This window comes from Pseudomonas sp. FW305-25 (genome assembly GCF_017351415.1).
GTDB lineage: Bacteria > Pseudomonadota > Gammaproteobacteria > Pseudomonadales > Pseudomonadaceae > Aquipseudomonas > Aquipseudomonas chlororaphis.
In genome coordinates this window covers 111,981-167,252 of sequence record NZ_JACNDE010000008.1, presented here as the reverse complement: position 1 = coordinate 167,252, position 55,272 = coordinate 111,981, and the positions used below count along the sequence as shown (strand labels likewise).

At 62.8% G+C, this 55,272-nt stretch carries 54 protein-coding genes, 2 tRNA genes and 1 pseudogene (2 of these 57 running past the window's edge); 12 read left to right on the top strand and 45 right to left on the bottom strand.

The genetic code is table 11. The annotated features are described in order from the left end of the window. The 3 genes in view from J4E58_RS10665 to J4E58_RS10655 are tightly spaced (at most 46 nt apart) and all read left to right on the top strand, a layout consistent with a single transcriptional unit that may run on beyond the window. Positions 1 to 144, top strand: partial view of a GNAT family N-acetyltransferase gene (locus J4E58_RS10665; protein WP_087092067.1) — the 3' portion only. 336 nt of this gene lie to the left of the window's left edge; the window shows 144 of its 480 coding nt (coding positions 337-480); its start codon lies beyond the left edge, outside the window; it ends in the stop codon at positions 142 to 144. 46 nt (positions 145 to 190) lie between these two features. Next, positions 191 to 1,285: a D-alanine--D-alanine ligase gene (ddlA, locus tag J4E58_RS10660; protein WP_087092066.1), complete on the top strand. Its 1,095-nt coding sequence runs from the start codon at positions 191 to 193 to the stop codon at positions 1,283 to 1,285. A 15-nt stretch (positions 1,286 to 1,300) separates the two neighbouring features. Next, a complete protein-coding gene (locus J4E58_RS10655) occupies positions 1,301 to 1,654 on the top strand; it encodes a gamma-glutamylcyclotransferase family protein (protein WP_087092065.1) in 354 nt (117 codons plus the stop codon). Between the two features lie 10 nt (positions 1,655 to 1,664). Here J4E58_RS10655 and J4E58_RS10650 read toward each other — a convergent pair whose 3' ends face one another. From J4E58_RS10650 to J4E58_RS10580, 15 genes and pseudogenes are all read right to left on the bottom strand, one after another. Next, a complete protein-coding gene (locus J4E58_RS10650; RefSeq protein WP_087092095.1) occupies positions 1,665 to 2,240 on the bottom strand; it encodes a hypothetical protein in 576 nt (191 codons plus the stop codon). A gap of 87 nt (positions 2,241 to 2,327) precedes the next feature. Then, complete coding sequence (locus J4E58_RS10645) at positions 2,328 to 3,044, bottom strand: polyphenol oxidase family protein (RefSeq protein ID WP_087092064.1); 717 nt, start codon at positions 3,042 to 3,044, stop codon at positions 2,328 to 2,330. A gap of 311 nt (positions 3,045 to 3,355) precedes the next feature. Next, positions 3,356 to 3,727, bottom strand: a complete 372-nt coding sequence (locus J4E58_RS10640; RefSeq protein WP_087092063.1) for a type II toxin-antitoxin system HigA family antitoxin — start codon at positions 3,725 to 3,727, stop codon at positions 3,356 to 3,358. 5 nt (positions 3,728 to 3,732) lie between these two features. Further along, positions 3,733 to 4,035 carry a type II toxin-antitoxin system HigB family toxin gene (locus J4E58_RS10635; protein WP_009045597.1) on the bottom strand — a complete coding sequence of 101 codons (303 nt, stop codon included), beginning with the start codon at positions 4,033 to 4,035 and terminating at the stop codon, positions 3,733 to 3,735. Between the two features lie 100 nt (positions 4,036 to 4,135). Continuing rightward, the gene (locus tag J4E58_RS10630; RefSeq protein WP_016703612.1) at positions 4,136 to 4,432 is read right to left on the bottom strand and encodes a DUF3077 domain-containing protein; all 297 of its coding nucleotides are present in this window, start codon (positions 4,430 to 4,432) and stop codon (positions 4,136 to 4,138) included. Positions 4,433 to 4,892: 460 nt separating this feature from the next. Then, positions 4,893 to 5,036, bottom strand: a pseudogene (locus tag J4E58_RS10625) (GNAT family N-acetyltransferase); the annotation flags it as partial. An 83-nt stretch (positions 5,037 to 5,119) separates the two neighbouring features. Continuing rightward, entirely contained in the window at positions 5,120 to 6,958 is a 1,839-nt protein-coding gene (ggt, locus tag J4E58_RS10620; RefSeq protein ID WP_087092062.1) for a gamma-glutamyltransferase, read from the bottom strand. A 294-nt stretch (positions 6,959 to 7,252) separates the two neighbouring features. After that, positions 7,253 to 9,085: an asparagine synthase (glutamine-hydrolyzing) gene (gene asnB / locus J4E58_RS10615; protein WP_087092061.1), complete on the bottom strand. Its 1,833-nt coding sequence runs from the start codon at positions 9,083 to 9,085 to the stop codon at positions 7,253 to 7,255. 111 nt (positions 9,086 to 9,196) lie between these two features. Next, positions 9,197 to 9,865: a phenazine biosynthesis FMN-dependent oxidase PhzG gene (phzG, locus tag J4E58_RS10610; RefSeq protein WP_087092060.1), complete on the bottom strand. Its 669-nt coding sequence runs from the start codon at positions 9,863 to 9,865 to the stop codon at positions 9,197 to 9,199. Then, positions 9,862 to 10,698, bottom strand: a complete 837-nt coding sequence (locus tag J4E58_RS10605) for a PhzF family phenazine biosynthesis protein (protein WP_087092059.1) — start codon at positions 10,696 to 10,698, stop codon at positions 9,862 to 9,864. Before J4E58_RS10605 ends, phzG begins: the two co-directional genes overlap by 4 nt. Before the next feature lie 2 nt (positions 10,699 to 10,700). Then, positions 10,701 to 12,590, bottom strand: coding sequence for an anthranilate synthase family protein (locus J4E58_RS10600; RefSeq protein WP_370686836.1), 1,890 nt, complete (start codon positions 12,588 to 12,590; stop codon positions 10,701 to 10,703). Between the two features lie 20 nt (positions 12,591 to 12,610). Beyond that, positions 12,611 to 13,234, bottom strand: a complete 624-nt coding sequence (locus J4E58_RS10595) for an isochorismatase family protein (protein ID WP_007923187.1) — start codon at positions 13,232 to 13,234, stop codon at positions 12,611 to 12,613. A gap of 15 nt (positions 13,235 to 13,249) precedes the next feature. Then, positions 13,250 to 14,452 (bottom strand): 3-deoxy-7-phosphoheptulonate synthase, encoded by a 1,203-nt coding sequence (locus J4E58_RS10590; protein ID WP_053262621.1) that lies wholly within the window; start codon positions 14,450 to 14,452, stop codon positions 13,250 to 13,252. 22 nt (positions 14,453 to 14,474) lie between these two features. Then, entirely contained in the window at positions 14,475 to 14,966 is a 492-nt protein-coding gene (locus J4E58_RS10585) for a PhzA/PhzB family protein (protein WP_007923191.1), read from the bottom strand. Positions 14,967 to 14,992: 26 nt separating this feature from the next. After that, on the bottom strand, positions 14,993 to 15,484 hold the full coding sequence (locus J4E58_RS10580; RefSeq protein ID WP_007923193.1) for a PhzA/PhzB family protein: 492 nt from the start codon (positions 15,482 to 15,484) through the stop codon (positions 14,993 to 14,995). A gap of 429 nt (positions 15,485 to 15,913) precedes the next feature. Between J4E58_RS10580 and J4E58_RS10575 the strand changes: the two genes are divergently transcribed. After that, positions 15,914 to 16,639 carry an autoinducer binding domain-containing protein gene (locus J4E58_RS10575; RefSeq protein ID WP_037034074.1) on the top strand — a complete coding sequence of 242 codons (726 nt, stop codon included), beginning with the start codon at positions 15,914 to 15,916 and terminating at the stop codon, positions 16,637 to 16,639. A gap of 30 nt (positions 16,640 to 16,669) precedes the next feature. Here the strand turns inward: J4E58_RS10575 and J4E58_RS10570 are convergent, their stop codons facing one another. From J4E58_RS10570 to J4E58_RS10540, 7 genes are all read right to left on the bottom strand, one after another. Beyond that, positions 16,670 to 17,260 (bottom strand): acyl-homoserine-lactone synthase, encoded by a 591-nt coding sequence (locus J4E58_RS10570; protein WP_087092057.1) that lies wholly within the window; start codon positions 17,258 to 17,260, stop codon positions 16,670 to 16,672. A gap of 360 nt (positions 17,261 to 17,620) precedes the next feature. After that, positions 17,621 to 17,697 (bottom strand) — tRNA-Met (locus J4E58_RS10565). A gap of 78 nt (positions 17,698 to 17,775) precedes the next feature. Next, positions 17,776 to 19,239, bottom strand: coding sequence for an amidase (locus J4E58_RS10560; protein ID WP_087092056.1), 1,464 nt, complete (start codon positions 19,237 to 19,239; stop codon positions 17,776 to 17,778). Positions 19,240 to 19,300: 61 nt separating this feature from the next. Continuing rightward, positions 19,301 to 20,335 carry an extracellular solute-binding protein gene (locus J4E58_RS10555; RefSeq protein WP_087092055.1) on the bottom strand — a complete coding sequence of 345 codons (1,035 nt, stop codon included), beginning with the start codon at positions 20,333 to 20,335 and terminating at the stop codon, positions 19,301 to 19,303. A 27-nt stretch (positions 20,336 to 20,362) separates the two neighbouring features. Beyond that, the gene (locus tag J4E58_RS10550; RefSeq protein ID WP_162096075.1) at positions 20,363 to 21,172 is read right to left on the bottom strand and encodes an ABC transporter permease; all 810 of its coding nucleotides are present in this window, start codon (positions 21,170 to 21,172) and stop codon (positions 20,363 to 20,365) included. Further along, positions 21,169 to 22,089 carry an ABC transporter permease gene (locus J4E58_RS10545; protein ID WP_087092053.1) on the bottom strand — a complete coding sequence of 307 codons (921 nt, stop codon included), beginning with the start codon at positions 22,087 to 22,089 and terminating at the stop codon, positions 21,169 to 21,171. Before J4E58_RS10545 ends, J4E58_RS10550 begins: the two co-directional genes overlap by 4 nt. A 15-nt stretch (positions 22,090 to 22,104) precedes the next feature. Further along, the gene (locus tag J4E58_RS10540) at positions 22,105 to 23,223 is read right to left on the bottom strand and encodes an ABC transporter ATP-binding protein (protein ID WP_087092052.1); all 1,119 of its coding nucleotides are present in this window, start codon (positions 23,221 to 23,223) and stop codon (positions 22,105 to 22,107) included. 238 nt (positions 23,224 to 23,461) lie between these two features. Between J4E58_RS10540 and J4E58_RS10535 the strand changes: the two genes are divergently transcribed. The 3 genes from J4E58_RS10535 to J4E58_RS10520 all read left to right on the top strand — a co-directional run bounded on the left by J4E58_RS10535 (position 23,462) and on the right by J4E58_RS10520 (position 26,555). Further along, entirely contained in the window at positions 23,462 to 24,367 is a 906-nt protein-coding gene (locus tag J4E58_RS10535; RefSeq protein WP_087092051.1) for a LysR substrate-binding domain-containing protein, read from the top strand. A 123-nt stretch (positions 24,368 to 24,490) separates the two neighbouring features. After that, on the top strand, positions 24,491 to 25,708 hold the full coding sequence (locus tag J4E58_RS10530; RefSeq protein WP_087092050.1) for an MFS transporter: 1,218 nt from the start codon (positions 24,491 to 24,493) through the stop codon (positions 25,706 to 25,708). 130 nt (positions 25,709 to 25,838) lie between these two features. After that, positions 25,839 to 26,555 (top strand): MOSC domain-containing protein, encoded by a 717-nt coding sequence (locus J4E58_RS10520; protein WP_087092049.1) that lies wholly within the window; start codon positions 25,839 to 25,841, stop codon positions 26,553 to 26,555. Between the two features lie 13 nt (positions 26,556 to 26,568). Here the strand turns inward: J4E58_RS10520 and gspM are convergent, their stop codons facing one another. The 15 genes from gspM to J4E58_RS10445 all read right to left on the bottom strand — a co-directional run bounded on the left by gspM (position 26,569) and on the right by J4E58_RS10445 (position 42,584). After that, the gene (gene gspM, locus J4E58_RS10515) at positions 26,569 to 27,039 is read right to left on the bottom strand and encodes a type II secretion system protein GspM (RefSeq protein ID WP_007923207.1); all 471 of its coding nucleotides are present in this window, start codon (positions 27,037 to 27,039) and stop codon (positions 26,569 to 26,571) included. 3 nt (positions 27,040 to 27,042) lie between these two features. Continuing rightward, positions 27,043 to 28,125 (bottom strand): type II secretion system protein GspL, encoded by a 1,083-nt coding sequence (gene gspL / locus J4E58_RS10510; protein ID WP_087092048.1) that lies wholly within the window; start codon positions 28,123 to 28,125, stop codon positions 27,043 to 27,045. Positions 28,126 to 28,129: 4 nt separating this feature from the next. Then, a complete protein-coding gene (gene gspK / locus J4E58_RS10505) occupies positions 28,130 to 29,002 on the bottom strand; it encodes a type II secretion system minor pseudopilin GspK (protein WP_087092047.1) in 873 nt (290 codons plus the stop codon). Next, a complete protein-coding gene (gene gspJ / locus J4E58_RS10500; RefSeq protein WP_087092046.1) occupies positions 28,995 to 29,597 on the bottom strand; it encodes a type II secretion system minor pseudopilin GspJ in 603 nt (200 codons plus the stop codon). Before gspJ ends, gspK begins: the two co-directional genes overlap by 8 nt. Next, the gene (gene gspI, locus J4E58_RS10495) at positions 29,594 to 29,968 is read right to left on the bottom strand and encodes a type II secretion system minor pseudopilin GspI (protein WP_087092045.1); all 375 of its coding nucleotides are present in this window, start codon (positions 29,966 to 29,968) and stop codon (positions 29,594 to 29,596) included. The genes gspJ and gspI overlap by 4 nt, the downstream gene beginning before the upstream one ends. Further along, positions 29,952 to 30,434, bottom strand: coding sequence for a type II secretion system minor pseudopilin GspH (gene gspH, locus J4E58_RS10490; protein WP_087092044.1), 483 nt, complete (start codon positions 30,432 to 30,434; stop codon positions 29,952 to 29,954). The genes gspI and gspH overlap by 17 nt, the downstream gene beginning before the upstream one ends. 1 nt (position 30,435) lies before the next feature. Beyond that, positions 30,436 to 30,870 carry a type II secretion system major pseudopilin GspG gene (gene gspG / locus J4E58_RS10485; RefSeq protein WP_009045575.1) on the bottom strand — a complete coding sequence of 145 codons (435 nt, stop codon included), beginning with the start codon at positions 30,868 to 30,870 and terminating at the stop codon, positions 30,436 to 30,438. Positions 30,871 to 30,882: 12 nt separating this feature from the next. Beyond that, entirely contained in the window at positions 30,883 to 32,097 is a 1,215-nt protein-coding gene (gene gspF / locus J4E58_RS10480; RefSeq protein WP_087092043.1) for a type II secretion system inner membrane protein GspF, read from the bottom strand. Between the two features lie 2 nt (positions 32,098 to 32,099). Further along, a complete protein-coding gene (gene gspE, locus J4E58_RS10475) occupies positions 32,100 to 33,584 on the bottom strand; it encodes a type II secretion system ATPase GspE (protein ID WP_009045573.1) in 1,485 nt (494 codons plus the stop codon). After that, positions 33,581 to 35,482, bottom strand: coding sequence for a type II secretion system secretin GspD (gene gspD / locus J4E58_RS10470; protein ID WP_087092042.1), 1,902 nt, complete (start codon positions 35,480 to 35,482; stop codon positions 33,581 to 33,583). Before gspD ends, gspE begins: the two co-directional genes overlap by 4 nt. After that, positions 35,479 to 36,030: a type II secretion system protein N gene (locus tag J4E58_RS10465; protein ID WP_062824639.1), complete on the bottom strand. Its 552-nt coding sequence runs from the start codon at positions 36,028 to 36,030 to the stop codon at positions 35,479 to 35,481. The genes gspD and J4E58_RS10465 overlap by 4 nt, the downstream gene beginning before the upstream one ends. Further along, positions 36,027 to 36,548: a cytochrome b gene (locus J4E58_RS10460; protein WP_087092041.1), complete on the bottom strand. Its 522-nt coding sequence runs from the start codon at positions 36,546 to 36,548 to the stop codon at positions 36,027 to 36,029. Before J4E58_RS10460 ends, J4E58_RS10465 begins: the two co-directional genes overlap by 4 nt. A gap of 63 nt (positions 36,549 to 36,611) precedes the next feature. Beyond that, entirely contained in the window at positions 36,612 to 38,105 is a 1,494-nt protein-coding gene (gene gbpA, locus J4E58_RS10455; RefSeq protein ID WP_087092040.1) for an N-acetylglucosamine-binding protein GbpA, read from the bottom strand. Positions 38,106 to 38,359: 254 nt separating this feature from the next. Further along, complete coding sequence (locus tag J4E58_RS10450) at positions 38,360 to 41,953, bottom strand: ATP-binding protein (RefSeq protein WP_087092039.1); 3,594 nt, start codon at positions 41,951 to 41,953, stop codon at positions 38,360 to 38,362. Between the two features lie 4 nt (positions 41,954 to 41,957). Then, the gene (locus tag J4E58_RS10445) at positions 41,958 to 42,584 is read right to left on the bottom strand and encodes a response regulator (protein ID WP_087092038.1); all 627 of its coding nucleotides are present in this window, start codon (positions 42,582 to 42,584) and stop codon (positions 41,958 to 41,960) included. Between the two features lie 506 nt (positions 42,585 to 43,090). Here J4E58_RS10445 and J4E58_RS10440 point away from each other — a divergent pair. Then, positions 43,091 to 44,113 carry a fimbrial protein gene (locus tag J4E58_RS10440; RefSeq protein WP_087092037.1) on the top strand — a complete coding sequence of 341 codons (1,023 nt, stop codon included), beginning with the start codon at positions 43,091 to 43,093 and terminating at the stop codon, positions 44,111 to 44,113. A 231-nt stretch (positions 44,114 to 44,344) separates the two neighbouring features. Here J4E58_RS10440 and ychF read toward each other — a convergent pair whose 3' ends face one another. From ychF to J4E58_RS10400, 8 genes are all read right to left on the bottom strand, one after another. Next, on the bottom strand, positions 44,345 to 45,445 hold the full coding sequence (gene ychF, locus J4E58_RS10435) for a redox-regulated ATPase YchF (protein WP_007928338.1): 1,101 nt from the start codon (positions 45,443 to 45,445) through the stop codon (positions 44,345 to 44,347). A gap of 22 nt (positions 45,446 to 45,467) precedes the next feature. Beyond that, a complete protein-coding gene (gene pth / locus J4E58_RS10430) occupies positions 45,468 to 46,052 on the bottom strand; it encodes an aminoacyl-tRNA hydrolase (RefSeq protein ID WP_007928340.1) in 585 nt (194 codons plus the stop codon). Positions 46,053 to 46,220: 168 nt separating this feature from the next. Further along, positions 46,221 to 46,820: a 50S ribosomal protein L25/general stress protein Ctc gene (locus J4E58_RS10425; protein ID WP_087092036.1), complete on the bottom strand. Its 600-nt coding sequence runs from the start codon at positions 46,818 to 46,820 to the stop codon at positions 46,221 to 46,223. A gap of 140 nt (positions 46,821 to 46,960) precedes the next feature. Beyond that, positions 46,961 to 47,902, bottom strand: coding sequence for a ribose-phosphate pyrophosphokinase (locus J4E58_RS10420; protein ID WP_003171603.1), 942 nt, complete (start codon positions 47,900 to 47,902; stop codon positions 46,961 to 46,963). A 48-nt stretch (positions 47,903 to 47,950) separates the two neighbouring features. Then, a tRNA-Gln gene (locus tag J4E58_RS10415) sits at positions 47,951 to 48,025 on the bottom strand. A 37-nt stretch (positions 48,026 to 48,062) separates the two neighbouring features. Next, on the bottom strand, positions 48,063 to 48,914 hold the full coding sequence (gene ispE, locus J4E58_RS10410; protein WP_053262602.1) for a 4-(cytidine 5'-diphospho)-2-C-methyl-D-erythritol kinase: 852 nt from the start codon (positions 48,912 to 48,914) through the stop codon (positions 48,063 to 48,065). A gap of 2 nt (positions 48,915 to 48,916) precedes the next feature. Further along, positions 48,917 to 49,534 (bottom strand): lipoprotein insertase outer membrane protein LolB, encoded by a 618-nt coding sequence (gene lolB / locus J4E58_RS10405; protein WP_007928346.1) that lies wholly within the window; start codon positions 49,532 to 49,534, stop codon positions 48,917 to 48,919. 4 nt (positions 49,535 to 49,538) lie between these two features. Beyond that, positions 49,539 to 51,263 (bottom strand): tetratricopeptide repeat protein, encoded by a 1,725-nt coding sequence (locus J4E58_RS10400; RefSeq protein WP_007928348.1) that lies wholly within the window; start codon positions 51,261 to 51,263, stop codon positions 49,539 to 49,541. A 181-nt stretch (positions 51,264 to 51,444) separates the two neighbouring features. On the opposite strand from J4E58_RS10400, the gene hemA reads away from it, so the two are divergent. The 4 genes in view from hemA to J4E58_RS10380 are tightly spaced (at most 6 nt apart) and all read left to right on the top strand, a layout consistent with a single transcriptional unit that may run on beyond the window. Beyond that, positions 51,445 to 52,731 carry a glutamyl-tRNA reductase gene (gene hemA, locus J4E58_RS10395; protein ID WP_053262600.1) on the top strand — a complete coding sequence of 429 codons (1,287 nt, stop codon included), beginning with the start codon at positions 51,445 to 51,447 and terminating at the stop codon, positions 52,729 to 52,731. After that, a complete protein-coding gene (prfA, locus tag J4E58_RS10390) occupies positions 52,728 to 53,810 on the top strand; it encodes a peptide chain release factor 1 (RefSeq protein ID WP_007928353.1) in 1,083 nt (360 codons plus the stop codon). Before hemA ends, prfA begins: the two co-directional genes overlap by 4 nt. 6 nt (positions 53,811 to 53,816) lie before the next feature. After that, complete coding sequence (gene prmC / locus J4E58_RS10385; protein ID WP_053262599.1) at positions 53,817 to 54,647, top strand: peptide chain release factor N(5)-glutamine methyltransferase; 831 nt, start codon at positions 53,817 to 53,819, stop codon at positions 54,645 to 54,647. Beyond that, positions 54,641 to 55,272, top strand: the 5' portion of a protein-coding gene (locus tag J4E58_RS10380; RefSeq protein ID WP_087092035.1) for a molybdopterin-synthase adenylyltransferase MoeB. 124 nt of this gene lie beyond the right edge of the window; 632 of the gene's 756 nt are visible here — the first part of the coding sequence; the start codon lies at positions 54,641 to 54,643; its stop codon lies beyond the right edge, outside the window. The genes prmC and J4E58_RS10380 overlap by 7 nt, the downstream gene beginning before the upstream one ends.

Here is a 55,272-nt window from a genome sequence, read left to right as displayed (position 1 = left end):
GTGACTCTGTCCTGCTTCAATGACAACGTGGCGGGCCTGCTGCTGTATCCCAAGCTCGGTTTCGTGCCGTTCGCCATCGAAGAGCGCCGGAACAAACAGAATCAGCGGGTGGCGCTGATCCACCTGCGACATCAGCCGGCTTGAGCGGTCCGATACAAGCGCTGAACCACTTTTTTAACGGGAACAAACCATGAGCAAGCTGCGGGTCGGGATTATTTTTGGTGGCCGTTCGGCCGAACACGAAGTGTCGCTGCAATCGGCGCGCAACATCGTCGATGCGCTGGATCGCGAACGCTTCGAACCGGTGCTGATCGGCATCGACAAGAACGGCCACTGGCACCTCAACGACACCTCGAACTTCCTGATCAACCAGGAAAACCCGGCGCTGATCGCCCTCAACCGGTCCAACCGCGAACTGGCGGTGGTGCCGGGCAAGGCCAGTCAGCAACTGCTGGAAACCTCCAGCCAGGAACTGCTGGGCCATGTCGATGTGATTTTCCCCATCGTCCACGGCACCCTCGGCGAAGACGGCTGTCTGCAGGGCCTGCTGCGCATGGCCGACCTGCCGTTCGTGGGCTCCGACGTGCTGGGTTCGGCGGTGTGCATGGACAAGGACATCAGCAAGCGCCTGCTGCGCGATGCCGGCCTGGCGGTGACGCCTTTTATCACCCTGAACCGGGCCACCGCGGCGCGCACCGACTTTGCCCTGGCGCAGGGCAAACTGGGCCTGCCGATGTTCGTCAAGCCGGCGAACCAGGGCTCGTCCGTGGGCGTGAGCAAGGTCACCAGCGCGGCGGAATACCACGCGGCGATCGAGCTGGCGCTGGGCTTCGATGAAAAGGTCTTGGTGGAGTCGGCGGTCAGTGGTCGCGAGATCGAATGCGCGGTGCTGGGCAACGACCAGCCGATCGCCAGCGGTTGTGGGGAAATCGTGGTCGGCAGCGGTTTTTATTCCTACGACAGCAAATACATCGACGACCAGGCGGCCCAGGTGGTGGTGCCGGCGGACCTCAGCGAAGAGGTCAGCGAGCGGATTCGCACCCTGGCCGTCGAGGCGTTCCAGGTGCTGGGCTGTTCGGGGCTGGCGCGGGTCGATGTGTTCCTGACCCAGGGCGGCGAAGTGCTGATCAACGAGATCAATTCGCTGCCCGGCTTCACCCGCATCAGCATGTATCCGAAGCTGTGGCAGGCCGCGGGCATGACCTACAGCGAACTGGTCAGCCGCCTGATCGAGTTGGCGCTGGAGCGCCATGCGGCGCGCCAGGCATTGAAAATCAGCCGCTGAATTCCGGAGTGAACAATGAGCGTTGCCACTGAAGCGTCGCAGTACCTGTTTTCCTACGGCACCTTGCAGGACAAGGCCGTGCAACTGGCCAACTTCGGTCGTGAGCTGGAGGGCAGCGCGGACGCGCTGCCGGGGTATGAACAGGCCTGGGTGCAGATCACCGACCCCCAGGTGCTGGCCACCAGCGGCAAGACCCATCACCCGATCCTGCGCCTGGGCAGCGCGGCCAGCGCGCCGATCCCGGGCACGGTGTTTCGCATTACTGCCCAGGAGCTGGCCGCGGCGGACAGCTACGAGGTGGCGGACTACAAACGCGTGAGCGTGGTGCTGCAGTCCGGGATCGAGGCGTGGGTGTATGTGAGCGTTTGAGGCGCCAGGTTTACTTCACGAGCAGTAACAGGCCATACAGCATCAGGGCCCAGACTAGTACGCCTGGCACCATAACCACATAGTTGAGCGGGGTGAGCCGGTCGTTGCTTGCACCCAGTGGGTCGCCAGCGGCTTCGTTGAGGCCGCGCTGGCCCTTGAAGGTCACCAGCGCCTGGATCGGCAACAGGGCCAGACTGGCTATGTCTGTTAGGGGATAACCGGTATTCCTTTTGACCATGCCGTCGAGGCCTTTGCTGATAAGTAACATCACCACGAACTGGGTGGCCAGATTCCACGGTAGCCAGTCATAACGGCGACCGCTTTTCTTGATCTGGACATCGGCTGCCCGGTACAGCGCGTGAGTGTAGAACAGCATGAATATCGCCCGGGCAATGGGCCACATGGGTTGTCCGCTGGCCTGCTTGAACTGCTGCCAGTTCTTGTAGGCCCAGTACAGCAGGTAGAGGCCGAAGGTCAGCATGAACAGGGTCATGAACTTGGTTTTGGACACTACGTAGAAAGGGCGCTGCACGTCGCTGGCAGTGGCCAGCTGGGCTTGAGGCGGGGCATAGAGCTTGTCAGACACGATCATTCCTTTGTGGGTCTACAGGGCGCGCAAGATTAACCCGGTGCGATGCCAAGGACCTATCGCGATAAATCTGAAGATGCGGTTTCAGGCGCGCCCGATCCAGGAATACTGGAAGGACTTCTCCTCGCCCCGGTGGCCGCGGCGGCGATAGCTGGCCAGGGTCGGGCTGGAACAGTAGGTGCAGTGCTCGCAGTGTTCGATCTGCTCCTCATCGATGCCCGCCGCGCGCAACAGGTTCAGGGCATAGAGGCTCAGGTCGAACCACAGCGAGTCCGGCCGGGTCGGCGCTGGCGGGGCAATCTCCGGGGGCAGCCGTGGCGCGGGGCGCTCCTGGCTCCAGGGTGTCTGCTCCGGCGACCACAGGTGGCCTTGGGTGGCCGACAGGGTGTTAATGAAATCCGGGCTGACTTCGTAGCAGCAAGGCTTGATCGACGGGCCGAACGCCACGCGCAACTGATGGGCGGCGATGCCCTTGGCGGCGAAGTGCTGCAGCACATTGTCGATGATGCCGCCGTGCAAGCCTTTCCAGCCGGCATGGACCGCGGCGACCCACGAGGCGTCCTCGCTGCTGATCAGCAGCGGCAGGCAGTCGGCGGTGATCACCGCAATGGGGCGACCGGTGCGGGTGAACACCGCGTCGCCGCGGATGATGCCGCTCGGCAGGGTGGTGCTGGCCTCCACCACCTCGCCGGTGTGGGCCTGGGAGCAGAAGAACAGGTTGGCGGGCTTTGTTGCCCCGATACGCGAAAACTCGTGACGGATGCCCGGTATCTGCTTCAACACTGGCGCCTGGAAACTCATCGGACCTTCGCTCTGTTGCCTTGGACTGCTACAGAGCATAGCGGGATCATGAGTCCTTTTGCTGACAGAGGCCTGTCAACTGGTCGGCAGCTCGTCCGATCGCGGCATCAGTTTTTCAGCGGGATATAGAGTTCGACCACACTGTCCGGGGGCATCGACTCGAAAACGCTGGGCGGTGTCGTTGAGTTCCACTCGTTTATCGGGGGCATTCGACGGTCAGAAATCATTGAAGGCTGGAGGGGATTCGCGACCAAGAATGACCCTCGGCGAGCGGGGAGGACCTGGATTATTGGTGCCTGATCGAGAACCGCTCAGACCGATTTCACCGGCTTGATCAGGCTCGCGGCGGGGATGCCGAACAGTTGGTGCAGTTTCCAGATCATTGGCAGAGTCAGGGCGCGTTTGCCGTTGAGTACTTCGTAGACCCGGTTGGTTCGGCCGATGGCGGGAGCCAGGTCGGCGGCCGACAGGCCCGATTGCTCCATGCGGAACTTGATGGCGTCGATCGGGTTGGGCAGGTCGACCGGGAAGTGCTTGGCTTCATAGGCTTCGATCAGGGTGATCATCACGTCGAAGTAGTCGCCTTCTGCGGTGCCGGGTTCGGGCTCGTTATCGAACAGCACCGACACTTGCTTGAGCGCCGCACGGTAATCCTGGTCGGTGTGGATGGGGCGAATCTGCATGCTCGTTACTCCATTTCAACGCGGTCGGCGTCGATGGCATCGTACTGCTGGTGAGTGCCAACGAACTTGATGTAGAGGGCGCCAAAGCGGTAAGCCACGGCCACTACCAAGCGGTAGTCATTGCCTTTGATGTTGAACACCACGCGACGGCTTTTAAGAATGCTGGCGCTGCAAAACTGCTCCTTGATCTGTGCCGGATTGGACCAGTTGGCATTGCGCGCTTCATCGATCCAGGCCAGAAGCGGTTGTTCGACATCCGGGTGCTGTTCCCAGAACGTCTTCAAATGACTGACGGCGATAATCCTCATGGCTCGAAATCCTAGTCCCACCCTGGGACTTAAGCAAGGGAGTGAGAGAGGAAGGCGATGGACGGACAGCCATTGAGGCTACCCGTCCCGCAGGTGTGGCTCAGTGTCGATCAGCGCCTGCTGTCATCGCGGTGTGCACATCATCCATCACCGCTTTACCCATCTCACCCAGGTAATGTGCCGCCCAAGCATAGCGGTCCGCCTGTGGTTCCATGGCCGCGTCCAGGGTCAACTGTTTTGCCAGATGTAGCAGCAACGAGGCGTGTTCCAGGGCGTCGGCCAGGGGGACGTCGGCGTTGACCCGCAGCAATGGGCGTTTACCTTCGCCACAATTGGCAAAGGTTATTTCGCCTAGGGTGTGCAGGGAGGAAGGGGACGGATTGAGGGTGTGTTTCATGGTGACGAATCCTTTCGTTTGAGGGGATCACCACCGTCTGCCGCCAAGCAGATTAGGGTGGCGAATTGCACAAGGTTGGCGGACCGGCACGAAAGGAACCGGCACCCCCGGAGGGGTCCCTGCGCAATCCGCCATTACACAAAAATGCGGGCACAAAAAAAGCGCCTGCATTCGTGTTTGGGCGCTATTGCGCCTTTCGTGATTCGGGCCGCCAAGCCCGTTCGCTGATCTGACAGCGACGGGGCGAAGGATAGCGGGGAGGGAAGAGCGTCGCAACGGCATTGCTGCGACATTCTGTGACGACAATCAGACCGCGCAGATGGCGTGGCGCATCAGGTGAAAGCTCATTGGCCCCTGTAGCCGCTGCCGAAGGCTGCGATAGGACCGAAGGTCCTCCAGCGGTCTCACGATTCCTGCGCCCCCTGCGGGGTCGTTCGCAGCCTCGCGGGCTCGGCAGCGGCTACAGGCCTGTGTTCAGCACCTTGGCCATTTCCGCGGTGGCCGCCCAGCCCAATCCGGCATACACCGGCTTGCCCACCTCGGTCGCATGCAGCACGGCGAAGCTCAGCCCGCGCTGGATGAATTCGGCTTCCGCCAGCTTCCACCCCCCATGCCTGTACTTGCGCGGCATGAAAAATAAAAAGGGCCCGCCTCGCGGCAAGCCCTTTGGGTTCTCCTGCGTTGGCCTCAATCCCCCAACGCTGCCCCTTCACGCCGTGGATCGGCGCCACCGGCCCACGAGGTTTTACCCTGGGCATCGCGCACCCGCACGATCGCCTGGGTGCCGCTGGTCATGTCGATGTCGGTCACCTCATGCCCCTTGGCTTTCAGCGCCGCTTTCAACCCAGGGGTGAACTGGCCTTGTTCCAGTTCGGTCGGGCCGTTGCGGCTGCCGAAGTTGGGCAGGCTGATGGCGGCTTGCGGGTCGAGGTTCCAGTCGAGCATGCCGATCACCGACTTGGCCACGTACTCGATGATCTGCGAGCCGCCCGGCGAGCCGACGGTGGCCAGCAGTTCACCGCTGTCGCGGTCGAAGACCAGGGTCGGCGCCATGGACGAGCGTGGGCGCTTGCCCGGCTGCACGCGGTTGGCCACCGGCTGGCCGTTCTCTTCGGGGATGAAGGAGAAGTCGGTCATCTGGTTGTTGAGCATGAAGCCCTGGACCATCAGGTGCGAGCCGAAGGCCGCCTCCACGGTGGTGGTCATGGACACCGCGCCGCCCTGGTCATCCACCGCCACCACTTGCGAGGTGGAGATGCGCATCGGCGAGCGATCCGGGGCGTAGGCCACCTGGATGCCCTGGGGCTTGCCGGGCTCGGCCTTGGCCATGCTGCGTTCGCCGATCAAGGCGGCACGCTGCGCCAGGTACTGCGGGGCGACCAGGCCGGCGATCGGCACCGGGGCGAAGTCTGAATCCGCCACGTACAAAGCGCGGTCGGCGTAGGCCAGGCGTTCGGCTTCGGCGATCAGGTGCACCGCTTCAGGCGCCGGTTCGAGGCCGGCCGGCAGATGGGTCTTGGCCGGCTTCAATGGTGGCAGGGCATAACGCGGATCGCGGGCTTCCAGCGCCTGTAGGGTGCCGAGGATCTGCGCCAGGGCGATACCGCCCGACGAAGGCGGCGGCATGCCGCAGACCTGCCAGCGCTTGTAGTCGGTGCACAGCGGTTCGCGCTCCTTGGCGCGGTAGCCTTGCAGGTCGTTGAGCGACAGGCTTCCCGGGTTGGCGTGGCCCTGCACCTTGGCGACGATTTCCCGGGCGACCGGCCCTTGGTACAAGGCGTTCGGGCCTTCCTTGGCGATGCGTTCGAGCACGGCGGCCAACTGCGGGTTTTTCAGCAGGGTGCCGACGGCTTTCGGCGTGCCATCGGCCTGCAGGAAGTAGGCGGCCATGTCCGGCGATTTCGCCAGGTACGGATCGGCGACGATCATGCTGTGCAGGCGCGGGGAGATCGGGAAGCCCTGGTCCGCCAGGCGAATCGCCGGTTCGAACAGCTGCGCCCACGGCAGGCGGCCGTGTTTTTCATGGGCCAGTTCCAGGGCGCGCAGGACCCCGGGCGTACCCACCGAACGGCCGCCGATCTGTGCCTGCGGGAACGGCATGGGCTTGCCGTCGGCTTGCAGGAACAGCTTCTCGGTGGCTCCGGCCGGCGCGGTTTCGCGACCGTCGTACGTGCGCACCGCCTTGCCGTCCCAGAGCACGATCAAGGCCCCGCCGCCGATACCCGACGACTGCGGCTCCACCAGGGTCAATACCGCTTGCATGGCAATCGCCGCATCGATGGCCGAACCACCCTTGCGCAACATTTCGCGCCCGGCTTCGGCCGCCAATGGGTTGGCCGCGGCCGCCATATGCCGGTCGGCGTGTTGCACTTGCAGGTCGGTGCGATAACCCGAAGCGATTTCCGGGGCGGGGGGCAGGGCGGTGTGGGAAGGGGCGGAAGCGTTGCAGGCGGCGAGGCTTAAGGCGACGGCTAGCAGCGAGAAACTGGCAAGCCGGCGGTGACGCGGATTGAGGGTCGAGAACACGCGTTGAACTCCGTTCACTGGGTAAATGATGTGTCGTCCGTGGGGAGGAATGTACAACAGTGAGCGGACCCATGCTGACCCTTTCGCTGGGCGCTACGGTGCCGGGATTGCCGGCAAGGCCCGATGCCGGACGCTGGCCTGGAGGCGGCCGGTGGCGCCGCTGGGATTTCTGGGGGCTTGGGCTTTGGCATTGAAGGCGCGGGGCGCGGGGCGCCTTGAATCAAGGTAGAAACACCATGCCGGCAATGGCAGCCACAGGCCGGTGGGCCTGCCTGTGGCTGCCTCAGGCTCGTATCAGACCGAGATTCCGTGCAAACGTAGCCAGGCATCCAGCGCCAGCGCTGTTTCCAGGCTGTGCCGGCTCATTTGCGTATTGAAGTGGCCCTCGGGCTGGCGCAGTTCCTCGGCCATATAGGCGTGGGATATGATGCCGAACACCGGGTTCCCCGTGTCCTGCAGAAGCTGCCGGGCACTCTGGCGCAGGAAGCGTTCGTAGCCCAGGTCGGCGGAGGTCGGATAGGGGCTCTTGCGGCGTTTGAGCACCGCCTCCGGTACGAAGTCGGCACAGGCCTGCTTGAGCAGCCACTTCTCCTCGCCATCCTTGCTCTTGATCGACCAAGGCACGTTATAGATGTACTCGACCAATTGGTGATCGGTGAACGGCACACGTACCTCGAGGCTGTTGCACATGCTCAGGCGGTCCTTGCGATCCAGCAGCATCACCATCCAGCGTTTCAGGTGCATGTGGCAAAGCTCGCGCATCCGGCGTTCGTGCGGGCTGTCTTGCGCCAGGTGTTCGACCTGGCGCAGCGCATCGTCGTAGCTCGCCTGTTGGTACTGGGCGAGATCGCATTGGCGGTTGAAGTCGGCATTGATAAACGCGGCCGGCAACTTCACCCGCGACGCCCATGGAAAGGACGCGGAGGCGATGACCTGAGGATCACGGAACCAGCCATAGCCACCGAAGACTTCATCGGCGCCCTCCCCGGAGATGGCCACCGTGGAGTGCTTGCGAATTTCCCTGAACAACAGGTTCAACGAGGTATCCATGTCGCCGAAGGTGAACGGTACGTCCTTGGCGCGGAACACCTCCTCGCGCGCCAGGTCGGAGATCAGTTCCTCGTTGTCGATGAGGACGGTCTGGTGCCGGCTACCGATGAACTCCGCGGCCAACAGGGCAAAGGGCTGGTCCTGGTCGGGACGCAGGTCGTCGCTCTTGAACTGTGCGGACTGGCCAGTGAAGTCCACCGAAAAGGAATTGATATCCCCGCCGGTCTTCGCCTTGACGATACGTTGCGCGATGGCCGTGAGGGTGGTGGAGTCGAGCCCGCCGGACAGCAGCGAGCACACGGGAACGTCGGCATATAACTGCGAACCCAGCGCGTGGGTGACCAACTCGCGGGTCTGTTGCACGGTCGTCTGCAGGTCGTCCTGGTGCTCCTGGCGGCGTACTTTCCAGTAGCACTGGATCTTCATCTGCCCATTGGGGCGCCAGGACAGGAAGTGGCCGGGAAGCAGCTCCATCAGGTTCCTGAAAGGCGTCTGGGCGGTTCCCTTCGACAGCGTGAGCACGTCGACCAGCCCCGTCACTTCCAGCCCCGTAGTGAACTCCGGGTGAGCCAGGATGGCCTTGATCTCCGAGCCGAAGAGCAGCCCTTCGCGATGCCGGGCATAGAACAGCGGCTTGATCCCCAGGCGATCGCGTACCAACAGCAGGTGGCCATCGCGTCCGTCGAACAGGGCGAAGGCGAACATGCCTGTCAGGTGATCGCAGCAACGCTCGCCCCATTCCAGGTAGGCATGCAGCACGACCTCGGTATCGCTGCGGGTCTGAAATTCATGCCCCGCCTGTCGTAGCTGGTCGCGCAACGCATCGTGGTTGTAGACCTCCCCTGTGTAGACCAGCGAGACCTCCTGGCCGTCCGCAAAGCGATAGACCATTGGCTGGGTACCGCCGCTCAGGTCGATGACCGCCAGCCGCCGATGCCCCAGCAGAGCATGTCGATGTTTCCATATGCCTTCGGCATCAGGCCCGCGCAGTGCGAGCGTATTGGTCATGGCGCGAATCGCAGGGTCTTCCCCTTCGAGCCTGCGCGTATAGTCTACCCATCCTGTGAGACCACACATTTAGTAACTCCTGTCATTAATCATTGAACCGCGCCAGCTCTCTCTTGAGCGAGTCATGCCACCTTGGCTGACTCGTCGACGAGGCGGGTCTCGTGCAAATACCTGCGTTATTCAGGGTTGCAAACGCCGCACCTTCCAGCCCGTATCGCTGCGGTCATAGCGCAGGCGCTCATGCAGGCGTTCCTGGCCGTTACCCCAGAACTCCAACGACTCAAGCCGCAACTCAAACACGCAATAACCCTCGGGACGCGGCAGCGGACCTTGCACGTCGGCCAGTTCCCTGGCGGCGCTGCGCATGGCTTGAACATCCTTGAGTTCTTCACTCTGGCGAGACACCGATGACATCGGATGCGTGGCATAAGGGCGCTTCAGCCACGCCTCGTCAGCCTTGGCATCCGGCAAGCGCACGGCCTGGCCATTGAGGATGATCTGCTGGCTGGTTTCGCGCCAATACAGCACACCCGAGGCCCAGGGGTTCTCTGTCAGTTCGCGGCCTTTCTGGCTTCCGGCATGGGTGCTGAACAGCACCCCGGTGTCATTGATCTCACTGATCACCACGATGCGCGTCGAAGGCCGGCCCTGGCTGTCCGCCGTGGCCAGCGCCAGCGCACGGGGTTCGCGGATGCCCACGCGGCGTGCGCGTTCGAGCCAGTTGTGCAGCACGCTCATGGGATCGGCAGGCAGCGTCTGGTACTCGGGAAACGGCGCATCCAGTGTGCCAGTCAGGGATTCCGACATGCCTTTACCCAGCAGCGGCTGGCCTAGTACTGAACTGTTCATAGAACGATGGTCCCCCGTCCGAAGGTGACGCCATTGCCTGATACTTCGACCCGCGTCAGTTGATCGGCGTGGCCCTCGGTCCTGGCGAACATGAGTGAAGGGCGGCCGATTTCCACGCCCTGAAGAATCTCGATCTGCTGGCCGAACTCGATCTGGCCATGACGCGCCAGATGAATCGCCAAGGGGCCGGCAGCGGAGCCCGTGGCCGCATCCTCGACCACCCCATAGGCCGGTGAGAACATCCGGCTGCGCCAACGCCGTCCCGCGCCGGCAAAACAGTTGATGGCCATGTCGTGGAAGCTGGACAGGGCACGGTGGTCGGGGTGCAGGGCGGACAACGCGGCGATGCTCGGCAGGCCGACGAACACATGACGCGGGCCGTTGTGATAGATCTCGATGGGAAAGGTCGAGTCGCTGATGCCCAGGGCCTTGAGCAATTCGGCGTCGCGCCCCAGGGCCGTCCAGGTCGGTATCGGCTGGTCCATGCTGGCGGCGACGACGTTGCCGTTCTGGCGCTCCAGGTCAAAGGCGATGGTGCCCATCTGGGTTTCCAGGAACAGCCGGTGATTGTCGGTGTGCGCCCCCAGGGCAATGGCCGTGCCCAGCAACGGGTGTCCGGCGAAGGGCAGTTCGTTGACCGGGGTGAAGATCCGGATCAGCGCATCGCCACAGTTGCGTGGCTTGAGCACGAAGGTGGTTTCCGACAGGTTCATCTCCCGGGCGATGCGTTGCATTTGCTCGGCCGACAAGTCATCGGCGTCAAAGAACACCGCGACCGGATTGCCTTCCAGCGGGGCGCTGGCAAAGGCGTCGATGATGACGTAATGGTGCATGGTTATCTCCCGGCGGCCGAAGCGTTGCTCTCGACAGGTGTGTGGATGAGGGCGTGCCGCAGCAGGTCGGCGATGATGCGCGGGCCTTCCTGGGTCAGCAGCGACTCGGCATGAAACTGCATGGAGGCGAACGACGGCCCACGCAGGGCATGCACCTCGCCGGTCTCGCTGTCGCGGCTGATTTCGACGGTGCCGATGCCGTCGATGTCCAGGCGGTCACTCGAACTCTGGGCGGCGAAGGTGTTGTAGAAACCCACCCGTTCGGCGTTGCCAAACAGGTCGATCTGTTTTTGCACACCCTGGTTGGGAATGGCTTTGCGCTGCAGTTCCAGGCCCAGGCACAAGCTCAGCACCTGATGGCTCAGGCACACCGCAAGGAACGGCCGCTGCTGGCTGAGCAAGGAGCGGATGGCCACGTGCAGGTGGTTGATTTTCGGCTGTTGGACTTCGCTCGGGTTACCGGGGCCGGGGCCCATGATGACCAGGTCGTAGCCGTCAAAGCTGTATTCGTCGCTGAAGCTGCATACCGTCACTACCAGGCCCAGGGCCCGCAGTTGCTTGGCGATCATCGAGGTGAAGGTGTCTTCGGCGTCGACGATCAGCACCTGGCGCCCACTGAAGTCGGCCTGGAGCTGCTCCCGCTGCTGGCTGTCCATCAGCCAGAAGTCCGAGACGTAGGCATTGCGGCTGGCCAATGCGGCGCGCACTTGCAGGTGATTGCCGAAGCGCGAGGGCGCCTGGTTTTTCAGTGCGCTGATCAGGCCGGTGGCCTTGGCCCGGCTTTCGGCAGCCTCGGTCATCGGGTCGGAATGGCGCACGATGGTCGAGCCCACGCTGATCCGCACCTCGCCGCTGTTATCGATGTCGGCGGTGCGAATCAGGATCGCCGAGTCCAGGGAACGCCCGCCCTTGCCATCGCTGCCGATCAGCGCGGCCATGCCGCTGTAGTACGCGCGACCTTGTGGCTCATAGCGCTGGATGACCCGGCAGGCGCTTTCCAATGGGCTGCCGGTGACGGTCGGAGCAAACAGGGTTTCGCGCAGGATTTCCCGCACATCGCGATGGGTCCTGCCTTCGATGAAGTACTCGGTGTGAGCCAGGTGCGCCATTTCCTTGAGGTAAGGGCCGAGGACGTGGCCGCCGTCCTCACAAATGCGCGCCATCATTTTCAGCTCTTCATCCACCACCATGTAGAGCTCATCGGCCTCCTTGCGATCCGCCAGGAAGTCCATGACTTCGGTCAGGTTGGGGCCGGCGGGCGGATAGCGGTAAGTGCCGCTGATGGGGTTCATCACCGCGAGCCCATCCTTGATGCTGATGTGGCGCTCGGGGGACGCCCCCACGAAGGTACGGCTGCCGGTGTGGATGATGAACGTCCAGTAGGCGCCTTTCTCCCGTTCCAGCAGATGGCGAAAGAACGACAGCGCACTGGCCGGGCCGTACTCGCTGATCTCGGCCAGGAAGGTGCGCTTGATGACGAAGTTGGCGCCTTCCCCGGAGCCGATTTCGTTGGCGATCACCTGGCTGACGATCTCGGCGTAGCTCGCGTCGCTGAGGTCGAAGCGTTCGCTGTTCAACTGGATCGGCACGTTGGGCAGCAACCCCAGCAAGCGTTCGATGCTGATGGATTGCTGCTCGGTGATGTTCATCGCCAGCAGCGGCGACTGATCGTCCACCGCCTCGAAACCGCGTTCGGCGATCTGCCGGTAGGGAATCAGCGCCAGTACATCCAGGCGAGGCGCGCCGATCGAGGTGGCAGGCAAGTCGATATCGGCCAGGACCTGCGGTTCGGACATTTCGCCGATCAGCACGTCCAGCAGGCCGGGGCCGCTGGATTCCGGGCGGTACAACAGGGCAAACGGTTCGGGAACTGGTTGCAGGATGCGTTCCATGAGGTGGGCTGCGGTCTGGCTCATAGCACCACCTCGTCGGTGGTGATGACCATGGCGCAACGGCTGGCGGCGTATTCGATGGCCATCCAGTGGTGCTCCTTGCTGAAGTCGGCGATCGCGTCGGCAACGAGGAACGGCTGGATATCGTTGGAGTAGGCATCCACGGTGGAAATCAGTACCCCGACATGGGCGTACACCCCGCACAGGATCAACTGATCGCGCTCGTTGGCGCGCATGCGTTCCAGCAGGTCGGAGTTGAAGAACGCACTGTAGCGCCACTTGGTCAGCAGCCAGTCGCCGGGCTTGGGCGCCAGGGCGCCGACCACCTCGCGGTCGGCGGGGCTGGCCTTCATGCCTGGACCCCAGAAGTCCTTGAGCAGCCCGCGTTGCTCCTCGCTCATGCTGCCGGGCTGGGCGGTGTAGGCCACCGGAACGCCGTTGTCGGCAGCCCACTGGCGAATGCGCGCGGCATTGCTCACGACTTCGTCACGCAGGGCGTCGGGCAAGGGCCGCAGGAAGTAGCGTTGCATGTCATGCACCAACAGCACGGCACGCTCGGGGTCGATGCTCCATTGTGCGAGGTTGACGGGCAGGTCGCGGTTGGTAGGCAAGGCGTAAGGGACGATCGATGGAATGCCGGTCATGACGACAAACTCCAGTCAAAAGGAGGCAAGGGTTGAGGAGGGCTGGTTTTTCCAGGCCATCACCGCAGTAATGGCTTGCCAGGGGTTCAGGCGCGGGTCGCACAGGCTTTTGTAGCGGCTGGCGACCTGATGCAGGCCGGCGGCATCGGAAGCGCACTCGCTGACGTCGTCAGGGGTGGTTTCCAGGTGCAGGCCGGCGGCCACGCCACCGGCAGAGGTCACGGCATGCTTGAAGGCGGCGATTTCCTCGGTGATGGCCTGCACCATGCGGGTCTTGTTGCCGCAGGGCGCGACGATGGTGTTGCCGTGCATCGGGTCGCTCAGCCAGATGATCTTGTGGCCGGCCTGGCGCACCGCTTCGACCAGCGGAGGCAGGCGCTCGGCGACCTTCTGGGCGCCCATGCGGGCAATCAGGGTCAGCCGGCCGGGTTCGCGCTTGGCGTCCAGGCGCTCACACAGGCTCAGCAGCTGGTCCCGGGTAATGTCCGGGCCGACCTTGCACGCCACTGGGTTGAGCACTTCGCTGAGCAGCGCCACGTGAGCACCCGTTAATTGACGGGTACGCTCGCCGATCCACGGCCAGTGGGTAGAACCGAGAAATACCCGGCCCTGTTCGTCCTGGCGCAGTTGTGGCAGTTCGTAGTCGAGTACCAGCATTTCGTGGCTGGTCCAGGCCGGTGAACCTATGAGTTGCTCCTGGCCTGCCGACGCTTTCCAGCCCAGGTGCTGCATGATGTCCCGTGCGGCGCCATAGCCTCGAACCAGGCGTTGTGCATCGTGCTGGCGATGGCCGCAGACGGCCTCGCGGCCGTTGACCATGTCGCCGCGATACACCGGCAACTCGAGATCGCCAATGCGTTCGTTGTTGTTGGAACGGGGCTTGGCAAACTGCCCGGCAATCCGTCCCACCCGTACCACCGGTTGCTGGGTCACGAGCCGGAACGCTCCGGCCAGGATGTCCAGCACCGCTGCTTTGCGGGCCACATGATCGGGAGTGCTTTCATCCATGTCCTCGGCGCAGTCACCGGACTGGATGACCATCGCTTCGCCGGCCGCTACACGAGCCAGGGTGGCGCGCAGCACCAGGATGTCTTCCACTCGAATCAATGAGGCGCTGTCCCTGAGGTAGGCCTGCGCGTCATGCAATTGTGATGGTTCGCTCCATTGAGGCTGCTGGAACGCTTCACAACTTAGAACCCGTTTCAGTAAGTCTTCCATGATGCGATCACTCTCACGAGGATTAAGTTGGAATGCCTTCGCGTTTGATTTGCGGTACTGGAATACCCAGGGCGCGCAGTTGTTGAAAGACGTTCATGAATTCGCGATTGCGTTTTACTTTGCCGTCTTCCAGCTCGAAGGAGTGCAGGAAGTGGTTCTCGTAATAGCCTTCCGGATAACCGGGAAAGAGGATCTTGCCGTGGCCATCACACTCGACCCAGATATGGTTAGGGTCATCGGTTTCAAATACTTTGACGTTGTACCACTCCCAGTCCGGGAAGCACTTGAGTGACCAAACAGCATGTTCGGCCAACTTGGCCTTGCCACTGATTACAATCGGCGCGCCGGTATCGGTGGTCCATAAGCCGCCTGAACCATCTTCGGTAAATAGTTCATGGCGGCGCAGGCGGTCTTGGCCTTTGGTGCGCATATATTGCTCGACCGTGGCGCGGTTCTTGCGGCGAAGTTCAGTGATGTCGCTAGCGGTTAGTTGTTGCGCTGCGCTATTGGGCATGCTCAATCTCCAATGAATAAGGGGTGTTATGAGGCGGGGATACCTTCACGCTTGATTTTTGGAACGGGGATGCCCAAGGCGCGAAGTTGTTGGAAGGGGTTCATGAATTCACGGTTCTGCGTGATCTTGCCGTTATCCAGTTCGAAAGAATGGATGTAATGATTTTCGCAATAACCTTCGGGGTAACCGGGAACCAGGGTCTTGCCGCGACCGTCGCTTTCCACCCAGAAGTGGTTGGGGTTATCGGTTTCAAACACCCGGACGTTGTGCCATTGCCAGTCCGGAAAGCACTTCTCCAGCCATACGCCGAGGGCAGCCAGCTTCGTGTGGCCTTTAAACACAAGGGGTTCACCGGTTTCGGTGTTCCAGGAACCGCCACTGCCGTCCTGAGTGAACAGTTCATGACGACGCAGGCGATCTTTGCCGTTAGTGCGCATGTACTGTTCGACCGTGGCGCGATTTTTTTGGCGAAGTTCAAGGTGATCATTAAAGCCGCTAGGGGAAAGCGAAGCAGGCATGGGCAGCATCCTCCTTAGTTGGGGTTGTGTTTTTGAAAGTAAATATTTAGTTAATTGGCGCGGGTGAATGTTTACAGTTTTTAACTATTGTTCCTTCGTGGCCGTGCCGAGCGGGTGTTGTTTATACACCTGCATTTCTTGGGGGTGGAACTACCAGATCTTGTAGTGATGTAGGACATGAACGGGCAGGCTGCAGCCCGCCGGATGAACTGTTGCATTATTATGAAGAGGCAGGTTCATTCGTCGGCTGAGAGGCGGTAATGGCTTACTAGCATCGTCAGGATGCAATGTTCTATTTGGTTAGTTGTATTAGATGCAATAAATCTAGTGCTAGTGCGAAGCAGCCTATGACTGTGTGGTTTTGCTTGTTGACAGGGGGTCAGGTTGGTCTAGGCTAACGGCCTGTTTTCAACTTTGGTGGTGCTCAGAATGGAATTAGGGCAGCAGTTGGGATGGGATACGTACTTTTATAGTATCTTTGCGCGAACCATGGACATGCAGGAGTTTACAGCTGTCGCGTTGAGGGCCTTGCGCGAACTACGGTTTGATTTTTTTGCCTACGGCATGTGCAGCGTGACTCCGTTCATGCGGCCCAGGACTTATATGTATGGCAATTATCCCGAGGACTGGGTGCAGCGATATCAGGCGGCTAACTACGCGGTGATCGATCCCACGGTGAAGCACAGCAAAGTCTCGTCGTCCCCCATTTTGTGGAGCAATGAGTTGTTCCGGGGGTGCCCGGATCTGTGGTCCGAAGCCAACGACTCGAATTTACGCTACGGCCTGGCACAACCCTCGTTCAACACCCAGGGGAGGGTTGGGATGTTAAGCCTGGCGCGCAAGGATAATCCCATCAGTCTTCAGGAGTTCGAAGCGTTGAAGCTGGTGATCAAAGCGTTTGCTGCAGCGGTCCACGACAAGATTTCCGAGCTGGAGAGCGACGTGCGTGTCTTCAATACGGATGTGGAGTTCAGTGGGCGGGAATGTGATGTGCTGCGCTGGACGGCCGACGGCAAGACCTCGGAGGAAATCGGCGTGATCATGGGGGTGTGCACCGATACGGTGAATTACCACCACCGCAACATCCAACGCAAAATCGGCGCCAGTAACCGCGTGCAGGCAGTCTCTTACGCCGTCGCGATGGGCTATATCTGAGGGTCTTCAAGAAGGACGACTCGGCCTGTATCAAGCGGTCTCTCTCAATAATGTGTCGGACATGAAGGCTGACGGTGCGACTGCGCTGCGGTGATGCTCGCGGTGGGCCGAGAGTTTGATGGCGAGGATTCTTTCATTCTGGTGCACCGTGACCGGGCCCAGTCGTTCGTAGTGGACGCCGTTGATTTTGTAATAGCGCTCCATGGTGCTGTTGACGATCCCGACGATGGCATCTGCGCCCGCCAGGCTGGCCGTCTTGAGGCTTCTCCAGAACAACGGCATCGCCAGTTGCGGTTCGCGGGTGGTGAAGCGAGTCATTTCCCAGATGGCTGGATGCTTGGGCGGCGCCCCGGCGCAGGTATGGCCGAACACTCCTTCAAGCAGGTTGGGGAACGTGGTGGGAATCAGGCGGGCGCAGCCAACGATGGCGCGGTCTTCATTGAACGCCAGGAGGTAGCGGGCGTGCTCGGTGTCGTATTGATCCCATTCGCAACCTGCCTGGCTCGGATGGGCCGGCAGCCGCCATCCGAGTTTCTCGACGAATTGTTCGTGCCGAAAGCGGCCGAGCATGAGTTTCAGCTCGTCGCTCATTTCGTTCAGTGTGTGCTCTTCCATGTGCATTACTGAAGTTTTCCTTAGGGATGAAGGGAGTGCAGTTTTATAGAGGACTTGTACCGGCTTGGCACCTGCAAGATCTGGTAGGGGCATCGGTGGCATCGAGGTGAAGCCATTCGCTGGGGACTGTGCCGAAGCGAACGGCGACGACAGTGGCGTTGATCCGGCCGTCGGCATTGAAGGCGGCAGTCTGGTCCAGGTAGTCGTAGAGAATGGCTGGTGCGCTCATGGGGCAGGGGGTGCGGCGTTTTGGGCTTGCATCCCCTCAGTTCAATTATTTGGCGAGGATAGGAGATACATGGAGGGAAGGTGGAGAGATAGCCAGAAACAACAAAGCCCGCACAAGGCGGGCTTTGTTGAGGTACTTGGTGGCTACACAGGGACTTGAACCCCGGACCCCAGCATTATGAATGCTATGCTCTAACCAACTGAGCTATGTAGCCAAGTGGCGCGCATTATTCGCGTAGAACGGTAAAGCGTCAAGCGCTTTTTATAAAAAAATTATCTACGCTATCAACCGTTTATCCAATTCCCTCCTGTAGCAATGGCGATGGGCAGCGCTGGAACCAGCGGCTGGCTTGTTCGTAGGCATGGGCCAGTTGCAGTACGGCGAAGTCGGCCTGGTGTTTACCGATGATCTGCAGGCCCATGGGCAGGCCGTCTTTATTGAAGCCGGCCTGGACGTTGGCCACCGGGCATCCGGAGAGGGTGCCGGGGATTACCACTTCCATCCAGCGGTGGTAGGTATCCATGGCCACGCCATTGATGCTCTGGGGCCAGGCCAGGGTCTTGTCGAAGGGGAAGACCTGGGCGCTGGGCAGCAGCAGGTAGTCGAAATCCTCGAACAGCCGGGAGATCGCCCGGTACCAGTTGCTGCGTTGTACCGAGGCGGCGAACACTTCGCTGGCCGAGAGCCGCAGGCCGTTTTCCACTTCCCAGCAGGCTTCCGGTTTCAATTGCGCACGCTTGTCCGGGTTGGCATAGGCCGCGCCCAGGGAGCCGGCGACCATCCAGTGGCGCAAGGTGCGCCAGCAGCTCCACAGCTGCGGCATGGCGAAATCGGGTTGCACCGGTTCGATGCGGCAGCCGAGATTTTCGAAGTCGGCAAAGGTCGCCTCGCACAGCGCGAGCAGGCCCGGTTCCATCGGCAGGTAGCCGTTGAAGTCCCCCAGCCAGCCCAGGCGGGTACCCTTGAAGTCGCGCTCCAGCGGGGCCGTGAAGGCAGCGCCGGATTCGGCGATGGACAGCGGCGCCCGGGCATCGGTGCCGGCCTGTACCGACAGCAGCAACGCGGTATCGCGCACGCTGCGGCCCATGGGGCCTTCGTAGCCCAGTTGGTCGAAGAACAGGTCGCTGCTGTCGTCGAAGGGCACGCGGCCCTGGGAGGGGCGGAAACCGATGACGTTGTTGAACGCCGCCGGGTTGCGCAGCGAGCCCATCATGTCGCTGCCGTCGGCCACTGGCACCAGGTGCATGGCCAGGGCCGCGGCGGCGCCCCCGCTGCTGCCGCCGGCGGTCTTGTTGGCATCGAAGGCGCAGGCGGTGGCGCCGAACAGCGGGTTGTAGCTTTGCGAACCGAGACCGAATTCCGGGGTGTTGCTTTTGCCGATGATGATCGCCCCGGCGGCCTTGACCCGCTCGACCATGATGCCGTCGCGCGCGGGCACGAAATCCTTGTACAGCGGCGAACCGAGGGTGGTGCGGATGCCCTGGGTCAGGGACAGGTCCTTGATCGCATGGGGCAGGCCGTGCATCCAGCCACGGTATTGCCCGCGGGCCAGTTCGGCATCGCGCGCGTCGGCCTGGGCCAGCAGTTGCTCGGCCGGTTGCAGGCTGACCAGGGCATTGACCCTGGGGTTGAACCGCTCGATATGGGCAAGATAAGTCTGCATCACTTCCCGGCACGAGACGTGGCGCAGGCGGATGCGTTCGGCGAGTTCGTGGGCCTGCAGCAGGACCAGTTCGCTGATGTTATTGGAAGTCATGGCAGGGTTGCCTTTCAAACGGCTGGAGAAGCGCCCCGCCGGGCTGGCGGGGCGGTACGGGTCAACGCATCAGGTTGGTCCACAGGCGGTCGGCCAGGCGGATCGCGCCTTCGCCGCAGGTCTGGCTGAACACCACCTTGGTGCCTTCGGGAATGTGCAGCTCCGGTGCGTCCTTGAGGCCGGCGTCGAGGAAACTGTCCACGCCCTTGACCGGGCTCTGGTGCTTGAGGAAGTTCTGGGTCATCGCGGCGTTTTCAGGTGCGCTGAGAAAAGCGATGAAGGCCTTGGCGTTCGCCGGGTTCTGGCTGCCTTTGGGTATGACCATGTTGTCGACCCAGGCCAGCACGCCTTCCTTGGGATACAGGTATTTCAGGCTGGGTTTCATCTCCCGGGCGCGCATCGACGAGCCGCCCCAGAACATCGACATGTCGATCTCGCCCGAGGCCAGGTTCTCGCGGATCGAGCCGGCCTTGGAGCTGTAGGTCTTGACGAAGGGTTTCTGCGCCTTGAGCAGGGTCAGCACCTGCTGCATCTGCTTGGGGTCCTCGCTGCACAGCGGGATGTCCAGGTACAGGCTGGCCATGTCGATCACTTCGCTGACCGAGTCGAACATATTGATCCGACCCTGCAGCTCGGCCGGTGGCTGGTAGAGCACCTTGTAGCTGTCGGCCGGGCCTTTGTAGCGCTCGCCGTCGAGCACCACGCTGGTGGTGCCCCAGATAAAGGGCACGGAGTAGGCGCCCTCGGGGTCCCAGGTGGGCTTTTTCAGATTGTCGACGAGGCCGGCGTAGTAGGGTTCCTTGGCCGGGTCGAAGCGCTCCAGCAACTGTTCCTTGACCAGGATCGGAACGAACTGGTGCGAAGGGATCGCCAGGTCATAGCCGGTGCCGCCCTGTTTCAGCTTGGCCAGCAGGGTTTCGTTGGAATCGTAGGAGTCCACCGTGACCTCGATGCCGGTCTGCTTCTGGAACTTGGCGAGGATCTGCGGCGAGAAGTAGCCGCTCCAGCTCACCACGTTGAGTTTCTCGGCGGCGTGTACACCCAGTGGCAGGCTCAGCAGCAGCGAGGTGCCGAGGCTTGCGATCAACTTGCTCATGTCTTTTCCCCAAGGTCAGTGGAAGGTTCAAGCGTGTTTTTTGCCCAGCAGATAAGAGAGGCTGACGAACAGCACCGAGACGCCCAGGATCAGGGTCGAGACGGCGTTGACGTCGGGTGTCACGCCCATGCGCAACAGGCCGAAGATGAAGATCGGCAAGGTGGTGGTGCCGGCCTGGGAGACCATCATCGAGATCACGAAGTTATCCAGCGAGACGATGAAGGCCAGCATCAGACCGGAGACGATCCCTGGCATCAGCAGTGGCAGGGTGACCTTGCGGAAGGTGCGCCACGGGCCTGAGTAGAGGTCGGCCGCGGCCTGTTCCAGGGACAGGTCCATGTCGTTGAGCCGCGCGCGGATCGGCAGGTAGGCGAACGGAATGCAGAACACCGTGTGGGCAATGATCAGGTTGCCGTAGCCCAGGGACAGGCCGATGGTGGAGAACAGCGCCAGGGTGGCCACACCGACTACGATTTCCGGCAGCACCAGAGGCAGCATGATGGCGCCCATGGACAGTTGCAGGCCCTTGAACTTCGCGCCGCGGGAAGTCCCCAGCGCCGCCAGGGTGGCGATGGCGGTGGCGATCATGCTGGCGCACACGGCGATCAGCAGGCTGTTGCCGGCCGCCGAACGCAGCGCCTGGTTGGCGAAGGCGGCGCGGTACCAGTCGAGGCTGAAACCGGTCCAGACCGTGGCCGACTGGTTGGCGTTGAAGGAGAACACCACCAGCACCAGGATCGGCGCGTAGAGGTACAGGTAGAACAGGAAACTGAAGCCGCCGAAGCCAGGAAAGTCTTGTACGCCGAGGCCGTTTCGCTTGAACAGGCGCAGCATCACACACCTCCCTGGGCAATGCGCTGGCGCTGGGCGCGCAGGGCATACAACGTCAGGACCAGCATCACCGCCGCCATCAGTACCAACGACAGCGCGGCGCCGAACGGCCAGTTACGCGCATCGCTGAACTGCCGGAAGATCAGGTTGCCGAGCATCATCCGGGTACCGCCACCCAGCAGTTCCGGAGCGATCATCGCCCCCAGGCAGGGCACGAAAGTGAGGATGGCGCCGGCCAGGATTCCCGGCCTGGCCAGTGGCAGCACCACCTTGCGCAGGGTGCGGATGCGCCCGGCATACAGGTCCTGGGCGGCTTCGAGCAGGCGGGTGTCCATTTTTTCCAGGGTCGCGTAGATCGGCAGCACCACGAAGGGCGCGTAGGTGTAGACCAGCCCCAGCAACACGGCGCCGTCGGTGTAGAGCATTGGCAGAGGCTCGTGGATCAGCCCCAGGCCCATCAGGCTGTTGTTGATCACGCCGCTGCCGCGTAGCAACAGAATCCAGGCGTAGGTGCGGATCAGCAGGTTGGCCCAGAACGGCACGGTGATCAGGAAGATCAGCAGGCCGCGGCGCTGTGGCGGTTGCATGGCTAGCCACACCGCCACCGGGAAGCCAATCAGCAGGGTAATCACCGTGGTCAGCCCGGCGATGCCGATCGAGCGCAGCGCGATGATCAGGTAGGAGTCGGCGAAGGCCAGGCTATCGTCCAGTTGCCGCTCGAACAGCAGGGCGGTGTAGGCGTCGCTGCTGAAGACCGGATCGACCCCGCCATAGGGGTTGGCCTGCATCAGCGAGTAGCCGATGACGATCAGGATCGGCACGATCAGAAACAGGGCGATGGCCAGCAGCGCCGGGCTGACCCCGAGAAAACTGTGCAAGGCCTTGCGCCGTTCCAGGGTGTTGGATAGCGATGATGTGTGCATGACGAACCCTCGTGCTCAATCCAGCAGGACGCTGGCGCTGCCTCGGTCGAACAACAGGCCGGCCTGGCTGCCCACCGCGAAGCGCTGGCTCTGGTCGACGCTGTTGGGTGTGCGCACCGTGAGGCGCGAGCCATCGCTGAGGCTGACCTGGTATTGCAGGTCGGTGCCCAGGTAGACCTGTGCCTCGATCCGGCACGGCAGGGCGCCTTCGCTGCCTTGTGGCAGCAGGTGCAGGCGTTCGGGGCGTACCGACAGGGCCACAGTCGCGCCGACCCTGACGTCGCTGCATGGCTGGGCGGGCAGTGGATGCCCGGCCGGCCCGGCGAACCAGGCAAGGCCGGCTTCGACGCGGGTCACGCTGGCGTCGATGAAGTTGGTTTCACCGATGAAGTCGGCGACGAAGCGGTTGCATGGACGTTCATAGATATCCTCGGGTCGGCCGACCTGCTGTACCTCGCCTTCCGACAGCACGGCGATGCGGTCGGACATGGTCAGGGCTTCTTCCTGATCGTGGGTGACGAAGATAAAGGTGATGCCGGTCCTGGCCTGGATGCTTTTCAGCTCTTCGCGCATGGCCTGGCGCAGCTTGAGGTCGAGGGCCGAAAGCGGTTCGTCGAGCAGCAGCACCTTGGGGTGGGGCGCCAGGGCACGGGCCAGGGCTACACGCTGTTGCTGGCCGCCGGACAACTGGCTCGGCTTGCGCGTGGCAAAGCGCTCCATCTGCACCAGGGCGAGCATTTCCCGTACCCGTTCAGCGATCTGCGCCTTGCCCAGCACCTTGCCCATGGGCTGGGATTCCAGGCCGAAGGCCAGGTTCTCGGCGATGCTCATGTGCGGAAACAGCGCGTAGTGCTGGAACACCGTGTTGACCGGACGCTGGAAGGGTGGGCGGTTGGCGATGTTCTCGCCGTAGAGCAGGATCTCGCCCTGGGTCGGAAACTCGAACCCGGCGATCATCCGCAGCAAGGTGGTCTTGCCACAGCCGGACGGGCCGAGCAGGGTGAAGAATTCGTTGTCGCGGATGTCCAGATCGATGCTTTTCAGCGCCACCGGCCCGGTGTGTGGATCGCCATAGACTTTGCGTACGGCGCGGATAGACACAGCCAGCGTTTGCAGCGAATGCAGGGCATTCATGCGTAACCTCCGATTCCCCCATCGCCCTTGGCAAACGTCTGCACGACGCTGCGTGGTAAGGCCATGGATATTATTGTTCTGGGCAGGATCGAGATGTGTTCGGGTGTGTGGCGAGCCGGTCTTGCAGGCTCTTTATTGTTCTGCTGCAGGCGATTATCAGTGAGGGGTTGCGGGGGCGAAACTTCAATTTTAACATAGCAGCTGTTAAATAATTTAATAGCTAAAGGCGTTTCCAACCATGCCTGAGCACCGTTTGCCACCGCTCAACGCCGTGCGTGCCTTTGATGCCGCCGCCCGCCTGGGCAGCTATGTCGAAGCCTCGAAAGCCCTGCACGTGACCCAGCCGGCCATTGGCCGCCATGTGAAGCTGCTGGAGGAATGGCTGGGCACGCCCTTGTTCGAGCGCACTTCGCGCGGCGTCACCCTGACGCCGGCGGGGGAGAAATACCACCGCAAGATCGCTGCGGCCCTGCAACTGATCATCGAGGCCGGCAAGGATGTGCGGCCCAAGGCCGCCGAACGCTGGCTGCGGATCATGGTGGTGCCGGGCTTCGCCAAGCGCTGGCTGACCCCGCGGCTGGAAGCCATGCGGCATTTGCGCCCGGGGTTGAAATTCGCCATCGAGCCCAACTCGACCTTCACCGAAGTGGATGCCAAGACCACCGACCTGGGCATCGCCTATGGCCTGGACGGGCAATACGCCGGCTCGCGGGCGACGCTGATCTGCCCGCGGGTGTTTCCGATCTGCAGCCCGGCGTACCTGGCGAGCATCGACGCTGTCCACAGCCCGGCCGACTTGGTGAAGCACGAGCTGATCCACTTCGACGACGGCGAGTGGTGGAACATGTGGTTCGCCGCCAACGGCCTGGATATCCACCTCACCAGCGACCTGATCTACGTGAACAACGACCATGCACTGTCGGTGGCCGAAAGCGGCCAGGGCATTGCCCTGGCCAACGAAGTGCTGGTGCGCGAGGAGCTCAAGGCGGGCAGGCTGATGCGGGTACTGGACGATCAGGTGAAGCTGGAAAGCTATCGGGTGTTGACCCCGTCGCAAGAGCTTTCGGCGGATGTGCAGTGGTTTATCCAATGGTTGAAAACCGAGCTGGAAGCGGACTTCCCGGAGGCGGTGATTGGCCAGTGAGCGTGGACAGTTCAGGAAAATATTCAAGTCGTTAGCAAGCTAAGGGGATAGCCGCGGCGCACCGAAAAATGGCACATTGGCCACCCCTGCAACTGCGCATCCATCTGCTGTACGGAAACTCTCATGGCTATCAGCAATGTTCAGTCCGCCTCCGTGGCGACTTCCGCGCCTTCACACAGCAGCCCCCTGGTGCTGCGTATCATTGGCGCGGTGGCGCTGGCGCATTTGATCAACGACCTGATCCAGGCGGTGCTGCCGGCGATCTACCCGATGCTCAAGGCCAGCTACGGCCTGACCTTCACCCAGGTCGGCCTGATTACCCTGACCTTCCAGCTCACGGCCTCGCTGTTGCAGCCGTGGGTCGGTTATTACACCGACCGCCACCCCAAGCCGTACCTGTTGCCGGTGGGCATGGTCTGCACCTTGATCGGCATTCTGATGATGTCCCAAGTTGGCAGCTTTGCCTTGATCCTGCTGGCGGCGGGGCTGATTGGTGTCGGCTCCTCGACCTTCCACCCGGAAGCCTCGCGGGTGGCGCGGCTGGCCTCCGGCGGGCGTTATGGCCTGGCGCAATCGACCTTCCAGGTCGGCGGCAATGCCGGCACGGCCTTCGGCCCGCTGCTGGCGGCGGCCATCATCATTCCCTTCGGCCAGGGCAATGTGGCCTGGTTCGGCCTGTTGGCGGTGTTCGCCGTGGCGCTGCTCTATGCCATCAGCCGCTGGTACGCCAACCACCTCAAGCTGTTCAAGCTCAAGCAGGGGCAGGCGGCGACCCACGGCCTGTCCAGGGGGCGAGTGCTCAGCGCCCTGGTGGTGCTGGGGCTGCTGGTGTTCTCCAAGTATTTCTACATGGCCAGCCTGACCAGTTACTTCACCTTCTACCTGATCGAGAAGTTCGACCTGTCGGTGGCCAGCTCGCAGCTGCACCTGTTCCTGTTCCTTGGCGCGGTGGCGGCCGGGACCTTCTTCGGCGGGCCGATCGGCGACAAGATCGGGCGCAAGGCGGTGATCTGGTTCTCGATCCTCGGCGTGGCGCCGTTCACCCTGCTGCTGCCCCATGTCGACCTGTTCTGGACCAGTGTGCTCAGCGTGGTGATCGGCTTCATCCTGGCGTCGGCGTTCTCGGCCATCGTGGTCTACGCCCAGGAGCTGGTGCCGGGCAACGTCGGCATGATCGCGGGGGTGTTCTTCGGCCTGATGTTCGGGTTCGGCGGGATCGGCGCGGCGCTGCTGGGCCACTTGGCGGACATCCACGGCATCGAGTACGTGTACTTCCTGTGCTCGTTCCTGCCGCTGTTCGGCCTGCTGGCGATCTTCCTGCCGCGGACCCGAAAAGCCTGAGTGCAGGCCTTGAACCAAAGGGCCCGGGACGTGCCGAGCTTGGGCCTGGCCGAAGGGCCGCTGGCACCTGTCGACAGTGAGTTGATCTGCCGGGAACATCCGTTCGCCGCTGAAACCATGGAGTAAGGTAATGACCCCTGAGCGTATAACCCTCGATGCCCTGTTGACTGGCCGCGCCGTGGCCTACAGCCGGCCGGGGTCTATGAGCGCGATCGCCAAGGCCCCGCGCACCGGCAGCCTGCAGGTCGGTCCCCTGGGCCTGCTGGAAGACGAGCAGGGCGACCTGCGGGTGCATGGCGGCACCGAGAAAGCCATTCATCACTATCCCCGCGAGCATTACGCCGCCTGGGCCGCCGAGTTGGGACCGCATGCGTTGCTGGAGCAGCCGGGCGCCTTTGGCGAGAACTTCAGCAGCCACGGCTGGACCGAGCAGAACGTCTGCCTGGGCGACCGGGTCCGGGTCGGCAGCGTGTTGCTGGAGGTGTCCCAGGGCCGCATGCCGTGCTGGAAACTCAATGACCGCTTTGCCGTGAAAGACATGTCGCTGCGGGTCCAGCAGAGTGGGCGCACCGGCTGGTATTACCGGGTGCTGGAGGCGGGCAGCCTGAGCGCCGGGGACGTGTTGCAGCAGGTCGAGCGCCCCTTCGAGCAGTGGCCGCTGTCGCGCTTGAGCGCGGTGCTGTTTTCCCGCGAGGTGGCAGTGGAGGAGATTCGTCTGTGCCTGGAGCTGCCGCTGGTGCCCTCCTGGCGCCGCACCCTGGAGCGTCGGGTCGAGCAGGCGGCGGTCGAGGATTGGGGCCCGCGCCTGCTGGGCACTGCGCGGGTCGATGAGGAGTCGGCCCGCTGAGCGGCGGGTGCGATCAGTTCGCCTCCAGGGTCAGGCGCGCCTGGACCAGGGCCTGAGGGTCGACCTCCAACTGCAGCGACACCAGGTTGACGCCCTGGTTTTCCACGTCGTCCAGCCAGGTCAGCAGGTCTTGCAGCGCGCCGCCGAGGTTGAGATTGAGGCGTCCGGATTCTTCGCTGTCCATGCGTTCGATGCTCAGGTTGGCCGCGGCCGTGCTGGCGGTGATCAGGCCGGCCAGGGTCCGACCGTTGGCCTGCGGGCCGCGGGCCTGGGTGGACGAGGGCAGTTTGAGCAGATCGGTTTGCAACTGCAGGGCCTCCTGGAACTGCTGTTCAGCCTGGCGCAGGGCCTGGCGCTGAGGACTCCAGAGCAGGGTCCAGAACAGCGTCACGGCCAGAAACAGGCTGAGCAGCTTCAGAGCCAGGCGATCGCGGGGCGGTAGCTGCTGCCAGCGGTTCGAGTAACGATTGAAAAGGGTGGTCATGGGTTAGTCCGTGATTTTCAGGCGGGCGCTGACCCCGTCGGGAGCGAGCACGGCCGAGTCGGCCTGCACATTCGCGCCCTGCTGCGCGAGGGCTTCGCGCAGACGTTCGAGGGTGGAGAAATCCGGCGCGTTGACTTGCAGGGTCCAGCCTTGCGCCTGTTGGTAGTCCAGCCGGCGGATTCGCGTATCGCCGCCATCGCTGCCGGTCCATTGGCTGGCCAGGCTGTCGAGCCGGCGCGCCAGGCTTTGCTGGGGCTGGCCGGCCTGCTGGGCACGGGCCTGGACCTGGCGGGCGAGGTCGATCACCCGGGGCTCGTCGGGGAAGCGTTGGCGCCAGAGTTCCAGGCTGGCCTCGGTCACCTCGGCGGCCTTCTGTTGCAGCAGCCAGCGATGGCCCACGTCCTGGGCCACTTGAGCGCCGCAGGCGATGGCCAGGATTGCCAGCAGCGCCCGCCATGGCGTGCGCGACGGGCTGCGCAGGGCGAATGCCCCTTGGCGCAGATCGATGGCCTGCGCGCTGCCCCGGGCCAACAGAGCCCAGGGCGTTTCCTCGCTGCGTTGCAGGGTGTCGGGCAGCAGCGGGGCCAGCTCTTCGAGGGCCTGGTCGTCGAGCGCCAGGCGTTGCTGGCAGGCCCCGCCGATCAGCCAGCGGTCGTGGCAGCGCAGGGCCAGGGCCTGGCTGTCCGGCAGGCAGTCGGCATCGACATGAATGCGCTCGGCCGTCAGGCCATGACTGGCCAGCCGTTCCAGCAGTTGCTCCAGCCACTGCCGTTGCAGGGCGAACAGGCGGCAGTGCCGCCGCGCCTGCAACGGCCCGCGGGCCAGGTGCAACTGCTCGGGGTCGTCCAGCAGCCGTTCTTCCAGTACCGAATGGATGGCTTGCTGCAACCAGCGGCCGCTGCGCGGCGGTACGTCGAAGCGGTGATGGCTGGCGATTTCCGCCGGCAGCAGCAGGGTCAGGCGCTGGCCGGCCAGCACCGCCGCCTGTTGCAGCGTGCCGTGCACCGGCTCGCCGTTGGTTTGCCACCAGGTGACGGGCGACTCGTCGTCCGCATTCACTGTGGCGAGGTAAAGCCAGGCTTGCATGGGGTTACTCCGGAAAACGGGAAGGGGCGGCGAGGGTGCGCTGCAGTACGCTGACTTGGCCGTCCTGCTCGATGCGCAGGCGGCTGATCAGGCGCAATTGGCGGTCGCCCAGTTCGACATCCAGCAGCGCCTGGAAATAGCGGCTGCTGACATCGAGCCCCTGGCTGTTGATCTCGTGTTGTTTCAGCACGGGGGCGTCGAGAAACTCCTGCACCGTCTTGTAGCCATCGGCGGGACGCGCCTGCACCAGGGCGACGGCCTGGGCCAGGTCGAGCTGGCCCAGGCTGGCCAGTTGTTCGGCCGGGGCGGTGTTGAGGTTCAGGGCTCCCGGCGTGGTCCTGACCCAGGGCCGCAGGCGTTCCATGACCGCTGTGTCGACGCCTTCCAGGCGCATCAATTCGCTGCTGTCGTTCCAGGCGAGCGGCTTGCCGTCGAAACCACGGACCGGCGGCAGGCGCGTGGGGTCGTGGGGCGGCAGGTCGAGTTCCTTGAGCAAACGCTGGTAGCGCACACGACTGATGCGGTCGTTGGGCGTGCGCAAGGTGCCGAGGTTGAAGCGCGCGCCGAGGTCCTGTAGCTGGATGCGGATACGCCCGCCGTCGATGTCGAAGGTCGGCGTGCTGTGGGCCCAGCGTTGGCCCAGGTGTACGCGCTTGGGTTCCGGTTCGCCCTGCCAGTCATCGCGCAGTTGGCCGCGGGCCCAGGCTTCGCCACTGAGCGCCAGTTGCCACAGTTGTTGCTGCAACAGCTGGTTGGAACTGCCGATCAGGCTCAGGCGCTGGCGGGCCAGCATGTCACTGACGATCAGGGTCGCCAGGGAGGTGATCAACAGCACGCTGATCAGCGCGATGCCCCGTTGTCTACAAGCCTTAACCATGGTCCAGCCCCTTGAAGCCCGGCAGTAGGATCACCCGCCGCAGGCCGGGATAACCGGGGGCGTCGAGTTCCAGCTCGATGGCCTGGGGCAGGCTCAATGGCGCCTGGCCGACGGGCCAGTTGGAATGGGCCTTACCCTGGTCGTCGATGTAGCGCAGGCGTTCGAGGTGGACGCCATCGAGCAGCAGTTGTTGCGCGGCGGTGCCGGACAGGTCGGGACCGTCCACCGGGCTGCGGTATTCGCGCAGCCATTGCTTGTCGCTCCAGCGATAGGTGACCAGCAGCAGGTCGTTGCGTGCCTGCTGCAAGGGATTGCTCCAGCCGCCGCGTACCAGCTGGATCCGCCCGGGCTCGCCGATCAGGGCCTGGCGCGCCGAACTGCCATTGACCGGGTAGGCGATGGCCTGGGTCAGGTCACGTTCGAAGATGCCCACCGCGCGTTGCAGGCGCCGCAGTTGCAGTTCGTGCTGATGAATCCGCTGGTCGGTGTGCATCATGCGTTCGAGCAGTTGATAGCAGGCCAGGCCGAGCAAGCTGAACAGGGCCATGGCGATCAGCACTTCGAGCAGGGTGAAGCCCTGTTGCCGGCGTTTCATGGGCGGGCCTCCAGGTAACCGGCCAGGCGCGCGCGCTGTCGGGGCACGGGGGCGTCGGTGGAGACTTCGAGCACGATCTTCAGCAGACGCGGGTCGGGCGCCGCGGCGGTTTCGCTGGTCAGCAGCCAGTCGCGCCCGGCGAAGCGGATCGGTTCCTGGTGCTGGCTCTGGGCCTGGCGCATGCCGGCGCGCAGTTCGTTCAGGCGGTTGTCCGCCAGCCATTGCGCCAGGGTCCGTTCGCTGAGGCCGCCGTTGTTGCCGATCAGGTGTTCGGTGGCGCTGTAGAGCGACAGCGACAGCACGGCGAAAATGGCCAGGGCGACCATCACTTCCAGCAGGGTGAAGCCCGCCTGTTCATTGCACCGGGGCAAGACGCACCTCCTCGACACCGTCGCTGGACAGCGACAGCAGCGGTTGCTGGCGGTACTCCAGCTGTAGGCTGAAGGGCGAGATCTGGTCGTTGGCCAGTACCCAGAGTTGCGGCTCCTTGCCCTGGCCCAGGCCTTTATTTGGGCCTGGTGGCTCCTGCAGGTTCAGGCGCAGCTCGCCGGGCAGCCGGTGTTCCTTGAAGCGTTTGTCGGCCTGCCACTGGCCGCCGCGGTCGAGGCTCAGCACTGTGTAGTGGTCCGGCTCCAGGCGCAGGCCGTGATTGAGGTTGTTCAACACTGCGTCTTCGCGCAGCAAGCCAATGAGGTTTTGCAGGCGTTCGGCCTCGCGCCGGGCCTTCTGCCCGCTCGAGTCGCTCTGGACCAGCCCGGCCATGCCGGCCAGCAAGCCGATGATCAGCATGACCACCAGCAGCTCCAGCAGGGTGAAACCCGCCATTGGCTTGCGCACTTCAAGGCTCCCAGTTGCCGATGTCGGCGTTGGTGCCGTCGCCGCCGTTGCGGCCGTCGGCACCGAAGGAGTACAGGTCGTAGGCCGAACCTTCGCGACCCGGGGCGAGGAACTGGTAAGGGTTGCCCCAGGGGTCCTTGGGCAGGCGCTTGAGGTAGCCGTCGGGGTTCCAGTTGAGGGCCGCCGGCATGCCTGCCGGTTTCTTCACCAGGGCTTCCAGGCCCTGCTGGGTCGACGGGTAGTGATGGTTGTCGAGCTTGTAGATTTCCAGGGCGGTGGCCACGGCCTTGATGTCGCTGCGGGCGGCGGTGACCTTGGCCTGGTCCGGACGGCTCATGATCTGCGGGACCACCAGGGCGGCCAGGACACCGAGAATCACCACGACCACCATGATCTCGATCAGGGTGAAGCCGCGTTGGCGGGAAGGGTTGCGCATGTTGTGTGCTCTTCAGGTGATGAGTTGGTTGAGGTTGAGAATGGGCATCAGGATCGCCAGGACGATCACCAGCACGCTGGCGCCCATGAACACCAGCATCGCCGGCTCGAACAGCCCGACCAGCATGGCGATGCCGTTGGACAGCTGGGTCTGCTGTTGGTGGGCGGCGCGTTCGAGCATGCCGTCCAGTTCCCCCGAGCGTTCGCCGCTGGCGATCATGTACAGCATCATCGGCGGGAAATCGCCGCTCTGTTCCAGGGCCCGGGTCAGCCCGCTACCTTCGCGTACGGCACGCGCCACGTCTTTCATACGAGTACGAATCTGCTGGTTGGCGACCACTTCGGCGGAAATCTCCAGAGCATCAACAAGTGGCACGCCACTGCGTCCGAGAATCGCCAGGGTGCTGACAAAACGGGTGCTGTTGCTGGCCTGGATGACCCGCCCGATCACCGGCAAGCGCAGCTGGGCCTGATGCCAGCGCATGGCCAGGGCGGGCTTGCGCAGGGCCACGCGCAGGCCGGCGGCGAGGCTGCCGAGCATCAGCAGCAGGAGCAGACCGTAGTCCCGGGCGAAGTCGCTGGTGGCGATCAAGCCGCGGGTCAGCACCGGCAGTCGCTGGCCACTGTCGATGAACACCGTGACCACATCCGGCACCACGAAACTGAGCAGGAAGCCGACGATGCCGAAGGCCGCCAGCAGCAGGATGCTCGGATACAACATGGCTAGCTGCAGCTGCTGGCGGGCGGCATGCCGGGCCTCGGTGTAGTCGGCCAGTTGCATCAGTACCTGGGCCAGGTGGCCGGCGCGTTCGCCGGCGGCCACCGTGGCCCGGTACATCGAGGTGAAGGCGCGCGGGTATTCGCCCATGGCTCGGGCCAGGTCATGGCCTTCCAGCACCCGTGCGCGGATCGCCAGCATCATGCTTTGCTGCGCGCGTTTGCTGCATTGAGCGGCGACCGCGGCCAGCACTTCTTCCAGGGGCAGAGCGGCCTGGACCAGGGTCGCCAGCTGGCGGGTGAGCAAGGCCAGTTGCGCCGGGCTGAGGCGTTGGCTGCTGGTCAGCGTGGCGCCAGAGCGGTCCTTTTGCCCGCGGGCCGGCTTGACCTGCAGGGCGATCAGGTTGCGTTCGCGCAGCAGTTGGCGGACCTGCCGCGCGCTGTCGGCTTCCTGCACGCCGCGGGTCTTGCGCCCGGCGTTGCACATGGCGAGGTATTCGTAGGCGGCCACGGTCAGTGCTCCCGGGTTACACGTAGCAGTTCTTCGACGCTGGTGACGCCTTGCAGCACCTTGTCCCGGCCGTCGGCGAACAGGCTGTGGGCATGCTGGCGCGCGTACTGGGTCAAGGCGGCCTCGCCAGCCCCTTCGTGGATCAACTGGCGCAGCGGTTCGTCGAACAGCACCAGTTCGTAGATGCCCTGGCGGCCGCGATAGCCGCTGTGCTGGCAGGCCGGGCAGCCGACCGGGTGATAGAGCACCGGGGCCTGTTGCGGGTCGAGGTGCAACTGGCGGCAGGCCGCGGCGTCGGCCGGCGCGGCGCTCTTGCAATCGCCGCAGAGCACCCGCACCAGGCGCTGGGCGACCACGCCGAGCAGCGAGGTGCACAGCAGGAAGGGCTCGATGCCCATGTCCAGCAGGCGGGTGACGGCGCCGATGGCGCTGTTGGTGTGCAGGGTGGACAGCACCAGGTGGCCGGTGAGGGAGGCCTGCACGGCGATGTCGGCGGTTTCCCGGTCACGGATCTCGCCGACCATCACCACGTCCGGGTCCTGGCGCAGGATGGCGCGCAGGCCACGGGCGAAGGTCATGTCGACCTTGGTGTTGACCTGGGTCTGGCCGATGCCGGCCAGGTGGTATTCCACCGGGTCTTCGATGGTCAGGATGTTGCGCGTCTGGTTGTTCAGGCTGCTGAGCCCGGCATACAGCGTGGTGGTCTTGCCGGAGCCGGTAGGGCCGGTGACCAGCAGGATGCCGTGGGGGCGCAGCAGGGCGTCTTCCAGCTTGTCGCGGATCGCCTCGGCCATGCCCAGCCGCCCCAGGTTCAGGCGCCCGGCCTGTTTGTCGAGCAGGCGCATGACCACCCGCTCGCCGTAGGCCGAAGGCAGGGTGGAGACCCGCACGTCCACTTCATGGCCGCCGATGCGCAGGGCGATGCGGCCGTCCTGGGGGATGCGCTTCTCGGCGATATCGAGCTTGGACATGACCTTGATCCGCGACACCAGCAGGCCCGCCAGTTCCCGGCGCGGGCGCAGCACTTCGCGCAACAGGCCGTCGACCCGCAGGCGCACGGACAGGTGCTGCTCGAAGGTTTCCAGGTGGATATCCGAAGCCTTGACCTTCACCGCCTCGCCGAGGATCGCGTTGATCAGGCGAATGATCGGCGCGTCGTCTTCCTGCTCCAGCAGGTCGGTGATCTGCGGCAGTTGCTCGGCCAGGCTGGCCAGGTCGTCCTGGCCGGCGATCTGGTCGCCCAGGCCCTCGGCCATTTGCATGGCGTCGTCGCGGCCATCGCGATAGTGCTCGGCCAGCAACTCGGCGAACTGTGCGGCGTCGAGTATCCGCTGGCCCCGCAACGGGCCATGGCAACGGCGGACCTCGGCGAGGATTTCCACCGGCGTGTCGGCCCGGCAATAAAGCCGCAGGCCGTTTTCCAGGGATTCCAGCAGGACCCCATGACGCTTGGCGAAGCCAAAGGGCAGGCGCGCGACCGGGTTCATCGGCGTGGCTCTCTGGCGCGAATGTCGAGGGTCCCATCCTGCGGGGCGGCATCGAACAGCTGGCGCGAGTCGGCGGGCAGGGCCAGGCCGCTGCGGCTGTCGCCGTTGGCGCGCAGCTTGCGCAGGTCGTCGTACTTGCGCTGGCTGACGTTGACGGCATCGGCGCTGCCGCGCACCAGGGTCGGCCGCAGGAAGACCATCAGGTTGGTCTTTTCGGTGACGTCCTTGGTGCTGGTGAACAGCCGGCCGAGCAGGGGAATGCTGCCCAGCACCGGCACCTTGCTGACCTGGGTCTTGACGTTGTCCTTGATCAGGCCGCCGAGCACGATGATCTGCCCGTCGTCGGCGAGGATGGTGCTTTTCACCGAGCGCTTGTTGGTGATCACGTCGCTGGTGGTGATGCCGGGCGGGGCGCTGGCCAGTTCCGAGCTTTCCTGCTCGACCTTCAGGCGCAGGGTGTTGCCCTCGTTGATGTGCGGCGTCACCTTGAGGGTCACGCCGACGTCCTGGCGTTCCACGGTGGTGAAGGGGTTACTGGCGCCGGCGGTGTCGGTGGTGTACGAGCCGGTCTGGAAGGGCACGTTCTGGCCGACGAGGATTTCCGCCGCTTCGTTGTCCAGGGTCAGCAGGCTCGGGGTGGACAGCAGGTTGTTCTTCGAGTCGCTGGACAGGGCGGTGACCAGCGCGCCGAAATTGCTGGTGCCGATGCCGATGATGGCGCCGTCCGGCAGGGTGATGTTCTTGTCCTTGCCGTTACCCAGCAGGGTGCCGATCGACAGGCCGGTGCCGCTGAAATTGGTGCCGCCGGCGACGTTGCCGGCGCGCGCGGCCCATTGCACGCCGAGGGCTTCGTTGATGTCGCCGCTGACTTCGACGATGGCCGCTTCCACCAGCACCTGGGCCCGTGGCTGGTCCAGCTGGGTGATGACTTTATCGAGCATGCTCAGTTGCGCCGGGTCGGCCATCAGCACCAGGGCGTTCTGGCTTTCGTCGGCGCTCACCAGTATCGAGTTGCCGCCGCCCTTGCCTTCGCCGCCACCGCGATTGCCGTCTTCCAGGCGCTTGCCGATGCCGTCGAGCAGCTTCGAGAGTTTTTTCGCATCGCTGTGGTGCAGGCGTACCACCCGCGCGCTGTCATTGGCATTGCTCGGCACGTCGATGGCCTTGACCAGAGCGGTCATGCGCTGGCGGGCCTGGGCGGAGCCCGCGAGGATCACCCGGTTGCTGCGGGCGTCGCCCACGGCCTTGGCGTCGCTGGGGCCGTTGCCCGTCTGGCTGATGCTTTCGTTCAGGGTCCGGGCCACATCGCTGGCCCAGGCGTGCTTGAGCGCCACGGTGCTGAACGAGCGGTTGCCGGCCTGGTCCAGTTCGCTGACCACCTGGCGGATGCGCTCGACGTTGCTGGCGCTGTCGGAAACCACCAGCGCGTTGGAGCTGGCCGAGGGCGCGACATAGGCGTCGTCGCTCACCAGCGGGCGCACCACCCCGGAGATTTCCGCGGCGTTGGCGTTGCGCAGGTCCAGGACCCGGGTCACGAACTCATCGCCCGATTGCTCGCTGGATTTGGTCTTGGCTTCCACCGCCGGCACGATCAGCACCCGGTCGCCCTGGTCCAGGGCTACGAAACCCTGGCTGCGCAGCACGCTGAGGAACAGCGAGTAGATACCGTCCTTGTCCAGTGCATTGGACGATTGCACGCTGACCTTGCCTTGCAGCCGGGCATCGACCACCAGGGTCTTGCCGGTGATTTCACCGACTTCGCTGACCAGGTCGCGCAGTTCGGCGTCCTTCATGTTCAGCGTCCACAGGCGCTGGGTGGTGAGGGCCGCGCTACTGGGCATGGCACTCAAAAGAAGGCCGAGGCTGAGCACGGCGCCTGCAATCTTGGACAGTTTCATGGTGTGTTCTCTATCGCTCGCAGAAGGGCCGTGGCTTTTCGGTCGGCGACCTCCGGTGGGGTTGTCTGGGGGCTGAGCAGGCGCAGCTGGCGCCCGGGTAGCAGCAGGTTCTGTTCACGGCCGTTGCGCAGCACCACCACCTGATCGGCGCTGACGCTCTTGAGCAGCGTGCCGTCGGGCAGGCGTTCGCCCGGGGAGTAGAAGGCCCGGCTGTCGGCGTACTGGATCAGGGCCCTGGATTGTTCGGGCTGGTTGCCCAGCAGGCTGGCGAGCAGGACCAGCGGCAGGCTGGCCTGCGCGCTGTCGAATTCGACCGGCACGGCGCCGAACACCCTGGCGATGTTGCGATCGTCCAGGGGCGCGGGCAGCAGCTTTTCGGCGCTGGCGCTCGGTACCGCGTTCGGCACCGGCTGGCCCGCCACGACTTGCCGGTAGCTCCAGCTGTCGAGGCCGAGCCAGCTCAGCCAGAGACCCAGGGCGACCAGGCTGGCGGGCAGCAGGTAGCGTTGGCCGGAGCCGCGCGGGCGCCATGAGAGCAGCGTTTTCATGGGCGTTTGGGCAGCATGCGTTTGAGCACGCCGTGCCCGCGCATTTGGTGGAGGATCACCGCGGCGATATGGCCGGCCACCAGCAGGGCCAGGGCCATGCAGCTGTAATGGTGAAGCTCTTCGAAAAAGGTGATGGCCGCCGGGTCCTGCAAGGGTTGCGGGAGCCGCAGGCCGAACAGGTCGATCGGGCGCGACATCATCAGCACGCCGCTGAACAGCACGGTGCCGAGGGTGACCAGCAGGGCGGCATGCCCGGCATGCACCAGCTTGCGCTCAGCCGCGCTCTGATGGGCGGGCGCCGCCGGAGCGGGATGACGCACGAGGTAGAACAGCCGCAGGACGAACAGCGGCACCAGCAGGGTGGTCAGCGAGACATTGATAAAGGCGATCGCCTGTTGGACCGAGCTTGGCGGCTGCAACAGGGCGCTGGCATAGCCGCTGATCGTGGCCCATAGCACAACGGCGGCGAACAGCCAGTGCAGCAGCCTGCGCGGTCTTGAGTAGTGAGGGTGATTCATGTCGATTCCCAAGGTCCGCAACGCGGTGCCGGGGCACCACGCTGCGGTTGGTCAGGTTATGGATTACTTGCGAATCCAGGCGTCCTTCCAGTTGCTGCCAACGCCAGGCTCGAACTGAGTCGCGCCAGCGTTCCACTGGATGCAGTAGCCGCTGTAAGGGAACGGCTTGCACTCATAGACGTTGCCGTCCTTGGCCAGGACCTTGGTGCCGGCCTTGTAGCCGGTCAGGCCTTTGGGGAAGACGAAGTCGTAATCACCGCCGCCGCCCACTTCTTCGGCTTTGAGGGTGATGCGCTGGCTTTGTTGCAGCTGCTCGCCTTTCTCCGGCTTGGCCACGACTACCACGTCGTACTCACCTTCGCTGACGTTACGCAGCGGGATGGAGAAGTGCGGCGTGTTGTTGCCAGGCTCGGCTTGTACGTGAGCAATGCTTTCGTTCTTGCCGTTGAAGACCGTCGAGCTGATGGTGTACTTGCCGCCCTGGGCAATGGCGTTGAAGTGCAGGTCGGTGGCGTTGTCCTTCAAGGTGTACTCGGCCTGCAGGCCGGAAAGTTTCAGCTCGCCAGGAATGCTCGGCTGCTCTTTCTGGATTTCCACACGCACCACGTCGCTGTTGTTCTTGGCGTACATGGTGTTCTTGCCGTAGTTGGGCACGACTTCGTTGTTGGCGTTGAGCTCGCCCATCACATAACCGGCATTGGCCTTGTTGACCTTTTCCGCCAACAGGAACGGCCAGGTGTTGGCGTTGGCCTGCTCGGCGGTCTCGATGTTCAGGCGGGTCTGGCGGTTCTGCTGTTCGCCGGCATTGGTGAACACGCGAGTGCTGACCTTGTCGCCGACTTGCAGTTGTTCAGGCTGTACGGCCCCGAGGATTTTCCAGTCAGGAATCGGCGCGCCATCGTTGTCGATGTTGACGTCGATGGCCTGGTAGAAGGTGGCGGCGGTGTCGGCGATTTTCCAGGTCGCCAGGATCACGTGGTAACCGCTACGGTCAGCAGGAATGTTGACCTTGTGCTGGGTCTTGCCACCGGCCGGCGGACGCACGCCACCGGCGTTTTCATTGAGCAGCGGGGTCATCTCGAAGGAGTCGCGGGTCAGCGGCTGGTTCGGGTTCCAGTCTTTCTTGGTGATGTAGAACTGGTAGTAGGCGCTGGCGTGACCGGCGGAGTAGTGCCAGGTGAATTCATTCATGCCCGGCTTGATCGTGGTTTTCTCCCAGCGGGTCGCCGTCTGCTCGTTGAGCTGCGAGAAGCTGGTGATGCCGCCCGCCGGGATGGTGCCGTTCGCCGGACCGCATTTAGTGAAGTCGCCCGAGCAGTAATCCTTGGGGTAGTGATGCTGGACCGATGGCGAGTACTCGACACTCTGCGGTTCGTAAGTGACGGGGCCGCAATCGCGGTTGAGGTTACCGCCGGTGGCGGAGCACATGAAGGCACGGGACTTCGGACTTTCGACATAACCGTGGGCGAAGGCTTGCTGGCTGGCCAGCGAAGCCAGGCCGAGGGTGATGGCCAACGGAAGCTTGCGCATGGCGCTGGCGCGGGTGTTATGAAGCATCGAATCACCTTGAATTAGGGATATGAAAGAGTCTTTTTTTGAGTTCTTCGATGCCGGCCGCCCAATGGGTCGAGCTGGAGTGTTCCTGGTCCGCGGCGCCCGGCTTCGAAGGGGGCCTAGGATGCCGAGCGGGGCTTTTGCCTTGTATGAGACGAGTACGAAACGGCGAGCCAGGGAATGGAACAAAATGTTTCAGGAGGGCGGCCTGGGGTTGCCCAGGGCCGGGATTGTTGCTCAGGGCTGCCCGGGACGGGTCAGCCGTGGCGTTCGATATCGCGCAGCATGCGTTCGATGACCGACAGCACCGCGTGGCGTTGCGCCTCCAGGTCCTGCTCGCTTCCACGAGCCGCACGTTGCAGGTCGAGGCAGGCCCGCATCAACGCCGGCGAATCGACCGTGCAGGCCAGGCCGCTGACCCGGTGGACCCACTGTTCGAGGAACTCCGGCGTGTCGGGCAGCGGGGCGCTCAGCAGCTCGCGCTCCTGCTCCAGGTTCCGGCGCAGCTCCTGGAGCAAGCGCTCCTTGAGCTGCGGATCGCTCTGGAAGCCCTCCAGGTAGGTCAGGTCGAACGTTGCGGCAGCCTCCTCGTCAGGCGCTGGGGTGGGCGGCGGCGTGAGGGGGGCATTGAGGGATGAACTGGATAGCCCGGGCGCTTTCAGCTTGCCGAGTATTTCCCGCAGGCGCTCGAGGACGATGGGCTTGATCATCAGGTCGTCCATGCCGGCCGCCTGGCAACGCTGCTTTTCGTCTGCCAGGGCGCGGGCGGTGTAGCCGATGATCGGGGTCCTGGGCAGCCCGCGCGCCTGTTCTGCGGCACGGACACTGCGGGCCAGGGCGTAGCCGTCCATGTGCGGCATGTTGCAATCGGTGACCAGCACATCGAAGTGGCCCTGCTCCCAGGCTTGCAAGGCCGCCTTGCCATTGCTGACGTAGGTCCCGCGATGGCCGAGCCTGAGCAGTTGCTGTTCGAGCACCAGGCCGTTGGTGGAGACGTCGTCGACGATCAGTACATTCAACCCGGCCACCGCCGTAGCGCCTTGAAGGGCATGCTGCGGCTCGTCCTTGTCCGGTTGCCAGGGCAGGGTCAGTTCGAAGCTGACCCGGCAACCCTGGCCCGGCGCACTGGCGAGGCGGATGTTGCCGCCCATGAGCTCGACCAGCTGTTTGCAGATGCTCAGGCCCAGGCCGGAACCGCCGTGCAGGTGGGCGATCTCGGCGTGGGCTTGCTGGTAAGGCGCGAAAATCTGCGGCTGCTGATCCTCGGCGATGCCGATGCCGGTGTCGCTGACATGGAACATCAGGCGGCTTTGCCGAGGCCCCGAGTCCAGCTCCTGGACCGACAGTTCGACCCAGCCCTGGTTCGTGAACTTCAAGGCGTTGGACAGCAGGTTGTGAAGGATCTGCGTCAGGCGCAGGGCGTCCACCTGGTAGCGCCGCTCGGGGGGCAGGCGGTGTTGCAGCTTCAGCTCCAGGTGTTTTTCCCGGGCCTGCGCGGCGAACAGCTCAAGGCAGTTGGCCAATAGTTGATCGAGGTCGGTGGGGCCGGGCACCAGCTCCATCTGGCCGGTCTCGACCTTGTCCAGATCGAGAATGTTGCCGATCAGGTCGATCATCGATTGCGCCGACTGCTGGGCGATGCTGAGGTTTTGCGAAGGGGGGGACGCGCCGCTGGTTTCCAGCTCCAGCAGGCCGACCATGGCGTTCAGCGGGGTGCGCAGCTCATGGCTCATGGTCGCGAGGAACTGGCTTTTCGCCGCGCTGGCGTCGATTGCCTGCTGCTGGGCTTCGAGCAGCTTGTGTTCCAGGTGCTTGCGCACGCTGATGTCGATCCAGCCGCCCAGCAGGCCCTGCTGCTTGCCGAGTGCGGTGTAGAAGGGCACCAGCCATTGGTAGATATGATGGGCCTGGCCATCGACCTCGATCACGCTGTCGAGGAATTGCGACTGGCGGTTATCCAGCAGCCGTTGGTGCTGCTCCTCCAGATCCAGGGCCAGGGCGCGTGGGGCGATGCCTTGCTCTTGCGGCGTGGTGCCGCGCATCTCGTCCAGGGACCGGCCGAAGAACTGCTCATAAGCGTGGTTGCAGGTGCTCAGGCGCCCTTGCAAGTCACGCACGTAAAGCGGGATGGGCAAGCCGTTGAGCAAGGCGAACTGGAAGGCCAGTTGATCCTTGAGCTGATTCTGCGCGACGCGCCGCTGGCGGATCTGAATCCGCAGGCGCCAGTTCCAGTAAAACGACAGCAGCACCAGCACCAGGACCAGCGCGGCGCTTTGCCAGACCCAGCTCGGCAGGTAGGCCCAGAGCGAACCCTTGGTGGCGGGGCGCGCCTGGATGCTGATGCGGTCCTGGTTGCCGTCCGAAGTTTTCAACGAATACAGGAGCTTGTTGAGAATGCTCAGGAGTTCCGGGTGCTTGGCCGATACGGCGAACACCAGGGGCTCGGCCTGGGCCTGGAACTGCTTGCCGGCCCGGAGCCGGGGATTGTCCAGCAGTTGGGCATCGGCGGCGCTGTTCAGCGTGGCGTCGACCATGCCCTGTTCGACCAGATGCACGGCCTGGGAATAGTGGTCGGTGAGTACCAGTTCGATGCTCGGGTAGCGGCTCTGGAGCAGAGGCTGCAGGGGATGTCCGGCGGCGAGCGCCAGGCGCCTGCCCTCCAGGGCCGCTAGCGAGCTGGGGGAACTGGCGCCCTCGCGGGTAATGAAGGCCCAGTACTCGGTGCCGAAGCCATCGCTGAATAACAGGCTCTTTTGCCGGACCGGAGTCGGTGCCAGCGACAGGGCGATTTGCGCCTCATCCCGTTCCAGGCGCTGGCGGTCGATATCCGGGGACTGGCTGTCGATGATGTTCAGTTGCAGTTGGTAGTCGTCGGCCAGGCTGCGCAGCACATTGAACGCCAGTCCGGCCCATTGGCCGTCGTCCTTGCGGTACAGGTAATTGGGGATTTCGTGGGCGATCAGGTTCAGCGAAGGAAGACGCTTGAGCCAGCTGTCTTCCGCGCTGTTGAGGGCGAAGGAGTCGGTCGGTGCGAACAGCCAGGGCGAGCGTTCCCAGTGCTGCAATATCTCCTGCTTGCGCTCCCGGGAAACGGTCTTCAGCGCGGCGTTGATCAGGGGCACCAGATTGTCCTCATGCCCGCGGGCGGCGAAGCTGAAACCCATGGCCGGCAGATTGGCGACGTACTTGTTCTGCAGCTTGAGGTTGGCCAGGCTGCGCATGTAGAAATTGCTGCGCAGCTGATCGCCGATCAGGGCGTCGGCTTCGCCGTCGGACAGGCGCTGCAGGCCTTCGACAATGCTGTTGATCACGATCAGTTCAGCCTTGGGGTAGGCCTTGCCGACTGTTTCAGCCTGCACATAGTAGGCCGGAACCAGCACGCGTTTGCCCGCCAGGTCAGGGGACAGGTCCTTGTCGGCGATGCGCCCGACGATGATCGGCTCGTTGTCCAGGTAGGGCTTGCTGTAGATGAACCCAGGCTGTTTTCTTTCGTACTCGGTGGCGCGGGGCATCAGATCGATGTCCCCAGCGATCAGGGCGGCGATGGCACTGTCCACCGAAGGGTAGGGCACCCGTTGAATCGGCAGTTCGAGAAACTGGCTGATGTGTTCCAGGTAGTCGTTGGTGATCTGGTTAAGCACATCGTTGCCACGAGGCTCGGGTTGCTCGTTGGAGGCGCTCACCTCGGCGACCCGTAGCGGGCGAGGGGGCAGCGTCTGACGCATGGCCATCAGCGTAGCCAGGGACAGCGGCGCAGGCTCAGGCTCGGCGGCGCCCAGGGACGCGACACTGGTCAGCAAGAGCGTGATCCAGAGGATCAGGCGCGGCAGGCCGGCTGGAGGGTTCGGCATAGTCTCAGGCCAGCCCGACTTCCTGGATGTACAGGTAGAGGCTGGCGTTGCTGTCCAGGCCCAGCTTGCGCATGGCGCTGCTCTTCTGGCTGCTGATGGTCTGCTTGGAACGATTGAGGTGCGTGGCTATTTCATTGACCGACAGCCCGGCGCCGTAGAGGCGTAGCACCTCGACTTCGCGAGGGGACAGTTGATCGACCTCGGCCATAGGCTCCACGGGGTCGAACAGATGCCGGATGGACGGGGAGACGAAGGGTTTGGCTTGGCTTGCGCGAATGGCCTTTTGCAGGTCGCCTTGTACCCCGCGCTTGCTGATCACCCCCTGGACCCCGAGCTTGAGGATCGAGGCCAGCAGCGCCGGGTTGTTGAGCATGGTCACCACGATGACTGCGATCTCGGGGTAACGGCGGCGCAACTGTTCGATCAGACGGATGCCGTCGGCCTGTTGGCTGTGGGGCATCATCAGATCGGTGACGACCAGATCGCAGGGCTGTTCGGCCAACAGCTGGAACAGCCCTTCGACATTCTGGGCCTCGCCGACGATCTGCAACGTGCTGTCGCCGCTGAGCGAGGCGCGGATGCCGATCAGTGTCAGCAGATGATCGTCGACGAGTATTACTTTCCTTTGCATCTGTGGCGGGTTCCTGTCCGTGCGTAGCGAGAGCATAGAGTTAAGCAGAACGCATGCAAGTATCTGACAGTGTCAGCGGTGCGCAGGGTACTCCTGTCGCGTGGCGCGATGAAGTGTCCGTGACTTTCATACTTGGAGTTACCCAAGCCTCCGGTTTTCTATCGAGAAGAGGGTGGGGCTGGCTGGCGATTTGATGCCCGTCAGAGCTTGGCCTGCAAGGGGAATAGAGAGACCTGGAGTTGCCGCTGTGTAATGACGGCAACCAACCCCTATCCACATAGAGATAGTCCTCGGCCGCATGAAGTCACTTTAGGATTTTTCCTCTCTGAAATTAGGAATATAAGAATTGTCTCATTGAGAAGGCCGAACTTTCTTGCAGAAAATAGCGACCACATTGTGCCTGTCATCGGACGGTACGAAACCTCTCTGATAAAGCCGCTCGGATGCAAAGGTTGTTGCCCTGTTGATCGATACACCCCCCTCTTGACGGTACTGATGATTCTCATATGAAGCGCAGCATTTTTATCTTCGGGTTTATTCTGTTTTTTATTTGCTCTGCATTTCTGCCGAGCCAGGTGTTTGCCGCTGGATGGTTCAATCCGCGAACATCCAGTATTTCTCTGCCGGCAAATATCGTTGTTCCAGGAAACGCCCAAGTCGGGGCGGCGCTTTGGACCTCCCCTCGAGAAGCGTCAACACTGGTGGACGGGACCATCGCTGAAAACGCCACCATTTGGGGCTCAGTGAGTAATGGAGCACTGGCGCCAGGATTTACCGATGTCTACGAGACCAATATTCCTGGCTTGGGCGTCAGGTGGTGGGCTATATGGCGGGCCAGAAATTTTCCCGGTGGAGTCACCATCCCGATCACCAGCCCAGGCACTCACAACCCCGGGGCAACCGGTTGGAAGGTTAATGATTCTTATGTGCAAACCATCTGGATAGAGCTGATAAAGACAGGTCCGGTTCAGAGTGGGAAGTTGTCGGTTGGAACCCGGGTGACAAGCAAATTCAACTGCGCGGAGGGCGGCTGCAGGGACTGGCAGGTTACGGTGGCGGGTCAAAGCAGTATCTCGTCCGGACCCACTTGTACCGTTTCCACACCGGCCATTCCGGTAACGATGGGCAACATCGCGACCACGACTTTTACCGGCATGGGTGCTACATCTCCTCTTCGCCCTTTTACCATTACCTTGGCTTGTTCCGGGGGAGAGGTGGGTACTGTGATCGGCTCCTATGTCACGCTGACGGACGTGTCCCGTCCAGACAATACCTCCACCACGTTGTCGCTCACTTCTGCATCGACCGCATCCGGGCTGGGCATTCATATCCTCAAAGAGGATGTCGTGCTCGGTTATGGGCCTGACTCCAGTTCTGCTGGGAATACTAATCAATGGAAGGCGGGCACAATCGCGCAGGGCGTGTCGGTATTTCAGATTCCACTCAGTGCGCGTTATGTGCAGATTGCGCCAAATGTATCGCCTGGTAGTGCAAACGGATTGGCGACTTTCACGATGAGTTATCAGTGAGCTAAAGGCGTGTAGATAATTTCCAGAAGACTGAGCCAGAAGGAACAATCACATCTGCAAGAGCTTGGAAGAGGGATCGGTGGTGAGGCCTGACTTGATCTTGAACTCGGATTCCCCAGTTTTCTGTGGCTGAAAACAAATAGGGCCCCATATGGGGCCCTATTGTTTATTTAAAGAGATCTATTGTCAGTGGCGTTCTAATGAGCGCCACTGAGCTCCGGCAAAAACGCGTCAGACGTTGAAACGGAAGTGCATCACGTCGCCGTCCTTGACGATGTAGTCCTTGCCTTCCAGACGCCATTTACCGGCTTCCTTGGCACCGGCTTCACCCTTGAACTGGATGAAGTCGTTGTAGGCGATCACTTCGGCGCGGATGAAGCCTTTCTCGAAGTCGGTGTGGATCACCGCGGCGGCCTGCGGAGCGGTAGCGCCGACGCGGACGGTCCAGGCGCGCACTTCCTTTACACCCGCGGTGAAATAGGTCTGCAGGTGCAGCATTTCGTAGCCGGCGCGGATCACGCGGTTCAGGCCAGGCTCTTCGAGGCCCAGGGCTTCGAGGAACATGTCTTTCTCTTCGCCGTCTTCAAGTTCGGCGATTTCCGCTTCGATCTTGTTGCAGACCGGCACAACCACGGCGCCTTCTTCTTCGGCGATGGCCTTGACCACGTCAAGGTGCGGGTTGTTTTCGAAACCGTCTTCAGCAACGTTGGCGATGTACATGACCGGCTTGGTGGTCAGCAGGTGGAAGCCTTTGATCACTGCTTTTTCGTCGGCGCTCATGTTCTTCATCAGGCTGCGCGCTGGCTTGCCTTCGGTGAAGTGCGCGATCAGTTGCTCGAGCAGGGCTTTCTGCGCCACGGCGTCCTTGTCACCGCCCTTGGCGTTGCGCGCGACTTTCTGCAGTTGCTTTTCGCAGCTGTCGAGGTCGGCGAAGATCAGTTCCAGGTCGATGATCTCGATGTCGCGTTTCGGGTCGACGCTGTTGGACACGTGGATCACGTTGTCGTCTTCGAAGCAGCGGACCACGTGGGCGATGGCATCGGTTTCGCGGATGTTGGCCAGGAACTTGTTACCCAGGCCTTCACCTTTCGAGGCGCCCGCCACCAGGCCGGCGATGTCGACGAACTCCATGGTGGTCGGCAGCACGCGCTCGGGCACCACGATGGCGGCCAGGGCGTCCAGACGCGGATCCGGCATCGGCACGATGCCGCTGTTCGGCTCGATGGTGCAGAAGGGGAAGTTCTCGGCCGCGATACCGGATTTGGTCAGGGCGTTGAACAGGGTGGACTTGCCGACGTTAGGCAGGCCGACGATGCCGCAGTTGAATCCCATGGTGTTTCCCCTCGGATAAGAGTCAGGCCTTCTGGCTGTGCAGGTTTTTCATCGCACGGTTCCATTCACCGGCGAAGATATCCGGCAGCACGCCGAGGGCAAAATCGATGCTGGCATCGAGCTTTTCCTGTTCGGCGCGCGGCGCACGACCCAGGACAAAGTTCGAGACCATGCTGGCGACGCCTGGGTGGCCGATGCCAAGCCGCAAGCGGTGAAAGGTATTCTGGTTGCCCAGTTGCGCGATGATGTCGCGCAACCCGTTGTGCCCGCCATGCCCGCCGCCCTGTTTGAGCTTGGCGACGCCGGGTGGCAGGTCGAGTTCGTCATGCGCCACCAGGATTTCTTCGGGCTTGATACGGAAGAAACCGGCCAATGCCGCCACGGCCTGGCCGCTGCGGTTCATGTAGGTGGTGGGTATCAGCAGGCGAATGTCCTGACCCTGGTGCGAAAAGCGCCCGGTCAGGCCGAAATATTTGCGATCGGCCACAAGGCTGACGCCTTGTTTCTCGGCGATGCGCTCAACAAAAAGGGCCCCTGCGTTATGCCGGGTCTGTTCGTATTCGGCGCCTGGATTACCCAGGCCAACGATCAGTTTGATGGCAGTCACGATAGGGGCCCTTCCTTGGAGTTGTGGATAACATCGCCGCGACTGGAGTGTGCGGCGAAAGTGGACGACAAGTGCTCATTTACCATTATGTAAACTCCGCGTTCCCGCCCGCTTTCTCGCTACGTTCCAGTCCGCGATGTTTCCGGTAACTCCGGCAAGCAGAGTGAATTACTCTGCAGCGCCTTCTGCAGCTTCTGGAGCAACACGTGGAGCGTGAACGTTGGCAACAGCCAGGTCGTTACCGTGAGCCAGAGCAACGAACTCAACGCCTTTAGGGGCCTTGATGTTCGACAGGTGAACGATGGTGCCGATTTCAGCGTCGCCCAGGTCGACTTCGATGAACTCAGGCAGGTCTTTCGGCAGGCAGGACACTTCGATTTCAGCGATAACGTGCGAAATCTCGCCGCCTTTCTTGACCGGAGCAGCTTCGTTGATGAAGTGCACTGGAACGATAGCGGTCAGTTTCTGACCAGCAACAACGCGTACGAAGTCAGCGTGCATCACGTGGCCTTTGGCCGGGTGACGTTGCAGCGCCTTGATCACGACGTTTTGCTTGGTGCCGCCAACGTTCAGTTCGATAACGTGGCTGAAAGCCGCTTCGTTTTCGAGCAGTTTGGCAACTTCTTTGGCCAGCATGCTGATGGATTCAGGGGATTTGTCGCCACCGTAAACTACAGCTGGAACCAGGCTTGCGAGACGACGCAGGCGGCGGCTCGCACCTTTCCCCAGGTCGGAACGCAGTTCAGCATTCAGAGTAAAATCGTTCATGTTGTATCTCCAAAATAACCACACTCGCCCCAGCGTTTGCGACCAGCGCTAAAGGCGATATGGGCAAAAAAGCCCCGCCCCAACAGGAATGCTGGGGCGGGGCGCTTTTCGTCATCGAGATGTAAGGCTAGGGCAGGGCCCTAGCGGAACATCGCGCTGATCGATTCTTCGTTGCTGATACGGCGAACCGCTTCGGCAACAACCGGTGCGATATCCAGTTGACGGATACGCGCACAGGCTTGTGCTGCAGCGGACAGCGGGATGGTGTTGGTCACCACCAGCTCGTCCAGCACGGAATTTTCAATGTTCTCGATTGCTCGACCCGACAGCACAGGGTGTGTGCAGTAGGCAAAGACCTTGGCAGCGCCATGCTCTTTCAGGGCCTTGGCCGCGTGGCACAGGGTGCCGGCGGTATCGACCATGTCGTCAACCAGGATGCAGGTACGGCCTTCAACGTCACCGATGATATGCATCACTTCAGAGTGATTGGCTTTCTCGCGGCGCTTGTCGATGATCCCGAGATCCACGCCCAGGGATTTGGCAACGGCACGTGCACGCACGACGCCGCCAATGTCCGGGGAGACGATCATCAGGTTTTCGAAACGTTGGTCTTCGATGTCATCCACCAGAACCGGGGAGCCGTAGATGTTATCTACCGGAATATCGAAGAAGCCCTGAATCTGGTCAGCATGCAGATCAACCGTGAGAACACGGTCGATGCCGACTACGGTAAGCATGTCAGCCACGACTTTCGCGCTGATAGCCACGCGTGCGGAACGCGGACGGCGATCCTGACGGGCATAACCAAAGTAAGGAATTACAGCAGTGATTCGAGTCGCTGAGGAGCGGCGGAAGGCATCAGCCATCACGACGAGTTCCATCAGGTTATCGTTGGTCGGAGCGCAAGTCGGCTGAATAATGAAGACGTCTTTACCGCGGACATTTTCATTGATCTCAGCGGTAATTTCGCCGTCGGAAAATTTACCGACAGAGATGTCACCGAGAGGGATATGCAGCTGACGTACGACACGCCGAGCCAGATCGGGGTTAGCGTTCCCCGTAAAGACCATCATCTTGGACACGCGCAGTACCTGAAGGCTGAGGGTATACCTGGATGAGTATAAGGAAAATGGCAGGGGCGGCTGGATTCGAACCAACGCATGGCAGGATCAAAACCTGCTGCCTTACCGCTTGGCGACGCCCCTGTATCTGTTGCATCAAGTGCCTGGCACTTGGTTCCTTTTAGAGCAGACTTTGCAGCTTGCGATGCAACATCGAAACGTTGCTTCCTTTTGCTACAAACCCTGTAAGGGTCTCTGTAAGAAGGGCCGAGACTTTATCAGCTTCAGCTTTGCTTGGGAAGCCCCCAAACACACAACTTCCAGTTCCGGTCAGTTTTGCTTCGGTAAATTTACCTAGCAAATTCAATGCGTTACGTACATCTGGATAACGCCTTGCAACCACCGGCAAACAGTCATTTCTGCCGTTTCCCTTGGGAACGGGGCGCACTTTAATGGGCGGAGTGTCACGTGTCAACAGCGGATCTGAAAAAATTTCTGCTGTACTTACAGAGACTTGCGGCACCAGCACGAGATACCAAGGTTCCTCGGGGTCTACCGGGGTGAGTTTTTCTCCCACGCCCTCGGCGAAAGCCGCATGCCCCCGCACGAAAACCGGCACGTCGGCGCCCAGGGAAAGGCCCAGCGCGGCCAGGCGATCTTCGTTCCAGCCCAGTTGCCAGAGGTGATTCAGGCCCAGCAAAGTGGTCGCTGCATTGGAACTGCCGCCACCGATGCCGCCGCCCATGGGCAGGACTTTCTCGATCCAGATATCGATGCCCAACGGGCATGCGGACTGTTCCTGAAGCTGTTTGGCTGCGCGCACGATCAGGTTGCTGTCGTGGGGGACGCCGGCGAACTCCGTATGCAGGCGAATGACGCCGTCATCGCGCACGGCAAAGGTGATTTCGTCGCCGTAATCGAGAAACTGAAAAATCGTCTGCAGTTCGTGATAGCCGTCTTCACGGCGACCGAGGATATGCAGCATCAGATTGAGTTTTGCCGGGGAGGGCAGGGTCAGTCGTGGCGCGCTCATGCTTACTGCCCCAGCTTGCGTGGTTGCCATTCCTTGATCACCAGCGTGACGTCAAGGTCGCGGCCATGCAATTTGATCCGCTCGGGCAGCCAGTAACCGCTCTGTTGTGCATAACTCAGGTATTCGACCTGCCAGTTGTCCTGTTCGAGATTGGACAGGCGGCTGTCGCCATCCAGGGTCAGGCGACTCTTGCTGTCGGGGGCGGGCAGTCCGCGAACCCACCAGGCCAGATGCGAGACCGGCAGGTTCCAGCCCAGCTGTTCTTCGAGCAGGGCTTCCGGGGTCGGAGCTTCGTAACGTCCCTGGTTGGCGACTTCCAGCGCGACCTTGCCGGGACGTCCGGTCAGGCGGGCGGCGCCGCGACCCAGCGGGCCGGACAGGCGGATATCGTAGTAATCCTGGCGCTGCAGCCAGAACAGCGTGCCGCTGCCCGAATCCTTGGGAGCGCGAATGCCGATCTTGCCATTGATCTGCCAGCCGTCGAGGCCGCTCAGTTGCTGTTTGTGCTCGCGCCATAGCGCAGGGCTGCCGTGACCCTCGACGGATTCGCGGGTGCCGAAACCCGAGCAACCGGCGAGCAGAGCGATAAAGCTGAAAACGATAAGGTGGCGCAAAAACATAGTCTTAAAGGGTCTCTGATCCGGTCAGGCGCTTGATGGTGCTGCGCAGGATAGGGCTGTCTGGCTGGTCCTTGAGGAACTTGCTCCAGATCTGCTTGGCTTCGCGTTGCTTGCCATTGGCCCAGAGCACTTCGCCCAGGTGCGCGGCGACTTCCTGGTCGGGAAAGCGTTCCAGCGCCTGGCGCAGCAGGCGTTCGGCTTCCGCGAGGTTGCCCAGGCGATAGTTCACCCAGCCCAGGCTGTCGAGCACCGCCGGATCGTCCGGGGTCAGCTGGTGGGCCTGTTCGATCAGGGCCTTGGCTTCGGCGTAGCGGGTCGTGCGATCCGACAGGGTGTAGCCGAGGGCGTTCAATGCCATGGCGTTGTCCGGCTCGCGCTTGATGATCAGGCGCAGGTCCTTTTCCATCTGGGCCAGGTCGTTGCGCTTCTCGGCCTGCATCGCACGGGTGTAGAGCAGGTTCACATCGTCCGGGTATTGCTGCAGGGCTTGCTGGAGAATCTTCCAGGCCTTGTCGCCCTGTTTGTTGGCGGACAGGGTTTCGGCTTCGATCAGGTACAGCTGGATGGCGTAGTCCGGCTGGGTGTCGCGGGCGGCGGCCAAGCGTTTTTCGGCTTCGGCGGTACGGCCGTTGTTCATCAGGATGTCGGCCTGGCGCAATTGTGCCGGCAGGTAGTCGGTACCTGGGCCGACCTGGCCGTATTCCGCCAGCGCGCCTTGCGGGTCGTTGAGCTCTTCGGCGATGCGGCCCAGGTTCAGGTGCGCCGAATCGACGTGGCTTTCCCGGGCGATCAGGTCCTCCAGGTAACCCTTGGCTTCTTCCCAGTCCTTGGCTTCCAGGCAGACCAGCGCCAGGGAGTAACGCAGCTCGTCGTCTTCCGGATACTGCTGGACCAGGCTGGAGAACTGGGCCTTGGCGTCGTCCATGCGATCCTGCTCGACCAGCATGCGCGCATAAGTCAGGCGCAGGCGCTTGTCGTCCGGGTACTTGCGAATGCTTTTTTCCAGCAGCGGCAGGGCTTCGTCGGCGCGGCTGAGGCTCTGCAGCAGGCGGGCGCGCAGGAGGATCGGCGCAATCTCGCCTTCTTCCGGCGGGTTCTGCTCCAGCAGCTTCAGGGCTTCGCGGGTGTCGCCGTCCTGTTGCAGCAGCAGCGCCTTGCCGAACACCAGTTGGCCGTTGTTCGGGTGTTTTTGCAGCAGGCGGTCGAAACTCTTCATCAGACCGTTGCGGGTGTCCTGGTCGGTGTCGGCGGCCGACAGCGCGAGGAAATCGAAATGGGTATCGCCCTTGCCCTGCAGGACTTTCTCCATATAGACCATGGATTCGTCGTAACGCCCGCTGCGGGCCAGCTGGATGGCAGCGGCACGCTGGGCTTCCAGGTCGTCCGGGGCGTTTTTCGCCCAGATCAGCGCAGTGTCCAGCGCGGCCTGGTCGGCGCCCAGGTATTCGGCGATGCGAAACGCCCGCTCGGAGATGCCCGGGTCCTGGGTATTGATGGCCTGGGTGACATAGTTGTCCAGGGCAATGTCGAAACGATTGCGTTGGCCAGCCAGCTCCGCGCTCAGCAGGCTGAAGACCGTGTCTTCGCTGAACGAGGAGTAAACCTTGGGCTTTTCAGGAGCCGGGGTAGTGTCTTCGACCGGCGGCGTACCGTCCGGTGAAACGGGTGCCAAGGCCTGGCAGCCGCTGAGGAAGACAAAAGCGAGGAGCAACGCGGAAGATCTATTCATATAGGAAGAGGACGACTAACCTGCGGTCGGATCATCATGACACAAGCCTTCGGCCAAACATAACCGAGACTCAGCGGATGCCTTACAGAGGCAGTCTATTGGGACAATAGTCGGCAGTGGTTGTTCTGAATCTTTCGAAGTAGGACAATTGTCGGCTTCTCGACATCATCAGCGACCTTGAATGGCCTTCCTCGCACTCGGTATTAACCACAAGACTGCTTCAGTAGACGTCCGCGAGCGCGTGGCCTTTACCCCTGAGCAGTTGGTTGAGGCCTTGCAGCAGCTCTGCCGCCTCACCGACAGCCGCGAAGCTGCGATCCTCTCCACCTGCAATCGCAGTGAACTCTATATAGAACAGGATCACCTTTCGGCGGATATCGTGCTGCGCTGGCTGGCCGAGTATCACCATCTGAGCCTCGAAGACCTGCGCGCCAGTGCCTATGTGCACGAAGACGATGCGGCCGTTCGTCACATGATGCGTGTCGCCTCGGGGCTGGACTCGCTGGTGCTGGGCGAACCGCAGATCCTCGGGCAGATGAAATCCGCCTACGCCGTGGCGCGTGAGGCCGGAACCATTGGTCCGCTGCTGGGGCGGCTGTTCCAGGCCACTTTCAGCGCCGCCAAGCAGGTACGCACCGACACTGCCATCGGCGAAAACCCGGTTTCCGTGGCCTTTGCCGCGGTGAGCCTGGCGAAACAGATTTTCAGCGATCTGCAGCGCAGCCAGGCGCTGCTGATCGGCGCCGGCGAGACCATTACCCTGGTCGCCCGCCACCTGCATGACCTGGGGGTCAAGCGCATCGTGGTCGCCAACCGCACGCTGGAGCGCGCCAGCACCCTGGCCGAACAGTTTGGAGCCCATGCCGTGCTGCTGTCGGATATTCCTCAGGAACTGGTGCACAGCGATATCGTCATCAGTTCCACCGCCAGCCAGCTGCCGATCCTTGGCAAGGGCGCGGTGGAAAGCGCGCTGAAGCTGCGCAAGCACAAGCCGATCTTCATGGTGGATATTGCCGTTCCGCGGGATATTGAACCGGAAGTCGGCGAGTTGGACGACGTTTACCTCTATACCGTCGACGATCTCCACGAAGTGGTCGCCGAAAACCTCAAGAGCCGCCAAGGCGCGGCGCAGGCGGCGGAAGAGCTGGTGAACATCGGCGCCGAGGACTTCATGGTGCGCCTGCGCGAGCTGGCTGCGGTGGACGTGCTCAAGGCGTATCGTCAGCAGAGCGAGCGCCTGCGCGACGAGGAACTGCAAAAGGCCCAGCGCATGCTGGCCAACGGCAGCAGCGCCGAAGACGTCCTGATGCAACTGGCTCGCGGCCTGACCAACAAACTGCTGCATGCGCCCAGCGTCCAGTTGAAAAAACTGACCGCTGAAGGCCGCCTGGATGCGCTGGCCATGGCCCAGGAACTCTTTGCCCTCGGTGAGGGCGCTTCGGACTCTTCGGATAAAAAACCGCAATGAAAGCGTCACTGCTCAATAAGCTGGATGTCCTCCAGGACCGTTTCGAAGAACTGACCGCGTTGCTTGGCGACGGCGAAGTCATTTCCGATCAGGCCAAGTTCCGCGCCTATTCCAAGGAGTACGCGGAAGTCGAGCCGATCGTCGAGACCTATAAACAGGTGCTCAAGGTCCAGGCCGACCTCGAGGGCGCCCAGGCGCTGCTCAAGGACAGCGATCCGGACATGCGCGAAATGGCGGTGGAAGAAGTCCGCGAGGCCAAGGAACAACTGGTCGAGCTGGAAAGCACCCTGCAACGCATGCTGCTGCCCAAGGACCCCAACGACGGGCGCAACGTGTTCCTGGAAATCCGCGCCGGCACCGGTGGCGACGAGGCGGCGATCTTCTCCGGCGACCTGTTCCGCATGTATTCGCGTTATGCCGAGCGGCGTGGCTGGCGGCTGGAGATCCTCTCGGAAAACGAGGGCGAGCACGGCGGCTATAAAGAAGTCATCGCCCGGGTCGAAGGCGAGAACGTCTACGGCAAGCTGAAATTCGAATCCGGCGCCCACCGCGTGCAGCGGGTGCCGGCCACCGAGTCCCAGGGCCGCATCCATACTTCGGCCTGCACCGTGGCGGTGCTGCCCGAGCCGGACGAACAGGAAGCCATCGAGATCAACCCCGCGGACCTGCGGATCGATACCTACCGCTCCTCCGGTGCCGGTGGCCAGCACGTCAACAAGACCGACTCGGCGATCCGCATCACCCACATCCCGTCGGGAATCGTGGTCGAGTGCCAGGAAGAACGTTCCCAGCACAAGAACCGGGCGCGGGCCATGTCCTGGCTGTCGGCCAAGCTCAACGACCAGCAGACCAGCGCCGCGGCCAATGCGATTGCCAGCGAACGCAAGCTGCTGGTGGGGTCGGGCGACCGTTCCGAGCGCATTCGCACCTACAACTTTCCCCAGGGCCGGGTGACCGATCACCGTGTCAACCTGACGCTCTATTCCCTCGATGAAATCCTCGCCGGTGGCGTCGAAGCCGTGATCGAACCGCTTCTGGCCGAATACCAGGCCGATCAACTTGCGGCACTGGGCGAGTAAACATAAATGACCATCATCGCCAGCCTGTTGCGCGCCGCCCAATTGCCCGATTCGCCCACGGCCCGCCTGGATGCCGAGTTACTGCTGGCCGCTGCCCTGGGCAAGCCGCGTAGCTTCCTGCACACCTGGCCCGAGCGGATCGTGCCCAGCGAAGCGGCGCTGACCTTTTCCAGTTACCTGCAGCGGCGCCGTTCCGGCGAACCGGTGGCTTATATCCTGGGCCAGCAGGGCTTCTGGAAGCTCGACCTGGAAGTGGCGCCACACACCCTGATTCCGCGCCCCGACACCGAATTGCTGGTGGAAGCGGCGCTGGAGCTGCTGCCCGCCACCCCGGCCAGAGTGCTCGACCTGGGCACCGGCAGCGGCGCCATCGCCCTGGCCCTGGCCAGCGAGCGCCCGGCGTGGCGGGTCACCGCGGTCGACCGGGTGCTGGAAGCCGTGGCCCTGGCCGAACGCAACCGCCAGCGCCTGCAACTGGACAATGTCACGGTGCTGAGTAGCCATTGGTTCAGCGCCCTCCCAGGTGAGCGTTATCAGCTGATCATCAGCAATCCGCCCTATATCGCCGACGCCGACCCGCACCTGGCGGCGGGCGATGTGCGTTTCGAGCCGGAGAGCGCCCTGGTCGCGGGCAAGGACGGGCTGGACGACCTGCGCCTGATCATCGCCCAGGCGCCAGAGCATCTTGAGGCTGGCGGCTGGTTGATGCTCGAGCATGGCTACGACCAGGCGCCGGCCGTACGCGACCTGTTACTCAGCCAAGGGTTTGCCGAGGTGCACAGCCGTGTCGACCTGGGCGGTCATGAACGCATCAGCCTGGGGCGCCTGCCGTGCTGAACGATCAGGAATTGTTGCGCTACAGCCGGCAGATTCTGTTGCAGCACGTCGACATCGACGGCCAGTTGCGACTCAAGGCCAGCCGCGTATTGATCGTCGGCCTGGGTGGCCTGGGCGCTCCGGTGGCCTTGTACCTGGCCGCCGCGGGCGTCGGCGAGCTGCACCTGGCCGACTTCGATACGGTCGACCTGACCAACCTGCAACGCCAGATCATCCACGACACCGACAGCGTCGGCCTGAGCAAGGTCGATTCGGCAATGCGTCGCCTGTCCGCGATCAATCCCGAGATCCAGCTGGTGACCCATCGCGTGGCGCTGGATGCCGACTCCCTGGCGGCCGCGGTCACGGCGGTGGACCTGGTACTCGATTGCACCGACAACTTCTCGACCCGCGAGGCAGTGAATGCCGCCTGCGTCGCCGCCGGCAAGCCGCTGGTCAGCGGCGCGGCGATTCGCCTGGAGGGGCAACTGTCGGTGTTCGACCCACGGCGTCCCGAGAGCCCGTGCTACCACTGTTTATATGGGCACGGCAGCGAAGCCGAACTGACCTGCAGCGAGGCCGGAGTGCTCGGGCCGCTGGTGGGGCTGGTGGGCAGCCTGCAGGCCCTCGAGGCCTTGAAGTTGCT

Excerpts from the sequence above, each read along its gene's own strand:
- gspM (WP_007923207.1), bottom strand. The coding sequence starts at position 27,039 with ATGACCACCCTTTTCAATCGTTACTCGAACCGCTGGCAGCAGCTACCG.
- J4E58_RS10450 (WP_087092039.1), bottom strand. The coding sequence starts at position 41,953 with ATGCCGAACCCTCCAGCCGGCCTGCCGCGCCTGATCCTCTGGATCACG.
- J4E58_RS10465 (WP_062824639.1), bottom strand. The coding sequence starts at position 36,030 with ATGAAAACGCTGCTCTCATGGCGCCCGCGCGGCTCCGGCCAACGCTAC.
- gspK (WP_087092047.1), bottom strand. The coding sequence starts at position 29,002 with ATGGTTAAGGCTTGTAGACAACGGGGCATCGCGCTGATCAGCGTGCTG.
- ychF (WP_007928338.1), bottom strand. The coding sequence starts at position 45,445 with ATGGGATTCAACTGCGGCATCGTCGGCCTGCCTAACGTCGGCAAGTCC.
- lolB (WP_007928346.1), bottom strand. The coding sequence starts at position 49,534 with ATGTTTTTGCGCCACCTTATCGTTTTCAGCTTTATCGCTCTGCTCGCC.
- phzG (WP_087092060.1), bottom strand. The coding sequence starts at position 9,865 with ATGAACAGTTCAGTACTAGGCCAGCCGCTGCTGGGTAAAGGCATGTCG.
- J4E58_RS10535 (WP_087092051.1), top strand. The coding sequence starts at position 23,462 with ATGCCTGAGCACCGTTTGCCACCGCTCAACGCCGTGCGTGCCTTTGAT.
- J4E58_RS10590 (WP_053262621.1), bottom strand. The coding sequence starts at position 14,452 with ATGGAAGACTTACTGAAACGGGTTCTAAGTTGTGAAGCGTTCCAGCAG.
- J4E58_RS10655 (WP_087092065.1), top strand. The coding sequence starts at position 1,301 with ATGAGCGTTGCCACTGAAGCGTCGCAGTACCTGTTTTCCTACGGCACC.
- gspJ (WP_087092046.1), bottom strand. The coding sequence starts at position 29,597 with ATGAAACGCCGGCAACAGGGCTTCACCCTGCTCGAAGTGCTGATCGCC.
- J4E58_RS10445 (WP_087092038.1), bottom strand. The coding sequence starts at position 42,584 with ATGCAAAGGAAAGTAATACTCGTCGACGATCATCTGCTGACACTGATC.
- gspG (WP_009045575.1), bottom strand. The coding sequence starts at position 30,870 with ATGCGCAACCCTTCCCGCCAACGCGGCTTCACCCTGATCGAGATCATG.
- J4E58_RS10560 (WP_087092056.1), bottom strand. The coding sequence starts at position 19,239 with ATGACTTCCAATAACATCAGCGAACTGGTCCTGCTGCAGGCCCACGAA.
- J4E58_RS10635 (WP_009045597.1), bottom strand. The coding sequence starts at position 4,035 with ATGAGGATTATCGCCGTCAGTCATTTGAAGACGTTCTGGGAACAGCAC.
- gspL (WP_087092048.1), bottom strand. The coding sequence starts at position 28,125 with ATGCAAGCCTGGCTTTACCTCGCCACAGTGAATGCGGACGACGAGTCG.
- J4E58_RS10605 (WP_087092059.1), bottom strand. The coding sequence starts at position 10,698 with ATGCACCATTACGTCATCATCGACGCCTTTGCCAGCGCCCCGCTGGAA.
- prmC (WP_053262599.1), top strand. The coding sequence starts at position 53,817 with ATGACCATCATCGCCAGCCTGTTGCGCGCCGCCCAATTGCCCGATTCG.
- J4E58_RS10630 (WP_016703612.1), bottom strand. The coding sequence starts at position 4,432 with ATGAAACACACCCTCAATCCGTCCCCTTCCTCCCTGCACACCCTAGGC.
- J4E58_RS10460 (WP_087092041.1), bottom strand. The coding sequence starts at position 36,548 with ATGAATCACCCTCACTACTCAAGACCGCGCAGGCTGCTGCACTGGCTG.
- J4E58_RS10585 (WP_007923191.1), bottom strand. The coding sequence starts at position 14,966 with ATGCCCAATAGCGCAGCGCAACAACTAACCGCTAGCGACATCACTGAA.
- J4E58_RS10645 (WP_087092064.1), bottom strand. The coding sequence starts at position 3,044 with ATGAGTTTCCAGGCGCCAGTGTTGAAGCAGATACCGGGCATCCGTCAC.
- J4E58_RS10570 (WP_087092057.1), bottom strand. The coding sequence starts at position 17,260 with ATGCACATGGAAGAGCACACACTGAACGAAATGAGCGACGAGCTGAAA.
- J4E58_RS10530 (WP_087092050.1), top strand. The coding sequence starts at position 24,491 with ATGGCTATCAGCAATGTTCAGTCCGCCTCCGTGGCGACTTCCGCGCCT.
- ddlA (WP_087092066.1), top strand. The coding sequence starts at position 191 with ATGAGCAAGCTGCGGGTCGGGATTATTTTTGGTGGCCGTTCGGCCGAA.
- J4E58_RS10580 (WP_007923193.1), bottom strand. The coding sequence starts at position 15,484 with ATGCCTGCTTCGCTTTCCCCTAGCGGCTTTAATGATCACCTTGAACTT.
- J4E58_RS10640 (WP_087092063.1), bottom strand. The coding sequence starts at position 3,727 with ATGCAGATTCGCCCCATCCACACCGACCAGGATTACCGTGCGGCGCTC.
- J4E58_RS10545 (WP_087092053.1), bottom strand. The coding sequence starts at position 22,089 with ATGCACACATCATCGCTATCCAACACCCTGGAACGGCGCAAGGCCTTG.
- J4E58_RS10555 (WP_087092055.1), bottom strand. The coding sequence starts at position 20,335 with ATGAGCAAGTTGATCGCAAGCCTCGGCACCTCGCTGCTGCTGAGCCTG.
- hemA (WP_053262600.1), top strand. The coding sequence starts at position 51,445 with ATGGCCTTCCTCGCACTCGGTATTAACCACAAGACTGCTTCAGTAGAC.
- J4E58_RS10520 (WP_087092049.1), top strand. The coding sequence starts at position 25,839 with ATGACCCCTGAGCGTATAACCCTCGATGCCCTGTTGACTGGCCGCGCC.
- J4E58_RS10595 (WP_007923187.1), bottom strand. The coding sequence starts at position 13,234 with ATGACCGGCATTCCATCGATCGTCCCTTACGCCTTGCCTACCAACCGC.
- J4E58_RS10425 (WP_087092036.1), bottom strand. The coding sequence starts at position 46,820 with ATGAACGATTTTACTCTGAATGCTGAACTGCGTTCCGACCTGGGGAAA.
- gspE (WP_009045573.1), bottom strand. The coding sequence starts at position 33,584 with ATGAACCCGGTCGCGCGCCTGCCCTTTGGCTTCGCCAAGCGTCATGGG.
- J4E58_RS10600 (WP_370686836.1), bottom strand. The coding sequence starts at position 12,590 with ATGGAACGCATCCTGCAACCAGTTCCCGAACCGTTTGCCCTGTTGTAC.
- gbpA (WP_087092040.1), bottom strand. The coding sequence starts at position 38,105 with ATGCTTCATAACACCCGCGCCAGCGCCATGCGCAAGCTTCCGTTGGCC.
- J4E58_RS10540 (WP_087092052.1), bottom strand. The coding sequence starts at position 23,223 with ATGAATGCCCTGCATTCGCTGCAAACGCTGGCTGTGTCTATCCGCGCC.
- asnB (WP_087092061.1), bottom strand. The coding sequence starts at position 9,085 with ATGTGTGGTCTCACAGGATGGGTAGACTATACGCGCAGGCTCGAAGGG.
- J4E58_RS10440 (WP_087092037.1), top strand. The coding sequence starts at position 43,091 with ATGAAGCGCAGCATTTTTATCTTCGGGTTTATTCTGTTTTTTATTTGC.
- J4E58_RS10400 (WP_007928348.1), bottom strand. The coding sequence starts at position 51,263 with ATGAATAGATCTTCCGCGTTGCTCCTCGCTTTTGTCTTCCTCAGCGGC.
- ispE (WP_053262602.1), bottom strand. The coding sequence starts at position 48,914 with ATGAGCGCGCCACGACTGACCCTGCCCTCCCCGGCAAAACTCAATCTG.
- gspD (WP_087092042.1), bottom strand. The coding sequence starts at position 35,482 with ATGAAACTGTCCAAGATTGCAGGCGCCGTGCTCAGCCTCGGCCTTCTT.
- prfA (WP_007928353.1), top strand. The coding sequence starts at position 52,728 with ATGAAAGCGTCACTGCTCAATAAGCTGGATGTCCTCCAGGACCGTTTC.
- J4E58_RS10575 (WP_037034074.1), top strand. The coding sequence starts at position 15,914 with ATGGAATTAGGGCAGCAGTTGGGATGGGATACGTACTTTTATAGTATC.